Source organism: Longimicrobium sp. (assembly GCF_036399935.1).
GTDB lineage: Bacteria > Gemmatimonadota > Gemmatimonadetes > Longimicrobiales > Longimicrobiaceae > Longimicrobium.
In genome coordinates, this window is record NZ_DASWMD010000014.1 from 1 (window position 1) to 56,693 (window position 56,693).

Annotated in this window: 35 protein-coding genes; 6 read left to right on the forward strand and 29 right to left on the reverse strand. The window is 72.1% G+C overall.

Features of this window, described 5'->3' with window-relative positions; genetic code table 11:
• Window positions 1-82: 82 nt before the first annotated feature.
• Window positions 83-1,765: a ribosomal protection-like ABC-F family protein gene (gene abc-f, locus VGB24_RS04425; RefSeq protein WP_331071751.1), complete on the forward strand. Its 1,683-nt coding sequence runs from the start codon at window positions 83-85 to the stop codon at window positions 1,763-1,765.
• A 120-nt stretch (window positions 1,766-1,885) separates the two neighbouring features.
• On the opposite strand, the gene VGB24_RS04430 is transcribed toward abc-f, so the two are convergent.
• The 26 genes from VGB24_RS04430 to VGB24_RS04555 form a co-directional block, all read right to left on the reverse strand.
• On the reverse strand, window positions 1,886-4,294 hold the full coding sequence (locus tag VGB24_RS04430; RefSeq protein WP_331071752.1) for a glycosyltransferase: 2,409 nt from the start codon (window positions 4,292-4,294) through the stop codon (window positions 1,886-1,888).
• Complete coding sequence (locus VGB24_RS04435) at window positions 4,291-6,381, reverse strand: NPCBM/NEW2 domain-containing protein (protein ID WP_331071753.1); 2,091 nt, start codon at window positions 6,379-6,381, stop codon at window positions 4,291-4,293. Before VGB24_RS04435 ends, VGB24_RS04430 begins: the two co-directional genes overlap by 4 nt.
• A gap of 84 nt (window positions 6,382-6,465) precedes the next feature.
• On the reverse strand, window positions 6,466-7,470 hold the full coding sequence (locus VGB24_RS04440) for a hypothetical protein (protein WP_331071754.1): 1,005 nt from the start codon (window positions 7,468-7,470) through the stop codon (window positions 6,466-6,468).
• 21 nt (window positions 7,471-7,491) lie between these two features.
• Complete coding sequence (locus VGB24_RS04445; protein WP_331071755.1) at window positions 7,492-13,815, reverse strand: eCIS core domain-containing protein; 6,324 nt, start codon at window positions 13,813-13,815, stop codon at window positions 7,492-7,494.
• A 19-nt stretch (window positions 13,816-13,834) separates the two neighbouring features.
• On the reverse strand, window positions 13,835-14,392 hold the full coding sequence (locus tag VGB24_RS04450) for a hypothetical protein (protein WP_331071756.1): 558 nt from the start codon (window positions 14,390-14,392) through the stop codon (window positions 13,835-13,837).
• A gap of 86 nt (window positions 14,393-14,478) precedes the next feature.
• Window positions 14,479-18,453, reverse strand: coding sequence for an eCIS core domain-containing protein (locus VGB24_RS04455; protein WP_331071757.1), 3,975 nt, complete (start codon window positions 18,451-18,453; stop codon window positions 14,479-14,481).
• 219 nt (window positions 18,454-18,672) lie between these two features.
• Window positions 18,673-20,790, reverse strand: a complete 2,118-nt coding sequence (locus tag VGB24_RS04460) for an ATP-binding protein (protein ID WP_331071758.1) — start codon at window positions 20,788-20,790, stop codon at window positions 18,673-18,675.
• A gap of 2 nt (window positions 20,791-20,792) precedes the next feature.
• On the reverse strand, window positions 20,793-22,772 hold the full coding sequence (locus tag VGB24_RS04465) for a hypothetical protein (RefSeq protein ID WP_331071759.1): 1,980 nt from the start codon (window positions 22,770-22,772) through the stop codon (window positions 20,793-20,795).
• Complete coding sequence (locus tag VGB24_RS04470) at window positions 22,769-24,268, reverse strand: hypothetical protein (protein WP_331071760.1); 1,500 nt, start codon at window positions 24,266-24,268, stop codon at window positions 22,769-22,771. Before VGB24_RS04470 ends, VGB24_RS04465 begins: the two co-directional genes overlap by 4 nt.
• A 13-nt stretch (window positions 24,269-24,281) precedes the next feature.
• Complete coding sequence (locus VGB24_RS04475; RefSeq protein ID WP_331071761.1) at window positions 24,282-27,185, reverse strand: hypothetical protein; 2,904 nt, start codon at window positions 27,183-27,185, stop codon at window positions 24,282-24,284.
• Complete coding sequence (locus VGB24_RS04480) at window positions 27,182-30,202, reverse strand: phage tail protein (protein WP_331071762.1); 3,021 nt, start codon at window positions 30,200-30,202, stop codon at window positions 27,182-27,184. Before VGB24_RS04480 ends, VGB24_RS04475 begins: the two co-directional genes overlap by 4 nt.
• A 10-nt stretch (window positions 30,203-30,212) precedes the next feature.
• Window positions 30,213-32,543, reverse strand: coding sequence for a baseplate J/gp47 family protein (locus tag VGB24_RS04485; RefSeq protein ID WP_331071763.1), 2,331 nt, complete (start codon window positions 32,541-32,543; stop codon window positions 30,213-30,215).
• An 11-nt stretch (window positions 32,544-32,554) separates the two neighbouring features.
• Window positions 32,555-32,947 carry a GPW/gp25 family protein gene (locus tag VGB24_RS04490; protein ID WP_331071764.1) on the reverse strand — a complete coding sequence of 131 codons (393 nt, stop codon included), beginning with the start codon at window positions 32,945-32,947 and terminating at the stop codon, window positions 32,555-32,557.
• 3 nt (window positions 32,948-32,950) lie between these two features.
• On the reverse strand, window positions 32,951-34,693 hold the full coding sequence (locus tag VGB24_RS04495; RefSeq protein ID WP_331071765.1) for a hypothetical protein: 1,743 nt from the start codon (window positions 34,691-34,693) through the stop codon (window positions 32,951-32,953).
• Window positions 34,690-35,406: a phage baseplate assembly protein V gene (locus VGB24_RS04500; protein ID WP_331071766.1), complete on the reverse strand. Its 717-nt coding sequence runs from the start codon at window positions 35,404-35,406 to the stop codon at window positions 34,690-34,692. The genes VGB24_RS04495 and VGB24_RS04500 overlap by 4 nt, the downstream gene beginning before the upstream one ends.
• Window positions 35,403-36,491, reverse strand: a complete 1,089-nt coding sequence (locus VGB24_RS04505) for a phage late control D family protein (protein WP_331071767.1) — start codon at window positions 36,489-36,491, stop codon at window positions 35,403-35,405. Before VGB24_RS04505 ends, VGB24_RS04500 begins: the two co-directional genes overlap by 4 nt.
• A 7-nt stretch (window positions 36,492-36,498) precedes the next feature.
• Entirely contained in the window at window positions 36,499-36,657 is a 159-nt protein-coding gene (locus VGB24_RS04510; protein ID WP_331071768.1) for a hypothetical protein, read from the reverse strand.
• A gap of 7 nt (window positions 36,658-36,664) precedes the next feature.
• Window positions 36,665-37,615 (reverse strand): hypothetical protein, encoded by a 951-nt coding sequence (locus VGB24_RS04515; protein ID WP_331071769.1) that lies wholly within the window; start codon window positions 37,613-37,615, stop codon window positions 36,665-36,667.
• A 13-nt stretch (window positions 37,616-37,628) separates the two neighbouring features.
• Window positions 37,629-38,102 carry a phage tail protein gene (locus tag VGB24_RS04520; protein WP_331071770.1) on the reverse strand — a complete coding sequence of 158 codons (474 nt, stop codon included), beginning with the start codon at window positions 38,100-38,102 and terminating at the stop codon, window positions 37,629-37,631.
• 1 nt (window position 38,103) lies between these two features.
• Window positions 38,104-41,559 (reverse strand): hypothetical protein, encoded by a 3,456-nt coding sequence (locus VGB24_RS04525; protein WP_331071771.1) that lies wholly within the window; start codon window positions 41,557-41,559, stop codon window positions 38,104-38,106.
• Between the two features lie 13 nt (window positions 41,560-41,572).
• Entirely contained in the window at window positions 41,573-42,031 is a 459-nt protein-coding gene (locus VGB24_RS04530; RefSeq protein ID WP_331071772.1) for a phage tail protein, read from the reverse strand.
• Window positions 42,032-42,151: 120 nt separating this feature from the next.
• Window positions 42,152-44,092: a phage tail sheath family protein gene (locus VGB24_RS04535; RefSeq protein WP_331071773.1), complete on the reverse strand. Its 1,941-nt coding sequence runs from the start codon at window positions 44,090-44,092 to the stop codon at window positions 42,152-42,154.
• A gap of 19 nt (window positions 44,093-44,111) precedes the next feature.
• Window positions 44,112-45,035 (reverse strand): hypothetical protein, encoded by a 924-nt coding sequence (locus VGB24_RS04540; protein ID WP_331071774.1) that lies wholly within the window; start codon window positions 45,033-45,035, stop codon window positions 44,112-44,114.
• On the reverse strand, window positions 45,032-45,625 hold the full coding sequence (locus VGB24_RS04545; RefSeq protein ID WP_331071775.1) for a DUF4255 domain-containing protein: 594 nt from the start codon (window positions 45,623-45,625) through the stop codon (window positions 45,032-45,034). The genes VGB24_RS04540 and VGB24_RS04545 overlap by 4 nt, the downstream gene beginning before the upstream one ends.
• Window positions 45,622-45,942: a hypothetical protein gene (locus VGB24_RS04550; RefSeq protein WP_331071776.1), complete on the reverse strand. Its 321-nt coding sequence runs from the start codon at window positions 45,940-45,942 to the stop codon at window positions 45,622-45,624. The genes VGB24_RS04545 and VGB24_RS04550 overlap by 4 nt, the downstream gene beginning before the upstream one ends.
• A 372-nt stretch (window positions 45,943-46,314) precedes the next feature.
• Window positions 46,315-47,031: a response regulator transcription factor gene (locus VGB24_RS04555; protein ID WP_331071777.1), complete on the reverse strand. Its 717-nt coding sequence runs from the start codon at window positions 47,029-47,031 to the stop codon at window positions 46,315-46,317.
• A 408-nt stretch (window positions 47,032-47,439) separates the two neighbouring features.
• Here VGB24_RS04555 and VGB24_RS04560 point away from each other — a divergent pair, with 408 nt between their 5' ends.
• From VGB24_RS04560 to VGB24_RS04575, 4 genes are all read left to right on the forward strand, one after another.
• Window positions 47,440-48,072: a L,D-transpeptidase gene (locus VGB24_RS04560; protein WP_331071778.1), complete on the forward strand. Its 633-nt coding sequence runs from the start codon at window positions 47,440-47,442 to the stop codon at window positions 48,070-48,072.
• 163 nt (window positions 48,073-48,235) lie between these two features.
• Window positions 48,236-49,915: an acyl-CoA mutase large subunit family protein gene (locus tag VGB24_RS04565; protein ID WP_331071779.1), complete on the forward strand. Its 1,680-nt coding sequence runs from the start codon at window positions 48,236-48,238 to the stop codon at window positions 49,913-49,915.
• Between the two features lie 22 nt (window positions 49,916-49,937).
• Window positions 49,938-51,038 carry an AAA family ATPase gene (locus VGB24_RS04570; RefSeq protein ID WP_331071780.1) on the forward strand — a complete coding sequence of 367 codons (1,101 nt, stop codon included), beginning with the start codon at window positions 49,938-49,940 and terminating at the stop codon, window positions 51,036-51,038.
• Window positions 51,039-51,082: 44 nt separating this feature from the next.
• Window positions 51,083-51,700, forward strand: a complete 618-nt coding sequence (locus tag VGB24_RS04575; protein ID WP_331071781.1) for a DUF3226 domain-containing protein — start codon at window positions 51,083-51,085, stop codon at window positions 51,698-51,700.
• Window positions 51,701-51,797: 97 nt separating this feature from the next.
• Here VGB24_RS04575 and VGB24_RS04580 read toward each other — a convergent pair whose 3' ends face one another.
• From VGB24_RS04580 to VGB24_RS04590, 3 genes are all read right to left on the reverse strand, one after another.
• Window positions 51,798-53,435: a M56 family metallopeptidase gene (locus VGB24_RS04580; RefSeq protein ID WP_331071782.1), complete on the reverse strand. Its 1,638-nt coding sequence runs from the start codon at window positions 53,433-53,435 to the stop codon at window positions 51,798-51,800.
• Window positions 53,432-53,806 (reverse strand): BlaI/MecI/CopY family transcriptional regulator, encoded by a 375-nt coding sequence (locus VGB24_RS04585; RefSeq protein WP_331071783.1) that lies wholly within the window; start codon window positions 53,804-53,806, stop codon window positions 53,432-53,434. The genes VGB24_RS04580 and VGB24_RS04585 overlap by 4 nt, the downstream gene beginning before the upstream one ends.
• An 881-nt stretch (window positions 53,807-54,687) precedes the next feature.
• On the reverse strand, window positions 54,688-55,995 hold the full coding sequence (locus VGB24_RS04590) for an RNA polymerase sigma factor (protein ID WP_331071784.1): 1,308 nt from the start codon (window positions 55,993-55,995) through the stop codon (window positions 54,688-54,690).
• 154 nt (window positions 55,996-56,149) lie between these two features.
• Here VGB24_RS04590 and VGB24_RS04595 point away from each other — a divergent pair, with 154 nt between their 5' ends.
• The gene (locus tag VGB24_RS04595; protein WP_331071785.1) at window positions 56,150-56,518 is read left to right on the forward strand and encodes a phage holin family protein; all 369 of its coding nucleotides are present in this window, start codon (window positions 56,150-56,152) and stop codon (window positions 56,516-56,518) included.
• Window positions 56,519-56,693 lie beyond the last annotated feature (175 nt).

Genomic DNA, 56,693 nt, shown 5'->3' on the forward strand with positions numbered 1-56,693 from the left:
CCGCGGGCACTCGCTGCCCGCGGCGCGTCCTTTTCCTTCCGCGAAGGGTTCAGAACGGGGCCGTTCCTGGTTATATTGGGGGATGATCTCCGTATCCAATCTCGAAAAGTCCTTCGGCGACCGCGTGCTGTTCGCCGATGCAGCCTTTCAGCTGAACCCGGGCGAGCGCTACGGCATCGTGGGCGCCAACGGGTGCGGCAAGACCACGCTGCTCAACATTCTCAGCGGCGACGGCGAGCCCAGCAAGGGCACCGTCTCCATCCCCAAGCAGGCCCGGCTGGGGGTGCTTCGCCAGGACCAGTTCCTGTACGAGGACCAGGAGGTGCTGGCGGTGGCGCTGATGGGCCACCCGGAGCTGTGGGACGCCATGGTGGCCAAGGAAGCGCTGCTGGCCCAGGCGCACATCCACTTCGACGCCGACCGCTTCAGCGAGCTGGAAGAAACGGTGCAGCGGCTGGACGGCTACACCGCCGAGGCGCGCGCCGCCACCATCCTGGAGGGGCTGGGCCTGCCGGCGGAGGTGCACCGGCAGCCGCTGTCGACGCTCTCCGGCGGCTTCAAGCTGCGGGTGCTGCTGGCGCAGGTGCTGGCCGGCTCGCCCGACGTGCTGCTGCTCGACGAGCCCACCAACCACCTGGACATCCTGTCCATCCGCTGGCTGGAGAAGTTCCTCCAGGACTTCGAGGGTCCCGTAGCGGTGATCAGCCACGACCATCGCTTCCTGGACAACATCTCCACCTACATCCTGGACGTCGATTACCAGACGGTGACGATGTACCGGGGCAACTACAGCGACTTCCTGGTGCAGAAGGTGGAAGACCGCGAGCGGAAGGAAAAGGAGATCGAGGGGCGGCAGAAGGAGATCGCGCACCACCAGAAGTTCGTCGACAAGTTCAAGGCCAAGGCCAGCAAGGCCCGCCAGGCCCAGAGCAAGCTCAAGATGATCGAGCGCAAGGTCGACGAGCTCGAGGAGCTTCCCGGCAGCTCGCGGCGCTACCCCAAGTTCCGCTTCGTCCCGCGGCGCGAGAGCGGCAGGCAGGTGCTGAAGATTTCGGGGATCAAGAAGGCGTTCGGCGACAAGGAGGTGCTCCCCGGCGTGAACCTGCTGGTGAACAAGGGCGACCGCCTGGTGATCATGGGTCCCAACGGCATCGGCAAGTCGACGCTGCTCAAGATCGTGATGGGCGACCTGCCCCCCGACGAGGGCCAGGTGGAGTGGGGGTACGAGGCGCACCGCGGCTACTTTGCGCAGGACCACCACGAGCAGCTGGACGGCGACGAGCAGACGGCCGAGCAGTGGCTGTGGAACTACTGCCCCGGCAAGGACCGCGGCTTCGTGCGCGGCCACCTGGGGATGATGCTGTTCTCCGGCGACGACGGCGAGAAGCGTCTCTCCGCGCTGTCCGGCGGCGAGGCGGCGCGCCTGGTGTTCAGCCGGCTGGCGCTGGAGCAGCCCAACGTGCTGGTGCTCGACGAGCCGACGAACCACCTGGACCTGGAGTCCATCGAGGCACTGGTGGCGGCGCTGCAGGGGTACGAGGGCACGCTGATCCTGGTGTCGCACGACCGCTGGTTCGTCAGCCAGCTGGCCACGCGGGTGGTGGAGATCAGCCCCAACGGCATCCGCGACTATCTGGGCACCTACCAGGAATACGTGCACGCCTGCGGCGACGACCACCTGGACGCCGACACGGTCGTGCTCAAGGCCAAGCGCGAGGACAAGAAGGGCGGCAAGGCGGGCCGGCGCGAGCTGGTGGAGGCCTGACGCCCGTCCGCAGGACGGGTTTCGCGCCGAGGCGGGGCGGATGACGGAGAGCCGCGGAGGGGATTTCCTCCGCGGCTCTCCCGTTTCTCCGCGCGTCCGCCCGATGCCTTCTCCACGGCGTCAGGCGGGGACGAGCCGCGCGCGTTCGTTCGAGGGGGCGTAGCGCGACCAGTCGGCGCCCATCGCCGTCCTGATCACGTCCAGCGGAATGGGGTGCCAGTTGGCGCCGCGGGTCTGCTTGCGGCTGGTGTTGCCGGCGTGCACCAGCGCGGCGAAGATGGACGGGTCCGCGACGGAAGCGACCGAGGGCAGCGCCCACACCCACCGCGTGTCTTCGCCCTCGTTCACCTCGGGAAACGGGCGCCGCTCCCACGTGGCGCGGCGGTACAGGAGCGTGTTGCCGCCCACCCACCGGCGCGAGCGATCAGCCCAGCGAAACTCCCACGCACGCCCCTCCAGCGGCTCGAAGTAGCGCACCGTCGACAGCCCGCACACCTCGGCGTCCGCCTCCCGCAGCGCCGACACCTGCGCCTCGAGTCGCGTGTCGGCCATCCAGTCGTCATCGTCCCAGTGCGCAAGCAGGCTTCCGCGCGCCAGGGAGCACGCCAGGTTGCGCTTGGCCCCCAGCGTGGGCGAGCGCGCCGTGCGCAGGTAGCGGATGCGCGGGTCCGCGGGCACCAGGTCTTCCACCGGATCCGCCCCGTCGTCCACGATCACCAGCTCTCGCGCCGGCCAGGTCTGCCGCAGGAAGTGGTCTATGGCGTGCGGCACGAAGCGCCGTCGGTCCGCCGTGACCATCAGGCAGGAGACGAGTTCGCCGTCTTCCCGAACGTCGTGCTCCGGTGGATGGACGGGCGAGACGCGGACCCTCGGAGGTGGTGCGACGCTGGGCGAGCGGGCGAGGTAGAAGGCGCGCGCATCGGCCAGGTGCGGCGGCTCGCCGGTCCGGCGCCAGCCGGCGGCGTCCACGTGCTTGCCGCAGGCGAACTTCCACGCGTTGGCGCCGTGGCGCAGGTACACGAACAGCCCGGGCGTGTCGATGCGCTTCAGCCGCGCGCCGCCACGCACGGCGCGGTGAAGGAACGCCGCGTCCTCGGCCAGCGAGGCTGCGGGATAGGTAGCTTTGGTGCCCCACACACTGCGCCGATACGCCAGCGTGCCGCCGTGCACGTCGTGGACGAACAGGCGCCGGTGAAGCAGGTCGCTGCAGCTCCAGAACTCCCACCGTTCCAGGTCGAAGAACACCTCCGCCCGCAGCGCCGTCACGTCGGCATCGCCCGCCAGGATGGGCGCGGCCTGCGCGCTCAGTCGCCCGGGCGCGTACCAGTCGTCGTCGTCCCACTGGGCGACGATCTCGCCGCGGGCCATCTGCACGCCCCAGTTGCGCTTGGCCCCGATGCTGCGCCCCGCCGGCAGCGCCTCGTAGCGGATGCGGGGATCGTCCGGAATGCGCTCCTCCAGGCCGCTCCCCGCGTCGTCCAGGATGATCAGCTCGCGGTGCGGATAGTCCTGCGCCAGGAAGTAGGCGATGGCCTGCAGCGCAAACTCCGGCCTTCCCGCGGTCGGCATGATGCAGCTGACCATCGGCGCGCCCCCTTCCCCCGATGACGAAGTGGGCGGGGCAGGGGAGCGGACGATCGCCGGGGCCGGCGAGGGAGGCGGCGGGGCGAGCCGTTCATCCGCCGCCACGACGGGCACCGGAGGCGGATCGATGCGGATCTGCACGAGCGCCGCCGGGGCGAAGTGCTCGCAGGCGTCGCCGCGGCAGTGCGTCTCGTAGCGCGTGGCATCTCCCCGCAGGCGGAGTCCGCAGAGGCGGTCCTGGTAACGGCGCCGGCTGGTGTCGAACAGACGCCGGTCGTCGCGGGCGCGGCGGGCGGTGAACGGGGCGCGCCAGACGAACGCGGCGGGCACCCACACCCCGCGCCATCCGGCCCGGGCGGCGCGCGCGTTGTATTCCATCTCCCAGCACGGCCCCGCGCCGAACCCCTCGTCCGCCGCGCCGAGCGCGTTCCACACCTCGCGCCGCATGGCGTAGCAGAAGTCGGCGAGCGAGTACAGCGGCTCCAGGGTGCGCGTGTCGCCCCCGTGCCGCTGCGCCAGCCGCCGCCCCGCCGAGGCGATGGCCTGCGGAGACGGGCCGCACGCGGGCTCGGCGCCCTGCGCGTTCCACGAGCGGTTGGTGGACGGCCCCGCCAGCCCGTTGCGCGGGTCGGCGGCGAGGCCGTCCAGCAGCCGCTCCAGCCACCCGTCCGCCGGGATGCAGCCGCTTTCCAGCAGCACGCAGACGTCCGCGTCCGTGCCGCCGAGCAGGCGGTTGAAGCACGCCGCCCCGCCGGGCGATCCGGGCGCGGGAAGAACGCGCACGCCGGCTCCGCGCAGCGCCGCCTCCGTGTCGCCGTCGGGGTGGTCGGGAACGACGACGATCTCGGTGGACGCGGGAACGGTGGCGCGCACGGCCTGGAGCGTGGCGCGAAACCGCGCCGGCTCGGCATGGACGGCGATGCCGACGGCCGCGCGCACGGTCACTGCGGCGCGCCGGCGCCCGCGCGGCGCCGGTTCTCGACGATGGCGAAGCCCTGCCCGTCGTCTTCGGCGAAGCCGCACTCGGCGCCCCACAGCCGGGTGACGTTGTATCCGTCGGCCTCGATGCGCAGCAGCGCGCGACCGACCGTCGCTCCTGGCAGGAAGGCGTCGTGGAACAGGATCAGCCCGCCGGGGCAGACGAGCTGTACCGCCCGCTGGAACTCGGCATGGACGTACTCTTCCTCGTGAAGCGAATCCAGCAGCGCCGCGTCGTATCGCTCCCCCCGCTCGATGGCGGCATCCAGCACCTCCAGCGAATCTCCCGTGCGAGGCTGGATGCAGCCGCGCGCCGCGGGGGGAAGCGCGGCCCAGAGGTCGTCGCGCTGCGCGAACGCTTCCCTGTCCACCGTCACCACCGCCGCCCCGCGCCGGTGCGCCACGGCCGAGGCCAGGCACGCCGCGGAAACGCCGCGCGCGGTGCCCGTCTCCAGCACGCGGGCGCAGCCGTTGGACTTCACCAGGTAGTGGAGCAGGCCGAAGAGCGGAAAAGTTCCCGGATCGCGCACCTTGCCGTTCAATCCATCCGCGGTGCCGTAGAACGACCAGGCCAGCGCGCGCTGGCCATGGCGCCCCACCCATCCCCGCAGCGCCGCGACGAACGCCGCGTATCCATCGCCCCCGCCGGCGCCCGTCACGGGATCGCCCGCCTTGGCGAAGAGCCCGCGCCACTCGGGGCACTTGTGGCGGCCCAGCCCGTTGAAGTGAAGCACGCGCGCGCGCCGGCCCTGCCACCGGGCTGCGGCGCGGCCGTCTTCCCACGCCATCTCCACGTCCTGGTTGTTCATCTGCACGTTGTACACGGCGTCGAGCTCCACGCCGCAGCGCAGGTGGGCGATGGCCAGGTTGAAGACGGCCTGGTTGCGCCACCAGATGTCTTTTCGCTCGTCTACCCAGCGTGGCGCGCCCCGCCACTCGCGGAGCAGGGAATCCAGTGCCTGCAGCGCCCCGCGGCTGCCGGCGAAGATGCCGTCGTTCACCACCAGCCGGTCGCGCCCCTCGCCGCCGTCGCGCCCCATGATGCGCGCCAGGTCGCCGGGCCGGCCGCCGTAGACCGACATCACGGCGTGCTCGACGTCGTCGTAGTGAAAGCCGTTGGCCTCGCGGGTGGCCAGGATGGCGCCCGGCGCGCAGGCATCGATGGCCGCGAACACGGGATCGAGGTCGTCGAGCACCAGCATGTCGGCGTCCAGGCAAATGAACTGCTCGGCGTCGACCACCCGCGGGGCGGAGTACATCACGCTCTTCACGGTGGCGTTCACGTGCGCCTTGCGGGTGCACTCTACCACGTCTGCGCCGTACTTGGCGGCGATGCGGCGGCACGCGGCGTTGGGATCCACCGCGAACACCACCAGCCGCGCGTCGGGGCACCCGGCGTTGGCGACCACCGAGCCCAGCAGGTCGTCGAGCAGCGCCTCGAACCCGGGCGACACCACGGTGGCGATGCAGCGCCGGGCCACGATGGGCGCGGCGGGGGGATGGATGTGCACCCGCTGCAGGCAGTCGAGCAGGGGCACGTCCGCGGCCGGCGCGGCGCGGTCCAGCTCGGGGTTCAGCCAGACGGCGTGGGACGAGGCCCAGCGCGTGGTGGTGGCCACCAGCTCCAGCGTGCGCGCGCCGGTGATGTCGGCCTGCAGCGCCCGCGGCGGCGCCCCGGCCGACACGCGGTACTCCTCGGCCACGCGCCGGCCGTCGGCGTACACCTGGAAGTCGGCGTGCGAGCGCCCGGTGGGCACGTCGCCGTTCAGCGCCACCTGGCAGCGGAACGTCTTCCACTCGCCGTCGAGCTCCCACCGCACGCGGGCCGGGGGATGGGTGGAGAGCGCGTGCGAGTAGGGTGTGCGCTGCACCGTGACGGTCTTCCCCTCGTATCCCAGGCTTCCGCCCGTCCCCAGCTCGCCGTAGCCCACCGCGGCCGAGGCGGGGGGGAGCGTGTCCAGGTGCAGCACGGACGGAGGGGGCTCGGGCGCGGCGGGCGCCAGGAAGTCGTTGAGCGCGGAAGCGGGCGTGTCGAGCGTGGCGGTGGGTGTCATGGGTTCTCTTGCGGGTGGGTTGCGCGTAAGGGGAAGCGTCGTCTCGGCCCCCAGACATTCGGGCGCGGACGATTTGGCTGCGTGTCAGGCGGAACGAACGTCCACCGCTTGCACCGGGACACCCGTCTCGCGGCTGACGCGGTCGATCCGTTCCGGGGCGTCGCCGCACTCGCGGGCGTCGTAGACCACGAACACGGCCGCATCCCGTCCGCCGCCGGCTCGTTCGGCGCGGACGCGGCTGGCCCCGTCCATCTCGCGGAGCGTCAGTTCCCAGCACTGGTCCATCCGGCCCAGGCGCGCGCGCAGCCACTCGTCTCCACCAGCCGGCTGGAAAGGATGGAAGTAGCCCCGCAGCTCCTCTCCGTGGATCTCCACCACGTCGATTCCCGGCCACTCGGGGGCGGTCTGGCGATCGTATCGGGAGGGGCCGGGGGAGGGCTGGAAAGGGCGCTCGAAGAGGGTCGTTCCCCTTCGCTCCGGGTACGGTCCGTGGGACAGCACGCGGAGCGGCGCGCCCCCGCCCTCGCCGCCGGCCAGCCACGCCAGGGGCAGGACGAACGAGTCCAGGGTGTAAGGCCAGAGCCAATGGTCGGGGCTGAGCGCCAGGTCGAGAAGGTCCACGTGCATGCCCGTCTTCAGCAGCGCCAGCCACTCCCGTTCGGAGGGAACGTGGCCGCGCGGCGGTACCGTCCGCTTCGTTCGCGCGGGGGACGGTCGCTCCAGGAGCGCCGCCGCTAGCTGCTGGAGCGCACGTGTTACGGGAGACGCGAACGGCTTCGCATCGGCGATGGACTCCCAGACCTCCGTGCGGTCGGTGCCGCGGGCGTGCGACAGGATGGACAGTCCCAGCACTTCCGGGAGCACGTGCGGAAAGCCCAGGTGCTTCGCTGAGGCGGGGCGCCACCTGCCGAGCGCTTCGTCGACCAGCGCGTCCGCACGCCCGATCAGCGCCGGATCACCCACCATGTGTGTCCACAGGGCCGGCCTGAACCCAGCGGACCCCGACGCCGGGCGTGCGGCCCAGGCATCGAGAGTATCCGCGGCCAGCGTGGCCAGGTGATTACGGCTGACGGCAAGGTTGATCCACATGTGCGCTTGTCTCCTGGAGGCCTACGGTCGCGGGGGAAGCGGCTGCACCCGAACGTCGATTCTCGCGACCACTTTCTTGAGCTCGGCACCCGCGAGGTTGTACGGAGGCGCACCGAGGACGGAGCGGAACTCCCGCCAGACGTGCTCGCGCACCCGACGTAGCGTCCGGCCGCTGATCACGGCGTTCCCGGAGACGCTAAAGATGATGTCGACCCGGCCCGAGACCAGGGCGGCATGGAGGGCCTCGACCACGTCCGGGCCAAGCTCGGTCGCCCTGGCGCGGATCCTGTCCAGGTTGTCCCGCAGGCTGGTCGTCGTTTCCGAAAACTTGCTTTCCCGTCGCTTCTTCCGCTGCTCCGAAGGCGAGTAGTACTTGATGTACTCCTTGCCCTGGGACTGCGAATGCTTGGAATCGGAAATCTTCAGCCGCCCGCCGGTCAGCCCCGCGGCATCGAAGCCTGGGTGGGACGGGAGCTTTTCGTCTCTGACGAGCGCGATCCAGTCCGGGTGGCTCATGGCCAGGAACTCCCGGAGCCACCGCTCGGCAGCCTGGTGCTGCGCTTGGCCGAGTTCCGGGTGCCATTTACCCACGTTGATGCCACCGCCCTTCTTGGGCTTCCAGCGCCACCGCTTGCCGTCGGCGTCGGTTGCCCAGAAGTGCAGGTTAAGGCGGGCGGATTTCTCCTCCTTCTTCTGCACCGGCTCCTTGCTGCCGGGCGGATCGGGGAGCGTCGCCAGGTCCACGAACGGGGTATCGTCGACCGTGCCGTCCGTGGCTGGGTTCATCACGGCGGAGATCACGGGCACACCGCCCCGGTTCTCGAGCGCGAGCTTCTGGAACCGGAACCGCACCTTGATCAGGAACAGCGCCGCGCGGAAGAGCAGGAGCGGGGTCGACTTACCCCTGTGGCGCGCCATCAGGCGGCGTACCGCCTCCATCCCGGCCTTCCAACGGCGCTCCACCGCCGCCTTCTTACGCTTGTGGCCGTCGGCTCCCGACCGCTTCCTGCGGCCTTTGCGGCCCAGCTTCCTGCTGGCCCAATTCTTCAGCTTCCTGAACTTCTTCGAGATCTTCTTGCCCAGCTTCTTGAGCCTGGCAGCCACCTTCTTGAGCGCCTTCTTGATGCGCGCCATGATGCGCTGGGCGATGCCCTTCACCTTGCCGCCCACGGCCTTGGCGGGTTTCATCAGCTTGCGGAGCAGCCACTGCGCCACGAACTCGATGACGGCGATGGCGGCAGCCGCCAGCGCGGTGGCGAACTGCGGTCCCGCGTTGCCTCCCTTGACCGCCTTGAGGAACGCGATGAAGGCGCCGATGGCGGCCAGAATGCGCTGCACCGCGCCCCACGCGGCCTGAAGCCCCTCGATGATGGCCATCACCGCACCAGCCGCGGGAACGATCATGGCCACGAGCTTTTCGATCAGCAGCTCCACCAGCATCATGGGGATGGCGGCCTTGAGGGCCTCGAAGGCCATCTTGCCCACCTCGGCCATGCTGATGCCGCCCTTCTTGAGCACGTCCCAGATGGCGGTGCCGATCCCCAGGAGCGACTCGAGCTTGGAGTTGAACCACTCCTTGATGGCGGACTTGAACGCCTTCCACAGGTGGTTCCGGATGCCGTCGACCACCGCCGCGCCCAGGTTGCTGAGCCACTGTCCGGGTCCGGCGGCGATGTCCTTGATGAGCGCGGCGAAGGCGGCGAACGCGGCCACGGCGTTCTTGGCGAAGTCGATGGCCGAGGCCACCACCTTGCCCACCGCGTCGATGGCGGCCAGCAGCCCCTTCTCCAGCAGCCCCAGCGCCTTGTCGAGGGCGGCGCCCAGCGCGTCGAGCGCGGCGGTGACGCCCTTCTTGAGCCCCTCGGCCAGTTCGTTGACCTTGGCTTCGGCGGCGGCCACGCGGTCCTTGATGGCCTTGCGGAAGCGGTCGCGCAGCGCGGGGAAGCCCGCCAGCAGCCGGTCGCCGATGGCGATCAGCACGTCGCCCACCTTGCGGATGGCCGCGACGATGGCCTGGCGCGCCTTCTCGATGGCGGCCACGGCCAGCTGCTTGGCCTTTTCGATGGCCGCCTTCACCAGCGCGCGCGCTTTTTCGAACGCGGCCTGCACGGCCTTCTTGATGCCGTCGAAGAAGGCCTTGGCGCGGTCCTTCAGCCAGCCGAACACGCCGCCGGAGTCGGCCTCCTGCTCGCCCTTGCCGCGTTCGGCGGCGGCCTGGCGCTCGCCGTCGCGCCGGGCGGTGGCGGCTTCGGTGGCGCCCGCCTGTACGTGCGTGCGCGCCTCGGCGTCGGCGGCGTCGCGCTGGGTGGTCACCTCGCCCTGGGCCGCGGCGGTCGCGGTGTCGGCCTCGGTGCGCGCGCCGTCGGATAGCTGCTGCTGCTCGGTGCTCCACTTCTCGCGCTCGGCGCTCACCGCGGTGCGGGCCTGCTCGCGCTCGGCGCTCTGCTGCCCCGCGTTCTCGGCCTCTAGCTTCGCCACCTCCTTGTCGGTGGCGGCGCGCTCTTCCGTGGCCTTGGTGGCGTGCTCCTGCCGCCGGGTGGCCATTTCGCCCTGCGCGGCCGCGGCGGCTGCCTGAATTTCGCCACCCTTCTTTTCCTGGGCGATGATGGACACGGCCGCGTCGTCGTCGCCGCCCCCCCCACCGACGCCCGCGGCGCCGGCCGGCCCGCCCGCGCCTCCACCCGCCGCGCCGCCGGTGCCCCCGGCCGCGGGGATGGTGGCGCGCAGGGTTTCAGCGGGGACAACGGGGTAGATCTCGTCTTCGCCCATGGGCTGGGCCAGGTCCTGCCTGCCCTGCGCCTCGGCCCTGGCCACGCCGGCCTGCAGCTCGCCCTTCTGCTCGGCCACGCGGGCCGGGTCGGCGTTGCCCACCAGCTGCACGGTGGGCGGCGGCCCCGGATCGGCGTCCAGCCCGGCGTCGGTGGTGGGCAGGCGGCTGAGGCCGGCGCGGATGTCGGCGGGCTCTTCCGGCGCGCGGACGGCCTGCGTGGGCGGCGGGGGCGGCGCGGGAAGCGGCGCCGGGGCCGGGGTGGGCACGGCGGCGCCCTCGGGCGCCTTTTCCACCTTCTTCGGCGCCTCGGCCGTGGCCGGGGCGGCGGACGGCCCGGCGGTGGCCTTGGTCTGCGGCGCACCCGTGGGACGGGGCAGTTCGGGCGGGGCGGCGGCCAAGTCCTGCCGCTGCTTGCCCACGTTGGCCGCCGCGGACGACGACACCTGGGTCAGCGCGGCCGCCAGCTTGGTGGGCGGCAGCGCCGACACCGCGGCCATGGCAGCTTCGGGGTTGTCGGCCGGGATGGCGGGCGTGGGCGGCTCCGGCGCATCGGGCACCGCTCCGCCGCCGCCTCCGCCGCCACCACCCGGCTCGCCCCCGCCGCCTCCCTCGCCCAAGGACGAGAGCCCGGCGTCGCGCTCGGCGGGCGAAAGCTCCGCCGTCATGGAATCCGCGGCGGGGGACGGCTCGGCGCCGCCCGCGTCGGCTTCTCCCCCGGCGTCGGCTTCCGCACCGCCAGCGGCGTCGCCGGCCGGCTCGGCGACTGGCGCCGGTGCCGCGGCTTCGGGCGCGGCTGTGGCTGCGCCCGCCCCGTCGACAGACGCGGGTTCGGCCTCGCCTGCGTCGGCGGGCTCTTCGGCCGGGGCCTCTGCTTCTTCGGCTTCCTCTACGGCCGCTCCGCCTCCCCCGCCGCCTCCGACCGCGGCCGCTTCGGCGCTGCCCATAGACGGTTCGGCGACGCCGGCCTGCTCGCCCTCTTCTTCGGCGGCGGCCTCGGCCTGGCGGTCGGCCTCGGGCTGGGCGGCAGCCATCTTGGCGTCGGTCTCGGCGGCCGCGGCCGCTTCGTCCTTGCCGCCCTGCGCGTCGCCCCCCGCTTCGGCGGACGGGGCCGCGCCGCCCCCGCCGCCGCCCGCGTCGGGCGCGGCGCCGGCCATGGGCGCGGCGGCCGACCCGCCCGCGTCACCGCCCGCGAGCGCCGCAAGGCCACCCGCGCCGCCCGCTGCGTCGGCCCCCGGGCCAGCGGCCCCCGTCGCGCCGGGGATGCCGGCCGTGGCTCCTTCAGCCGCGGGCGCGGCGCCGCCCGGCTGGCCCGGAGCGGCGCCGGCCTGCGACGCGGCGCCTTCGGGGGGCGCGGGGGCCTGCACGCCGGCGGGCGGTGCTCCCGCGGGCGCGGCACCGGGCGTGGCGGCCGCTGCGCCCGGGGCCGCCGGGGCTGCTCCTGGAATCGCGGGAGCTGCTCCGGCAGCAGCGGGGCCTGCAGCGGCGGTCACTCCGGCGGCTGTGCCTCCGGCCACACCCGGGGCTCCCGGGGCCGCGGGGGTGGTGCCAGGGGCAGCGGATGATTGCGGGACGGATGCCTGTGCGGTCTGGCCCGGTGCGGCCGGGCCGCCGGGAGCCGGGGCCGCGGGGCGTGCGCCGCCCAGGACGAACGGCACGCGCAGCGTGCGGGCGCGTTCGGCGGCCGACGCGGGGGCGCCCGGCTGCGGGACGCCCGCGGGTTCCGGCGCGCCGGCAGAGGCGGGTGCGGCAGCGGGGGCAGGCGTCGCGGCGGGCGCGGGCACCGGGGGCGCTCCGGTCAGACGATCGGCGGGGGTGCGCGCCTCGGCGGCGCCCGGGAAGCGGCGCGCGGGGGGCAGCACGGGACGGGTACCACGCCCACGCGGCCCGCGCTTCTCGCCCGCGGCTTCCTCCTCGCGCTCCTCCGGACCGGCCGTGGGTGTACCCGGGGCAGCGGGCGCGGGCGTCGCTGTGCCCGTGGCCGTCGTTCCCGGTGCGCAAGGCGCTGCAGGTGTTGGCGCCACAGCCGGTGGGGCGGATACCGCGGATTCGGGCCGGGCTCCGGGTTCGCCGTCGGCCGGACGCGCCGCATCCGGCGCTGCGGGGGAGGGAGGCGTCGCCAGACCGGGCGCCGACGCGGCGGCTCCGGCGGCGGCCCCAGTGCCGGCGCTTTGGGCGCGGGCTTCGCGGCCGCGGGCGGTCTGCTCATCACGCTCGCGCTCGCGGCGGCGGCGTTCTTCTTCCGCGGCCTCCTGCGCGGCGACTTCGGCGGCGGGCGCGGCGGGGGCGCGGCGCACCACGCCGTCCTGCTGCACCACGTGGGTGGCCTCGTGCGCCATCAGCCGCGTGTCGGACGGGCTTTCGCCGCGCCCCAGCCAGATGTCCTTGCCGTGGGTGAACGCCCGTGCGCGGAGCTGCTGCGTGGCCTGCTCGGCCGCGGGGCCGGTGTGCACGCGCACGTCGCTCAGATCTACACCGATCCCGGATTCCAGGGTACCGCGCGTCTGCGGCGGCAGCGGCGAGCCCGGGCCCCGCGTGGCGATGGCGGAGCCGGCCGCGTCGCGCATGGCGGGAGATCCCCCCGCGACGCCGCCGGGCGCTCCCTTGGCCTGCACGGGAGAGGGCTCGTCCTCACGTTTCTTTTCATCATCCGCCCGCTGCACGACGGCCTCATCGACGGGCTTGGTCTGGACGGGCGCGGGTTCGTCTTCCGCCTTCTTCTCATCCTCGGGAGCGCGCTGAACGACACCCTCCGCCGGCTTGGTTTGGACGGGAACTGACTCATCGTCGCGCTTCTCGTCGTCGAGAGCGCGCTGAACGACGCCATCGGTGGGCTTCGTCTGTACCGGAGCAGGGTCGTCGTCCCGCTTCTCGTCGTCGGGGGCGCGCTGGACGACGCCGTCCGCCCGCTTGGTTTGGACTGGAGCGGGCGCATCGTCCGGCTTCTCTTCATCCTCCTTGCCCTGGACGACGCCGTCCGCCGGCTTGGTTTGCACGGGAGTCGGCTCATCGTCGCGCTTCTCGTCATCAGAAGCACGCTGAACGATCCCGTCGGCCGGCTTTGTCTGGACCGGGGCCGGTTCGTCGTCCCGCTTCTCGTCTGCGGCACGCTGGACGACCCCGTCGATCGGCTTCGTCTGCACGGGGGCGGGCGCATCGTCGCGCTTTTCGTCGTCCCCGGGCTCCGCCTGGCGTTGGACGATGCCGGGGCCGCCGCCGTCCGGGCGCTTTTCGTCGTCGTGGTCGGTGCGGTCGCCGGGTGACTTGCGCTGCACCGGCGGGGCGAGCGCGGCGGCGGTGACGCGCGAGATGTTGAGCGGCGCAGCGACGGTGCTGCGGGCGGCCACGCGGTCGGCCACGGCGTCGGCCTCGCGCTCGTACGCATCGTCCGCACGGCCGATGACGGGCTTGCGCTGCACGGGGAGGCCCAGCGCGAAGGGCGCGGCCACGCTGGCCGCGGCCCACGCGGGCGCGGCCGGCTCGGCCGCCACCGCCACGGGGGCGGAAGGGGCGTGCGGGGCGTGGGACGCGCCCTCGGGCTTGTCGCCCGGGCGGCGGGCCTTCGCCGTTTCGCTCACCGGAACAGCGCTCCGTTCGTCATCCGTGCATCACGTCTCCCGTGCCCACCCGCACCCGCGGCCGCACGGCCGGAGCCAGCAGTCCCGCCAATTCACCCGCCTTCACGTCCGTGCCCCGCTGCCCCAGGTCCCGGCGCATGGCCTGGATGAGGTCCACCATCGCGTCCTCCCCGGCGTCGGCCCCGGTCGCTTCCGGTGCTCCGCGGAGGCGCAGGTAGGCGCGCAGCACCGCGGGTGAGGCGTGCAGGAGCATCAGCTGCTCCGCCCCTTGCTCGTCGTGCGTGAGAAGGGCTGGACCGCCGCGCGGGCCACGGAGCCGGAGCACCTGCTCGTAAACCGCGGCGCGGGCCTCGCGCTGCTGCCGCACCTCGTCCCGCCGGGCCACGGCGTGCAGCCCATTTGCGATCATCGCCGCGCAGACGAAGAGCGTGACCGCGGCGGCCGCGCCTATCTGGAACGGGGTGTCGGTCTCGTCCCAGAAGCCTAGGCCCCAGCGGGCCAGGTACCAGAGCGTGTATCCGATTGCCGCCAGCAGCGCGACTCCGAACAAAGTCGAAAGAGTGGAGTTGAGCCGCATCGTGACCTCAGGATTGCAGGTAGTTGTGTCTGCCGGCGTGCTCGGGCACCGTGAACGCCCGATGGCTCCAAGTCGTCAATCGTGGCTCATGGCTTGGCCGCGAGCTTTTGCTTGTTCGGGCCGGGTGGCCAACCGCCCGTGGGCGGGTTGCCGGTGAGCGTCCAGTCCTGCGCCAGCTTGTCCATGTCCGATTTTGTGGTGGCGATACTGGTGGAGATATACGGTGTCTCCCAGCCGAGGATCGCGTCGCTTTTGTTGGTGATCCCCGTGAGTATTGCGCGGATCGGGCCCATGTACGGTCCACCCCACCGCCCTCCTGAACTGCAGAGCGTGCAGGGGCTTCGGCTTACTCGGACTTCGATTCGCGAGATTCTCGCGACCCACGCGGGGTCCTGTTGCGTGAGGAACTTCATGAACGCTGCCTCGGCATGGGAGCCCGGATCGGTCGTGTACCCCTTTTTGGTTCCACCGCTGAACGTGCGGAGGACTACTTCTCCTGCTCCTGGCTGCGGCTCTGCCACGAGCACGTGGTGTTCGCCCCGGTGGAGATTTCGCGGGGTGATCCGCGCAACCCTGCCAACCGTCTGGCCACCGGCGTCTCGCACATCGTGGAATGCCTTGACCGCGACTCCTTGCAACGGATCTGCGACCGTTATGCGTGCGGTAAGATTCGTGACGTGCACGTTGGCTTTTAGCCCAGGAGCCGCGAGGTCGAGTACTTTTTCTTCAGGGCTGGCAGCCGCATGCAGCGCGTACTCGTCGTCTGGACCGGGGCGGAGTTCCAGGGACCTGAGTCCCATGGGCCCGAACTGCTCGCGCACCCGGGCAACGATCGGCCGGAGCTCTTCGACCGTCTTGCCGTCCCCGATCTCCCGCTGCACCGCCCGTCCGGCCTGCCGCTTCACGTCGGCAGCGGCCGCATCGCTTGCCCGCGCCCCGCCCAACCCCAGCGACCGCAGCAGCGACTGAACCCCCGCCACCGCCCGGTCGATCAGCCAGTTCAGCGCGCCATCCACCATCTCGCGCAGGCCGCCGACGATCTCCTGGATCTTCTCGCCGATGTTCGACAGCCCGAACTGGTTGGCCAGGAAGCCGATCGCCACCGGGATGGCATTGGCCAGCCCGCGCTCGATCTTCTGCGCGCCCGGCGCGATCTCGCCGCGAGCCACGGCCGCCAGCGTCATCACGTAGTCGTTGACGATGGCCAGGATGTCGCGCAGGTAGTCGATGGCCGACTGCACCGCCCGGAAGAACGCGGCGAAGCTGTTGATCACCGGCATGATCCCCGTGATGTCCAGCAGGCTCATCAGCCACTGGATGGCGCGGTTGACGATCCGCTCCATGATCCAGTCCTTGGCCTTTTGCAGCACCATGTCCCACAAGCCGGTGATCCGCGTCTGGATGTACTCCCAGATCGCAGCCACGCCGCGCTGCTGCACGTCGCGCACGAAGGTCCAGATGCCCGTCAGGCGGTCGATGGCGCCGCGCACGCGGGCCACCCGCTCCGCACCCAGCCGCTCGCCCAGCTTCTGCCAGATGCGCTCGACGCTGATGCCCAGCACCTCCATCACGAATCCCAGCACCGACCGCAGCGAGAAGTCGCGGGGTGGCTGGATGCCCGCCTGGCGCAGCCCCCGGAACAGCCAGTCGGCCAGCCCCCTCGTCAGGTGCGTGACGATGTGCTCGAAGAAGCTGCTGAACCCGCGCTTCACCGCCGCCAGCATGTTCAGCAGGAAGCCCACGGGATCGCGCTTGATGTCCTCGATGGCGGCCATCGCGTTGCGGACGATGCTGCCGATCAGGTCGCTGGGGAAGTTCATGATCTCCAGGACGACGGAGATGATTTCCCTCAGCACCACGCCCACGAAGCGGAACAGCCGCGACACCGGTTCGGCGAACCGGTCGACGATGCCGGTGAAGGTGGCCACCGGCTCCGCCAGCGCGCCGATGCCCAGCGTGTCCCAGATCCCCCGGAAGATGCCGGTGATGAACTGCCACGTGATCCCCAGCGCCTCGACCGCGCCCTCGATGCGCCCCGCCGCCCGGGCGATGGTGCCCGTCTCCTGCAGCCGCGCGTAGATGGCGGCGCCGCCGGGAAGCAGGGTGATGAAGCCGCGGATGAGGTTCACCGCCGTGCGGGGCACCGCCTCGCCCGTGAACGGGTTGCGCCCCAGGATCACCGTCAGCAGGTGGAAGCCGGGGACGTCGTTGGCGAAGCTGGCCAGCCATCCCAGCAGCGCCTGCTTGATGAACTCCAGCACCCGCGCCGCCACGGTGGACGCGAAGTCCCACACGCGCTGAAGGAACCCGCCCGCGTCGGCCGCAAGCGCGCGCACGTTGTCCATCAGGTTGTGCAGGTTGGACGGCTGGATGGCGTCCCACGCGCGGGTGATCAGGCTGCGCAGCTCGCCCAGCAGCCCCATGAAGGTGGCGATCTGCGTGGCGATCCAGTTCGCGGCCTCTTCTACCTTGCCACGCTCCCGCATCTGCCGGAGGTGCTGCTCCTGCCCGATCAGCAGGAGGAAATCTTCCAGGATCTCCACGTTGGTGGCCTGCACCGCCACGTCGCGCAGCGGGTCGCGGCCCAGGATCTTCTTGATCAGCAACCAGGCGCGGTTTTCTCCCAGCAGCCGCTCGGCCACGCCGACCACCGCGTCCTTGATCAGCTGAAGGACGTGGTCCACCAGCGAGCCCGCGAAGCTCACCACGTCGTCGTACAGCGCGCCGAAGTGGCGGCGCAGCACCGCCATGTTCTCGCTGAAGCTCGACGTGAGGATGTGGGCTTCGGCCCAGGCCGCCTCGATGGTTCGCTCGAGGCGGCCCAGCGACAGGTCCAGCCGGCCCAGCTCGCCGCGCACCCAGTTGAACGCGTCGTCGACGACGCCGTGCTCGTTGAGCTTGTTGAAGATGGCGGTGCCGAAGGGCACCAGCCCCATGATGCCGCCGAGCAGGTTGGTGGCCGTGCGGTCCACGTTCCGGCGGGTCAGGGGGTTGTGCCCGATGATCACCGTGAACAGCGTCCACCCGGGAATGTGGCCCGCGTAGTCGTTCAGGCGCTCCAGGATGGAATCGGGAATGAACCGCTGCACGCGCGCTTCGGCCGGGGCCGGGGCCTGCGCCGCGGCCGCGCCCTGCTGCACCACGTGGGCGGCCTCGTGGGCCACCAGCCGCGTGTCGGCCGCGCTCTCGCCGCGGCCCAGCCAGATGTCGCCCCGGTGCGTGAAGGCACGCGCGCCCAGCGCCGCCGTGGCACGCTCGGCGCAGGTGCCGGTGTGCACGCGCACGTGACCCAAGTCCACGCCCATCCGTGACTCCAGCAGTTCGCGGACGCCGGGCATCAGCGGCGCACCGGGGCCGCGGGACGTGATGGCGTGCGCCGCGGCGTCGCGCATGTCCTCGTCGCCATCGCGCCGCCCGCGGCCGCTGTCGCGCGTCGCCCGCTGCACCGAGCACGACGCGCAGCTGCCGCAGCCGCACCCGCGTTCCTCGTCGTCCGCCTTGCGCTGTACCGTGGGCGCGCGATCCGCGTCGTCGTGCTCGGTGCGGTCCCCCGCCGTCGCCCGCTGGATGAGAGCGGACGCGCCGGGTTTCGCCAGCCGCTGCACGGAGCACGAGGCGCAGGTGCCGCATCCGCATCCCCGCTCGCTGGCGATCGGCTTCTCGGCGGCGACGGACGCGTGGTCCGGGTCGTCGTGGGCGGTGCGGTCGCCCGCGGTCGCGCGCTGGACGACGGTTTCGTCCTTGCGCCGATCGTCCGTACCCGACTGGTGCACCCGCGCGGCGGGGGTGGACGACCGGGAACGCTCCTCGGCGCCACGCTCGCTGCGATCGCCTGCGGTGGCGCGCTGCACGGCCCCGGCAAGGGCGGACCGGCGGCGCTCGCGGCCGGTGTCGCGCTGCGCCGCGGGGCGAAGCGCGAACGGAGTGACGGGGGTGATGCGCGGCGGGGCGGACGCGGGACCGGACACCACGTGGTCCGCCACGCGGTCGGCTTCGCGCTCGTAGGGGTCGTCCGCCGCGCCGATGACGGGCTTCAGCTGGATCCCGGCAGGCCGCGCCATTCCGAACGGCGGCGCGGGCGATGAGGCCCACGCCGGGGCCGCCGCACCGTCTTCCCCGAACGGCAGGGTCGACGACGCCCACGGAGAAGTCCCCTCGGCATCCACCCCGGCCGGAACCGCCGAACGCCGCGACGCCCGCGGCGAGCCCGGGGTCGGCTTCGCGACGGGCGCGTGGGTAACGGTCCGGGGTGCGCGGGGGGCGCTCATGCCGGCCGCGGCTCAGCGGATGGCGCCGAGAAACGCCGCCATCGCCCCGCCGCGGTCGGCCGGCTCACCGCGCAGGCGGGGAAACGACGCGCCCGCCTTGCGGTACTCGGCCTCGATGGCGGCGCGCAGGTCTGCCTCGCGCAGCCGGCCGTCCGGGCGGCCCAGGGCCAGCAGCCCCGCGTGGACGGCGGCGTTGCGGATCTGGCCGCCCGCCAGCTCGTAGCGCGCGGCGGCGTCCTCCACCGCCTCGAACGGCACCAGGTGGTCCGGCGGCAGGTGAAGGTGCCACAGGTGCACCCGCTCCTCCACGTCGGGAACGTGAAAGCTGACCACCGCGTCCATCCGCCGCTGAAAGGCGCTGTCGATGGACCCCGGCGCGTTGGTGGTGACGATCAGGATGCCGCTGTACGTGTCCAGCCGCTGGAGCAGGTAGTTGGTTTCCAGGTTGGCCCAGCGGTCGTTGGCCGACTTCACCTCCGTGCGCTTGCCCATCAGCGAGTCGCCCTCGTCCAGCAGCAGCACCACGTCCAGGTCCTCGGCCCGGCCCAGCACGCGGCTGAGGTTCTTTTCCGTTTCGCCGATGTACTTGTTGACGATGCTGGCCAGGTCCACCCGGTACACGTCAAGCCCCAGCGCCGACGCCAGCACCCGCGCCGCCAGCGTCTTTCCCGTGCCGCTGGGGCCCTGGAAGAGCGCCCGCACGCCACGGTTCAGCCCGCCGGGAAACCCGTCCGACAGCGCCTCCAGCAGCCGCTCGCGGTGGCGGCAGCGGCGCTCCAGGTGGCCCAGCTCGTCCAGGGTGGATGCGTGGAGGACCAGCCGGTCCCACCCGCCGCCGTCGCCCAGGCGCTGGGCCAGGGTGTCCAGCTGCTGGCGGTTGATGGCCCGCGCCGCCGCCCGCACGTCGTCGGGGGTCACGGCGGGGCGCCGGTCCAGCGCCGCGTAGCCGCGGGCCAGCTCGGCGGTGCGGCGGATGTACCGCCCGCCCAGGGTCAGCGAGCGGGCCAGGTGCTCGCGCTGCGCGCCGCCGGCCAGTGGAAGGGCGCGCTCCCAGTGCAGCAGCCGCAGCGCGGGCGGGTCGGGCGGCAGGTTCAGGGTCAGCGCGTTTTCCGCGGCCGTGCCGCCCACGCCGCCGTCGTGCCCCGCGACCACGCCCAGCGGGCCGGAGTAGCCGCGCCAGTCGGGGGTGTCGAAGGTTTCGCCCGGCCCCAGGTCCGGCGCAAAGACGGGCACGGCGTGGGTCAGCGTGGCCAGCGGCCCCAGCACGCGGCTGACGTCCGTCCCCGCGCCGGCGTCGGGGCGCGCCTCCAGGATGCCGCGGCCCAGCGCGCCGGCCACGGCGCCCAGCACCTCCAGCCGCTCGCTCCCCGGCAGCCCGCGCACCACGACGACGCGCGCCTCGCCCGCAGCCAGCAGGACCGTCAATTCCACCAGCCGGGCGCGCACCTCGCCGTCGAGCACCATGCCGGAGAGCGGCATGAACGAGCCGGCCGGATAGTGGCGCACGCCGGGAAGGGGCTCGGACGGCGTTTCGCCGCGCAGCGCCGTCCACAGCGCGGCCGGCACCCTCATCTGCCACGCGGCGCGCGGGGCGTCGGGGTTGGCGATCTCCACCAGCCCCGCTTCCAGCAGCGGCCGGCAGAGCGTCCATCCATCCCCCGACAGCCCGGGCCGGGTGATCCGTACCACCTCGTGCACCAGCGCCACCGCGGGGCGGCGGCCGCCTCCGGGTGCCTGCGCGGCCTCGAACACGTCGCCGAAGCGGGCGTCCTCCTCGATCAGCCCCGCCATCACCAGCGCCAGCACGTGCTCGTCGCCGATGCCGCGCGCGGCGTCGCGCAGGGCCAGCAGCGGAAGCCAGGCACCCTCCGCGGCGGCCTCCCAGGCGGCGCGCAGGGCGCCCACGCCGGCGACCGCCTGGTCCCACGGCGCGTCCGGGTCCAAATGCGGCGCCAGCTCGGCCAGGTATCCCTCCAAAAAGGGATGCTCGGCCAGCGGCGCGGCGGGGTCCTGGCCCGAGGCGGCGGCGCGGGCGGAGGCGTACGCCACCACGCCCAGCACGGCCTCGTAGAACACGAGCCCCAGGTGGCCGCGGGCGTCGTGCGGAACGGAGGCGAAGGGCTCGCTCACGGTCAGGCGAAGTAGAAGGTGACCACGCGCGCCAGCTCCGGCACCCAGCCGGGGTTGGCGTCCAGCCCGGCAAGGCGAACGGGGAGCGTCACCTGGTCCACGGCCATGTGCACGTCCACGTGCGTGCGGGTGGCGTCGACGGTGCCCTCGCGGCGGAAGAGCGCCGTCTCCAGCCCCTCGTCCGGGTCCGCCCCGACCGCCCGCAGCGCCGCGCCGATTCGCGCGCGGACGACGGGGATGATGACGTCCAGGAACCGGCGCAGCTCCACCGGTCCTTCCATCCCCAGCAGGGGCGAGGGCTCCGGCGAGGGTGGCGCTCCGCCGAACAGCTCGATCCACGCGTCGGGAAGCCGGTCGATGGACACCGGCGGAAAGCCGGCGCCGGGAAGCTCCTCCGGGTCGCGCCCGTCCACTTCGGCCAGCAGCCGCCAGAGCGGGTCGTCCGCCAGCCCCGCCGCGTCCGGCCCCAGCAGCGCGCGGGCGGCCAGCTCCACCCATCCCCATCCGCCCACCACCGGCGCCACGCCGAAGTGCTCGTCCAGCAGGCGAAAGAAGTCCATCGACCGCAGCACGTTCACCAGGAAGAACACGCCGCACGCCCCGCTCGCCACGCGCGCCTCCTCCACCGGTGGCGAAAAGATGCGGACCTCCCACGGTTCCGCGTCTTGGGCCGCGAGTGGCGTCTCGTCCGTCCCACGGGGCGGCGTGGAATTGACCACTTTGACCACTATGTGCGCCGGCGGCCGGTCCGTCGTGTCCGCCGCCTCATCCGCTTCATCCAACGACGCGGACGGTCTCGGGTGATGGTGAGCGGCGGGTTCGGGGATCGCCCTCCCCCCCTCGCGCTCCTGCTGGGCGGCGGCGGTGGATGGAGGAGGGTCGATGGCGAGCGGATCGGCTCCGTGCGTTCGATCGTCCCTATCCGCCGCACGCCGCGCGGCCTCCGTCCCGGATGCGGACTCCGGCTCCGCCAACGACGTCCACGGGGGGATCGGTGCACGCGGGACCGAGAGGTCCACGCCGGTTCCGGTGGATGGGTCGGAGTCCGATCGGCGATCGGCGGGCGAGGGCCGGCCGGCCGCATCCGCGCGCCAGCGGACGAAGCGGGCGACGAAGGGCGTTCCGCGGGCGACGAGCGGCGCCCGGTGCAGCACCAGGCCGAGGCCGACGAGGGCCTCCTGCTCCGGCGCCAATCCGCGCGGCACGGCGTCGGCCGGCAGGAGCCCCGCCCACGCCGCGGGGGTGGATGAATGGACCCCCCGTGGACGCTCCAGCGGCGTGGCGGCGCGGGCGGGCAGCCCGTCGGCGCGACCGGGGAGCCCGTCGACGCGAGGAGGGGCAGGTGTGGGGACGGACGGCGCGCCGTGATCGTCGCCGGACGCGCGGAACGACGGATGGGCGGCGCCGGGGAGCGGCGCCGGCGGGGGCGCGGCGAGGAGGGCCGGCGCCTCGAACGCCAGGGCGACGGCGGCCAGGATGCGCGCCGCCTGCGCGGGGGGGAGCGCGGCCGCGACGCGGTCGGCGTCACCGGTGCCGGCCAGGTGCTCCAGCGCCGCGGGAACGTGACGGGCCTCGCGCGTCCAGAGCGCGGTGAGCGCCGCGACGGGCGCGCCGGGCAGCTCCTTCATCAGCGCCTTCCACCACCATTGGCCCACGTCGCCCGCGCAGGCGTCGCGGGCGAAGGCGGCGATCATTTCCGCCGTGTCGGCAAAGAGAACGGCGTTCGCGCCGGCGGGCACGGGGCCGCGGCCGGGACGGGCGGCGCCCCGCCAGCGGTCGGCCAGGGCCGCGCGGACGGCGCCCTCCCACTCGGCGGGGGCGCGCACGTCGTCCGGCCGCGGCGCGAGGCGGCCCGGAAGGGGATCGGCCAGGGAGCGCACCACGAGCACCGCGGCGGGCGGCAGGCCGGCCGGCTCCAGCGTGGCGGCCCGCAGCAGCCGCTGCACGCGAAGGCGCATCCCCGCCGGCGCCGCGGTGCTCACGTGATCGGTGCGAACTGCGAGGCCTGCTCGCGGTACGTGCGGAACATCAGGTACGGGGTTTCCTGCCCCTGCTCCCCGAAGTAGTAGAAGCGAAGCTCCGGCGCGTCGGTAAGCAGCGAGGGCACGTCCTGCAGCGCCTCGCCCACGAGCGGCGTCACCCACTCCGCGGGCGCCGTGGGGCCCCAGGGATAATCCGAAATCCCCTCGAAAAAGGTGAACGGCTCGAACCCCGTGCTCCCGCTGGCAGCCGCGGCGCCGGCTCCCATGCCGCCCGGCAGGACCGGCGGTCCCGTGCCGGTTCCCTTGATCATCCCCTGCTCCGTGGGAACGATCATCGTCTGGGTGGACTCCACGGCCATGATCCGCTCCTGCTGGCCGCCCGCCTGCACGGGGAGGATGCCCACTGGCGGCAGGTACACGAACCACTCGCGGGCGACCACCGTGTCCGGCTCCGCGACGGGGTTCTTGCCGAAGAACGTGGAGGCATGGTCGCGGAACTGGAGGAACATGGCGGCAGACTCGGAGCGGGGCAGGGCGCCGGTGGCGATGCCGAACACCGTCTGCCCGCCCTGTGCGCTGGGCATGCGGCGCACGGACCACATGTCCACGAACTCCAGCTGCCTGCGGCTGACGAACAGCACCGCCAGCGGCACGTCGCACGCCGACAGCTGGCCGGCCTGGCGCAGCGCGTCGATGGGCGTCAGCGGGCCCGGGCTGGCGCCGCCGACGGCCAGCGCGGCCACGCGCACGTCGTGGCGCCCCCATCCCATGCACCAGTAGGCCATGGCGCTGCGCAGCTTGCTGAGCCCCTTGGTCAGCCGCGGGGTGAGGCCGGGGTCGGTGGTGTCGTTGCGCCGCGCCTTTTCGACGTCGTTGTTCACCGCCGTCAGCAGGGTGGAAAGCGTGCCCGACAGCGGCACCTGGGGGGTGGGCGAGGGCAGGGGAATGGGCACCAGCGAGAACGAGGCGCCCTCCTGGGTGAAGCGGCTGCCGCACGCGGCGCCGGTGCCGTCGGAGGCGTAGTCCACCGCGGCAGCACGCTCGCGGCTGAACGCCGTGGCCGGCCGGGCGGAAAGGAGGTAGAACCCGGCGTTGGTCAGCGAGATCTCCGCGCTCGCCGGGGTGCACGCGGCGAACAGGCCGGCGGCCGCGTCTTCCGCGGCGGTGCCGGGGGTCAGCCGCAGCTCCACGGGCTGCGGGAGCGCCACCGGGTCGCCGTCCAGGTTGAAGGCCAGCCCCGGCGTGATCGACACGGTGGGTCCCGACACCACCAGCGTGTCCGCGCCGGAGGGGGGCGAGGAGAGCGTGGGGGTGCCCACCGTCACCTCCATTCCGCGCACCACGCCTTCGCCCAGGGCGCCGGCCAGGCCGCGGTGCCGGCCGCGGAGCGCGTCCTGTTCGCGCTTCAGGTCTTCGGCCGTCAGCACGCGGCCGTTGAAGAAGTGGGTGAGCCGCACCCCATCATCCACCACCGGCTCGAGCAGGTCCGTCGTCATCGCTCAGCTCCGGTTACTTGATGGGAAGGCTGATCTCGCCGCGCGGGTAGCGGCTGACTTCCACGTGAAGGTCGCTCCGGTCGTTCTTGGAGCCGAGCTGGATCCACTCCAGCTGAAAGCGGCCCGGCTCCGGGATGACCAGCGCGGCGACGCCCCCGGCCACCGTCGCCTTGACGATGTACTCCCACTCGGTGGTCTCATCCACCCGCTCGCGCATGGCTGGGATGCCCAGCTCGAACAGGCGGTTGTCGCCGAGGGAGCCGGCGTCGAACACGGCCAGCCCCCGGTAGCTGTGTTCCGCGTGCACCAGGCCCGACTCGTCGATGATCTTGTCCAGGATGAAGTGCCCGGCCCCGACCACCTGGTACGAGCCCCCCGTCCCGAAGCGGGTGTCCGGGTCCACGGCGTCCCACGACTTGCCGTTGAACACCAGCACCTGGCCCGCCTCGGTTCCCGGGGCCACGAGCTGGTTGTTGATGCCGGCCACCGTGGGGCTGGGGTACAGCCCCGTCAGGTCGCCCCCGGCGGAACCCGTGGGACTGCCCCCGCCGCCCGCCGCGGGCGCCTGGCTGATCCACGCCGCGCCGTTCCAGGTAAGGACGTGGCCCTTGTCGATCGTGGGCCGGGGCGCGGCCAGGTACGGCTGCCCCTTCAGGCTCTTGATCCGGGTGGCCGGATAGGTGTTGTCCAGGTCGCTTTCGGGCACGTACTCCACGGTGCCGGCCACCCACTGGCCCGCCGGTGCCGCCGCGGACGGGGCCTGGAACTTCAGGAACTGCCCGTTGGCCGCGGTGGCCGGCACGGGCTTTCCCTGCATGCGCTCCACCTTCAGGGCGCCGTACGGCCCGGTGACGTCGCCCGCCGCGGATCCCAGCACGGCCTGCGGGGTGTTGGGCGCCCACTCGGCGCCGTTGTACGCCAGCACCTGGTTGGTGACGGTGGGCTGGGTGGCCGAGACCGCCTTTCCCTGCAGCGCGCGGACGGTGAGTGCAGGGTAGGTCCCCGCGACGTCACCGGATGCAGCCGGCAGGGGGTCGGGCTTCCACTCCCGGCCCGTCCAGTGCAGGTACACGTCTCCGGCCGGGGCGACGGGGGAGATGGCGTGGCCACGCAGCGCGGTCACCCGGACGTCGTCGTACCGCCCCTCGAGGTCCGCGGGACGGGAAAACCGCAGCTCCGTGGGCGTCCACTCCGGCGACGCGGGCGGCGACCCCGTCCGGCGCCACTGCAGGAACTCCAGCTCCACCGGGTCGGTGGTCGACACCCGCTTTCCCTGCAGCCCCCGGACGAGGTTGTGCGGGTAGACGCCGGACAGGTCCTTGGTTCCCGCCGGCAGCGCGCGCGGCATCCAGGTGGTGCCGTTGGAGTACAGGTACTGGTCGTTCTGCGGCGTGGTGGGCGCCACGGGGAACTTCTGGATCTTGGCGACGATGGGGAGCAGGTACTCGCCGGCCAGGTCGCCCCCCTCGAGCTTGTTGTAGACGGTGTACGCCGGCAGCGTCCACACGTCGCGGTCCAGGTACTCGCCGCTTCCCTCGCGCAGGTCGTCGGCAAGGGAGCGCGGGGGCGAGCCGGCGACCATCACCTCCCTGGCGTCGAACCTCACCTCCACCACGTCGCCGTCGTTCATGTCGTGGGGATCGCTGGCCAGGTTCGGCAGGGCGACGCGCGACGCGGCCTTGCTGGCCACCGGCTCGGGAAAGACGATGTCCCACACGTTGCGGATGCCCGCGTCGATCACGCTGATCACCTCGCGCGGCACCTCGTTCACCCGCACCTCCACCGCGTTGGGCGAAAGCGCCAGCTGCCGTTCGTGGTGCACCCACGCGCGGATGCGGTGCGGCCCCAGCACCTGCAGCGTGGCGAACGAGTCCACGTCGGGCCGCCGCTCCACGCTGTTGGCCAGCAGCCACTCCTGCAGCAGCCGGGTGTGGAGCAGGTAGGGACGCGTGTCCTGGCGGACGACGATGGAGGGCAGCTCCTCGGAGGCGTGGGCCAGCCTCCCCCCCCCGGCGACGCGAAGGTCCACCTCGGCCAGCAGCACGCAGCATTCGCCGCAGGCGTTGGGGGTCTCTTCGCCCCGGATCACCGGGCGCACCTCGGTCACCCACACGCGAAAGGCCTCGCGCAGGATCTCGCGCGCCCTGCCCACGGGGAGCAGGATGGGGCTGTTGTCCGCCGCGGGGGGGCTGGCGATCACGTCCTCGCGGATGGCGCGGGGCAGGTCGCGCACCGCCGCCAGCAGCTCGGCCTCGCCGCCCACGGCCACCAGGGTGTCGGTGGTCTCCACCCGGCCGAGCAGCTGCCCGAAGGCCTGGACCCCCCGCTCCTCCGCCTGCGAGGTGCGGTACACCGTCAGCCCGGTGGACTCCGGCCCGGGAGGCGAGCCCACCGGAGGTACGCCCCAGGGCGCGTCGTCGCGCACGGCCAGCTTCAGCTCGAAGCCGTCGCGGATGCGCGAGGGCTGCATGGCGTCGTCCTGGCTGCGGCAGGGCTCGCCGGGAACGGGAACGGTGTCGGTGGGGCACTCGCGGTGGCACAGGATCACCGCCAGCGGAAGCGTCGTGCCCTCGCTTCCGAACAGGTGCTCCAGCGACTTCTGGTGCACGCGCAGCCAGCGCTCGAGCTTCACGCACATCAGGTCGGCGACGCAGATCTCGCGGCCGCAGGGGTCCACGGCCATCCCCGGCTCCACCTGGATCTCGGGCTCGGCGCCGCCCGGAACGGGGTTCACCCGCAGCCCCCACACGGTGCCGTAGCCGTGGAGCAGCCGGTTGTGCCCGCGCCGGCCCGCGGCGTGATACAGCTGGTCCTGCTGAAACTCGTCGACGCCCAGGACCAGGCCCAGCGTGTAGTTCACGCGCTTGGAGGCGTCGGTGCGAAGGGGCCCGGCGGCGGGCGATGCCTGTGAGATCATGTCCACCTCTGAAAGTTTTCTCGCGAGTGCGGGGAGGCGCCCGCCGGGTCCCGCCCGACGACCCGCCGCCCGCGAACGTTCCATGGCTCCGTCCACCCCAGGTGCGACCCGGCCAGCTCGCCGGAGGCCAGCACCAGCGAGGTGAACCGGCTTCCCTGGCCCAGCAGCGTGTCGGTGCCCAGCCGGGCCTCGCCCACGCGAAAGGCCGCCCAGTACAGGCGCGTGCTCACGATGGTGTGAGCGGGCTTTTCCAGCAGGGCAATGCGGTGCGCCAGCTCCAGCCGGCCGCGCTGCGCCTCCTGCCCGTCGCCCGGCGCCACGGGCACCAGCACCGAAAAGCGGTGCGCCCCCCGGCGCATGGGCACGACCACCGACACGAAGGTGGTCCAGTCCGCCAGCGCCGCCGTGTTGTCCGGCAGCTCCGCCGGGTACCCCACCTCGTCCCACGACGTGTATCCCTGCCCAGCCCCGCGCCCCCACGCGCGGGCCAGGTCGCCCGGCTGGCGGTGGCGGCGCGCCAGGAAGTCGCGCCACAGCGCCAGGTCGGCCGCGGCGTCGGGGACGGCCCAGGTGAAGCCCAGCCCCTCGCGCAGGAAGCGCGTCCAGTCGGCGGCCTTGCCCGCGCTGCCCGGCGTGGTGGGCGGAAGCTTCAGCCGCGTGTCGTCCAGCGACTCGTAGTCGGGGTCTTCCGGCGCCGCGGCGGCGAGCGTGACCTGGAAGGTGGCGCCCAGCACCGCCCTCACCCTGGCCGTCTTGGCCGCCAGCGCGGAATCGTTGGGGTTCACGGTCTCCAGCCCCCACGCCTTCTTCAGCGAGCTCACGTCGGCGTAGCGGCCGGCCAGCCACTCGCGCCAGCGGGCGTGAAGCGGCTCCGGCCCCTGCGCCGGGGTCCACTGCAGCGCCGTGGTGGTCGTCCCCGGGCCCGACAGGCCGCCCATGTCGCCGTAGGCCACGCCGGGGGCGTCGCGGGTAAGGAACTGCTCCACCACCCGCACGGTGAACCGCCGTCCCGGCCCGCCGTCGTTCGCCAGATCCCCGCCGCCGGCGCAGCCGCAGCCGCATCCCCCCGCGGAGGGGGTGGACGGAGCGGCGGCGGGCGCGCCAGCACCGTCGTCGAACAGGTGCGGGTCCAGGCACTCGTCCAGCGCCAGCCGCAGGGCGCGGATCATCCCCTCGCGGGTGCCCCGGCCGGCGAACATCTCCATGGCGTGGGCCAGGAAGAAGCGCTTCTTCTCCTCGCTCCACGCGGCGTCGACGGCGGCGCCCATCCATCCCGCCAGCCACTCCAGGAACTCCGGCGGCACGGTGCGCGTGTCGAACAGCACCTGCGCGGCGGCGATCCGCTCTTCCACGGCGGTGAAGGTGCCTTCGACGTTGGCCAGGTAGCGGTCCAGGAACCACGCGGAACCCGCGTCCTCGCGGTACACGGCGGGCAGGTACTCGCGCAGGTAGGAGAAGCGCGGATAGTAGGCGCGAAGGCCCCGCAGCCGGGGGGTGATGCGCCCGTTCCCCGTCAGCGTCACCCGCAGCTGCAGGTAGCGCCCGACCGCGTTCTGAAAGAGCAGCTCCCAGGTGCCCGCCTGTCCCTGCGGACCCGGGGGATAGGTGGAGCGGTAGGGAAGCTCGGGCCCGGCCGCGCGCAGGTAGGGGGCGGGCTCGCGGCTCCACTCCATGGACGCCAGCTCCCCCCGCGTTTCGGCCGCGCGGCTTTCCACCGTCACCGACGCCTCCGGCGGAATGCAGCCGTCCAGGAACAGCCGGTGCCACACGCACCCCGGCTCGCGCCCGTCGAAGGCGGCGGCCCCGCCGTCGTCCGCGCCCAGGGCGGGGAAGACCAGCTTCGCCTCGCGGCCGAAGGTGGGGCGCGGGTACTCCAGCAGCGACACCCAGCGCGTTCCGCTGTCGTAGTGGGCCTCGCCCCCGGCCACCACCAGCGCGCGGCCGCCGTGGCGGCGCATGGGAAAGAAGCGCGGGTCGAACTCCAGCCACGGCTCGTCGGCCGGGCCGGCGATGGTGAAGGCGAAGGCCTGGTTGCCGTCGGGTGAGGTGAGCAGCACCCGGCCCGACACCGCCTCGCGCGAGCACCCCGCCGCGGGGACGAAGGCGAACTCGTGCGCGTACGGCATCTCGTGGATCACCTCGGGGTGCGCGTACAGCAGCGGGGCCAGGGGATGCACCGACGTTTCGCCGCGCTGCAGGGTGAAGCGGTGGATCACCGGCCCCGTGCCGTCGCGCCCCAGGACCAGCGCGCTGCCGTCGCACAGCACCTCGACGGCGATGGGGTCCTGCACCGAGGCGATGGAAAGCGACGCCTGCAGGCGCACCGGGCCCTCGCGCGGCTCCCGCCGGGGCCGCTCCCCGCCGTCTTCCGGGGGGAGCGCCGGGGCGAAGTCCGGCTCGTCCGCCACGCGCGAGGGGTGCACCTGGCGGACGCGGAACAGCCGGTCCAGCGACCAGAGGCGGGCGTTGTCGCGGTCCAGCACCCACACGCCCCCGTCCGGCGCCGCGGCGATGTCCCAGGGCGCGAAGGGCACCCCGGCGGGCCAGCGCACCGCCAGCGGCTCGCCCCCCGCGGCCAGGTCGAACACCAGCAGCCCGTTCTCCTCCGGGGTGCCCGCCACCAGGTAGTGCTCGCCCGTCACCGCCAGCCCGTGGATCCGCGCGGGGGGCCGGGGCGGCGGGGGCGCGGCGGGGGCGAAGTCGCTCCCCGGCGCCGGCGCGCACGAAATCTCCCGGTGCGGCCAGAACACGGTGGGCTCGGTGTCGTGGCGGCCGCGGCTGGCGATGCCGCGCCCGTCGTCCGACACCCAGTACCAGTTGCCGTGGCGGTCGCGCCCGGCGCCGCGGCGGTCCTCCGTGCGGGGCGGGCTCTCGGCCCTGCGCGGGGGGAAGACGAAGGGGAGCCGCTCCAGCCCCACGCTGGCGGTGGCGTCGTCCCACTCCGCGCCGGCCACCGGCCGGGGAAGCCAGTCGCCGCGCCCCAGGAGCAGGTGAAAGCGGGTGCCGTTGACGTCCACGCGGGCCTCCTCAGCAGCTCCGCGGAATCACCGGCACCGGGCGCCGCTTGCGCGCGGCCCCGCCCGCACCGGTCCCCGTGCCCCCCGCTCCCGTTCCACCCGCGCCCGTTCCTCCCGCGCCCGTCCCGGCGCCGCCGGTGATGGCGTCCTTCAGGTCTTCCGGGTCTCCCGTGCGCACCGACAGGTGGTCCAGCCGGGGAAGCTGAAGGCCCGAGATGCCCAGCGTGCGGATTTCCGCCCCCGCCGCGTTCCACATCCGCACCCCGCGCACCCCGCGCACGCCGGACACGCCGGGCACCCGCGCCACCTGCGCCCACAGCTCGCGGTCTTCCACGGCGGTGTCCAGCAGCCACCCACGGGCGGCGGGCTCGTCGAACGCCGTCGCGCGGACGGGATGGCCCCCCTGCAGGGGAGACAGGAAGCGCCGCAGCGCCGCCTTCACCTCTTCGCGCACGGCCGCGATGTCGCTTCCCGCGATGGCGTCGAAGCCCACCGCCAGCGACACCGGCACGTACTCCGGCCCGCGCAGGTGCACCTCGGTGGTCACCAGGCGGCGCGGCTCCAGGTACCGGCAGACGGCCTGCAGGAAGAGGCGGTCGGGGACCGGCCCCTCGGGGCGCAGGGGATCGTTGGGGATCAGCAGCAGGGTGACCACCCCCGGCGCCGGCGAGCCGATGGAGGGGTGATAGCTGGGCAGCACCTCCATCCGGCCCAGGGAGATGCCGGGCGTCTGCGGGACGATCTCGCGGAAGTCCTCGGCCGAGACGGCGCGGTCCTGGTGCTTCAGGTGAAGGGGAATGCGGCGCTCGGCCTCGGCGACGCTCTCGCCGTCGTCGCCCCCCCAGGTGGGCACGGGGTTGGATGGACGGAACCCCGCGGGAAGCCGCGGCGCCGTCCGGATGCCGCCCACGCCCACGTTTCCCGCGCGGCCGCCGCCGTGCGCGTACGCCGCGACGATGGCCGCCCCCGGGGGCGGGCGCATTCCCGCGTAGCCGCTGCCGAACGTCACCTGCCCGCTTTCACGGTCGACGGCGAAGACGCGCGGGTCGCCCGCCGCGGGCGCGGGAGCGCCGGGGGGAAGCGAGGGGTCGCGCACCGGCACCTCGGGCGGGGCGGAAAGCAGGTCGTCCACCCGCGTCCACGCTTCGCCGCCCACCGCCAGCTGCACCGAGCCGGGGATCACGGGGGTGTTGGGAAGCACCAGCGACTGGTGCGGCTCGCCCGTTCCCGTGCCTACCCGCAGGGGGGCCACCGGCACGCGCTGCGAAACGCGGGCGGCGTTGGCGCCCACCCAGCTGAAGCGTGCCTCCCACCCCTTGGAGGCCGTTCCCCCGGCGTCGGAGGCGTCCAGGCGAATGCGGATCCAGCAGAGCACCCGGTTGGCCACCTTTTCGTCGTCCAGGGCGGGGGGAAGCTCGCCCACGCCCTCTTCCATGGGGTCCAGGTCGTTCCAGGCGCCGAAGCCGCCCGCCTCGGGAAGCGTCAGCTGCACCAGGGTAAGGTTCTCCAGCGCGTCGTCGTCCGCGGCGGCGTCCAGGCGGGCGTAGCGCGGGGTGTCGCCGCTGAACTCGCCGGTGGAAATGTCGAACGCCAGGGTGGGAAGCCGGCGCGGCGGCGCGCCGCCGGGGCGCATCACCCGCTGGCTCCCGTCCCACGCCGGGACGAAGCCCAGGGTGAGCGTCTTCCCCGCGATGGCCTTGCGCACCTTGTCGCGCGCGTTCTCCAGCTTCGCGTCGGCCGGGCGCACCAGCAGCGCCATCCACAGCGTGTTGTCGACCGCATCCTGGGTAAGGCTCACCGCGCCGATCCGCGCGCCGTTCAGCGGGGCCTCGAAGGGGGTCGTGCGGTAGAAGTCCAGCGTGGACGCGTCCTCTTCCGTGTCGCCGTACAATTGCTCGTACATCCGCTGCGCCGTGTCTTCGCTGGACCCGGCGGGAAGCGGCGCGCGGTAGAACACGCGCCCCTCCACCGGCAGCACGTCGAGCGCGTTGCCGGTGACGAAGCCCACCGGGCCGGCGAACAGCTGCAGCTCCGCGGGAAGGGTGACGGTTTCCAGCGGGCCGCGCTCGTTGTCGATGGACACCACCCCCACGGCGGCGGCCGCGGGGCGCAGCGGGATCCCCAGCAGGTCCAGGAACTTCAGCCGGTTGCGCTCGGGGATCAGGTTGGCGCGGTACAGCAGGCTGTCCGTCATGAAGGCGAACAGCTGGAGCAGGGTGACGCCCGGGTCGGCGTCGTTGAAGTTGGTCCACTCCGGGGTGTGCACCGGAATGCGGGCCAGCGCCTCGGCCAGGATCCGCGAGTAGTCGCGGTCGTCGATCTTGGGAACGATGAGCGGCATGGGATGGGCCTTCAGCTTGCGAGCTGCACGCGTACCGACACCTGTTCGGCGGCGCGGTTGGCGACCAGCTGGTAGCGAACGGTGGCAAGGGCGGCCTGCGGGTCGTCGGGGTCTTCCTCCACGCTCACGTCCTGCAGGGCGATGCGCGGCTCCCAGCGGCCCAGCGCCTCCTCGATGCGCTCCTGCACCCGCCTGCGCGTGCCCACCGTGTTGGGCTCGAAGAGGAACCGGCCCGCGCCCCCGCCGAACTCCGGGAGCTGAAGGCGCTCGCCGGCCTCGGTAAGGAGGATCACGCGGACGGCCTCGCGGATGTTCTCGGGCCCCTCCGAAACGGCCACCCGGCCGTCGGGCCCCAGGCGCATGGGGAACGAGATCCCCGATCCGAACACGGTGTCGCGCGGCATGGCTCAGCCCTTGGACTTCAGCGAGGGGACGGGGAAGCAGATCTTGAACAGCGGCAGCCACCAGAAGATGATGTTCAGCAGGCTGACGATGATCATCAGCAGGATCATCGCGCAGATGGTGATGATGGGAATGCTGAACGAGCAGATCACCGAAAAGTCCAGCCCGCTCTCGCCGGGGCCCGCCTTGCCGTCCATCAGGTCCTTCAGGTTGGCGGCGCGGCTCATCTGCTTGCGAAGCTGGTCGCTGAGCATGAAGGCCACGTTGCGGTCGTACTTGCGCAGGGTGGCGGGGCTGGTGTCTACCGGCAGGGCCACCCGCAGCTGCCGGGCGGGGGCGTCGGGCTCGAAGAACGACGCCAGCCGGAACCGTTCCGAGCGGTCGCTGACCAGCGGGGGCGACTTCTTTCCGCAATGGGGGCGCAGGTACACGCAGCGGATGGTGAACCAGTCGCTTCCCTGGGCGTTGGCGGGCGCCAGGGCGGGGAGCTGCGGCATGGCCCCCTGCGCCGGCACCTCGGCCAGGGCGTCGCGCACCAGGCGGGCGACGGGCCGGTCCAGCACGGTGCCGGTGGACTGGTCCCGCGTCAGCAGGGCCAGCAGCGACGCGAAGTCGGCGTTGGGCGTGTAGGCGTTTCCCGACGGGTCTTTCTCGGCGGGGCTGGGCTGGGCCGTGCCGGGGTCCGTCCACAGCACCGGCCGAAAGCCGGAGGGCACGGTCGGCGGGGTGCCGGTCGAGGGCAGGGTCAGCGCGTCGAAGTCGGCGCGGCGCTGCCAGGCCTGGCGCAGCGCCTCGGCCAGGGTCCACGAGCCCGCGGCCAGCTTGCTCCGGCTCCACATCCGCCGGTTGCGCAGGGTGTCGAACAGCGCCAGCCGCCCGCCGGCCAGCCCGGTTCCGCTCCCGCTCAGCACCGCCGCCCACACCGCGGGAAGCCAGCGCTCCAGGAACTCGGCGAAATCCACCAGCATCAACGCCGACGAGGCCTCGTTGGCCGCGATCTCGGCCTGCAGCTCCGGCCTGGGCGTCCGGGCGTTCAACTCCGTCCAGCGCTCCTGCATGCTCACCCAGGGATCGATCACGGCGCGCTGAAAGTCCACCAGCCGCGCCTCGTCCTCGGGCTTCGCCGGCTGCCCGGCGTCGCGCTCGCGCCCGCTGACGAACGCCTCGCGCCGCGACACGGGCACCAGCCCCGCGAACAGGCGGCGCTTGAGCACGCCCCCGTCGGAGAAGGTGGTGCCGAACATCGGCAGCTGTTCCTCGTGCGCAGCCAGCGCCGCGCCCGTGGCCTTCACCCACCCGGTGCTCCCGTCCGGCCGCGCCACCCAGGCCCACTCGCCCGTTTCCGTCTCCGCCTTCGTCGCGGGGTCCACGCTCACGGTGAGGCGGCGGACCACGAAGGCCACCACCTCGCCCTTCGCCACGTCCACCGTGTGCTCCGGGAGGCCGGGAACGCGGCAGGCCAGCGAGGCGGCCACCAGGTAGAAGCGGCCGTGCACGGGCTGGTACAGCCGCAGCGGCCCCTGTGAGGGCTTGGGCGCGGCGTCCATTCCCGCGGCGGGCTCGCGCCAGGTTTCCGGCCGGGCCACGAACCCGCGGAGCTGGCGGGGCTTTTCGGCCAGCGCCGCCTGGTACTGCGGGATGAAGTCGTCGCCCGCGAAGCGCAGCAGGGCGGGCGCGCGAAAGCCGGCGGGCTTGCCCACCAGGTCGTCCCACAGGGGAGAAGGCACCAGCCAGCGTACGTGGCTCACCAGATGTTCCCCGCGCCGGGAGTGTAGCTGGCGCTGACCACCGAGTTGGTGATCAGCGTGTCGCACTGCACCACGCCGCTGAACTGCGACATCCCCGCGCTCACCTTGACCATGGCGGCGCTCACCTCGACGTTGGCCCCCGCGGTGATGGACACCTTGGCGGCGGCGGTGATGGTGATGCCCGACGCCTCGAGCTTCACGGAGTTGCCGTTGCTGTCCATGATCTCCACCACGCCCGGCCCGTCCTTGAGCGTCACCTTCTGCCCGCCGGGGGTTTCCAGCACCATCTTCTCCTGCCCGTCGGTATCGTCCATCGTTACCTGCACCCCGGTGCGGCTGCGCAGCTTCTTCACGTGGTTCTGGCCGCCCCCGTCCATGGTCTCCGGCGGGGCGTCCTGCCCGTTCCACAGCGCGCCGACGACGCAGGGAAAGCGCGGGTCGCCACCGGCGAACACCACCAGCACCTCGTCGTTCACGTCGGGGATGAACCAGCTTCCGCGGTTGTTGCCCGCCATCAGGGTGGCCAGCCGCGCCCACGCCTCGTATTTGGCGCCCGCGTCCGGCGACCAGGGGAGCGACACCTTCACGCGGCCCTGGCCGTCCGGGTCCCTGATGTCGGTGACCAGGGCGGGGTAGGCGCCGTAGAACAGCCCGCCCCAGCCGCTCGGCGCGCGCGCGCCGGGAATCTCCAGCAGGGCGCCGCCGGCCGTCACGCCGCCCTCCCCAGCCCGGGGCGCTCCACCGAGAACGCGCTGCGGAAGCCGCTGGCGGCGTCGAAGGTGTGGCGCACGCGGGTGACGAAGTACTTGCCCTCGAAGAGCGGGCCCAGCTTCTTCAGCTCCACCTCCGCCCCGGCGCGCAGGCGGGCGTCGCCCTCGGCCACGCCGGTGCCGGCCACGAACTGCCGGGCGGCGCGGGCGTAGTGCGCCTCGGCCAGGGCGCGCGCCTCGTTCTCGTTCACCGGAAGCTCGTGCACCACCTGCTGCGGGCGCCGGCCCAGCGCGCTGGCCAGGATGTCGCTTCCCGCGTCGCCGCCGTTCAGCTCGGACTGCACCACGGACTTTCCGGCCTCGTGCTTCACCGCCTGCTTCCCCGAGACGTCCCACCCCGCCACGGTGAAGGCGGTGGCCTGGTGCGCCAGGTCGGCGGTCACGGCGAACTCGATCAGCGCCTCGCCGTAGGTGAGCGTCAGCGAGCCGGCTTCACGGCGGGTGCGGGGGCGGGCCCTCAGCTTGTCGCCCTCCATCCACAGCTCGGCCCCGGCGGCGCGGGCGCGGTCGCGCGCCAGCGCCAGGTCGCTCTGGTTCACCTGCGCCACCACGCGGTGCGTGGGGCCGGCGACGTCCACGTCGGCCGACAGCCCGTGCGACTGCGCCACCTGGCGGATCACGTCGGCGTCGCTGACGTCCTCGAAGGTCCGCGTGCGCCGCGTCATGCGCAGGTCCTGCAGCCGGTCTTCGGCCATCACCAGCAGCTCCGGGGGGCGGCTGCCGGCAAAGCGCCCCTCCATGGCGGTGATGCGCCCCTCGAACACGGTTCCCGCCCCGTCGCCCGCGCCCATCTCCACCTTCAGCTTCTTGCCGAAGTCCAGCTTGGCGCGGTCGAAGTACAGGAAGCCGATGGCCCCGTCCTTGGGCCCCCAGTTGGAAAAGGTGAGCTCGGCCCGGTACAGCCCGGCCGTCGTTTCCTCGACGAACAGGGCCAGCAGCTGCGTGGCGAGCGCGGGCTCTTCGTGCCCCTCCACGCTGATGCGGGGGCGCGAGGGATACAGGGCGGGTGCGGATCCGGCGTCGGGCATCGGTCTTTCAGTGGGCGAACAGGCGAAGCTCCTGGCGGGCGCGCCGCTCCAGCAGCTCGGCGATCTCGCGCGGTCCCAGCGCCGGGGGTCCGGCCGGGGCGGGCTGCTGCGAGCTTCCCTGGGGCTCGGAAACCACGACTTCCAGCTCGTTGATGACGACGGTCATTCCACGGTCAGCGCTTGGGCCCGGAGGGGCCGGTGAAGCGAAGCGAGGCCGCGGCGGAGAGCCCCGACGATCCCGACCCCGACCCCGCGACGGTGATGGAGCCGGACGACTGCGCGGAGGCGGAGACGCCGGCGGAGGCGGAGGCGCCCAGGGACGTCGCGCCGGTCAGCCCCAGCTTCTCGGCGCCGGAGCCCGACACCGATCCCGACACGTTCAGCAGGGCGCCGGGCGAAACCATGCGCGGGTTCTCGATGCCGTTGGCCACGGCCATCGCCTTCCAGTCGCCCACCCCCAGCCGCGCCGAGGCGCCCTGGATGGTGTCGCCCGCCTTCGCCATGGCCAGCGGCTGCGTTCCCGCCGCGGGGCCCGCGCCCGGCACGCCGCCTCCCCCCGGGCCTCCTCCTCCGCCGGGCGACGTTGTCCCCGGCGTTCCCGGCTTGCCGAACTCGAACGACATGTTCTGCTTGCTGAGCGACAGCTGCATCCCGGCCCGCAGCGGCTTTCCGGTCTCGGAAAACAGCTCCAGCGTCTCGTCCATCGAGTCGATGGTGCCCTTGAACAGGAAGCTCCCCCAGTGGAACTCCACCGCCGGGGGCAGCAGCCCCGTCTGCCCCTTCTGCGTGACCTTTTGCGGGGTCATGAAGTAGGCGATTTCCTTGGTCAGGTTGCGGACGTCGCCCTTGGGGTCTGCCTGGCCCTCGGCGATGGGAAGGGTGACGTCGAACCACAGCTCCAGTGAAAGCTTGGTGGTGCTCTGACCGACGAACTGCACCGCCCCGGCCGGCTGGCTTCCCCCCGCGTTCTGGTTGCTGAAGGTGAGCTTCAGCGACTGCGGGTTGAACTGCACGGTGACCTTCTTGGCCGTGCCGCCCGTGGCGTTCACCGCCTTCAGCTCGTTGTCGCTTCCCGGCCACATCTCGGTGAGGGTGGCCTTTTCCAGCTTTCCCGGTTGGGGCATGCGCGCGTCTCCGTTAGACCAGGACCAGCGATTCGTAGGCGACCTGCATCTCTTCGATGGCGATCTGCCCGTCCTTGGCGTTCAGCGCCGAGGCCTTGAGCTTGGTCGGCAGGCATCCGCCCAGGCGAAAGTGAAGCTGCTGCCTGCGGTCGGCCCCCAGCATCAGCACGTCCACCGTGCCGCGCGCGCCGGCGTTGTCGGCGGCGCTCACCCGCTCGAACCAGCGCCACAGGTCCATGTTGGCCGTCATCCCGCGCTTCAGGGTGAGCTGGCCGTAGCTGACGGGCCCCGCCATGTGCACCGGGCCCGAGTTGCGGCCGCCCTCGCGGATGGTCTTGGGCTCCATGCTCATCTCCAGCCCGTCGCACTCGCTGAATGCCGCATTGGCCAGCTTGCCCGACATCCCGGGCACCTGGATCTCCACCGCGAAGTTGAAGGCGGTGAACGGGTGCGCGGCGGGATCGGAAGGATCGAAGGCTCCGGGCACGTCAGCCCTCCTGCACGGTGAGGCCAGCGCCGGTCTGCACCAGGCGCACGGTCAGGAATGCCAGCGGGCGCGAGGGGGCCACGCGCAGCTCGATCACCAGCCGTCCCAGGTCCACGTTCTCGGGCGGGTTCACGGTGTCGTCCGTCACCACCCGGTATCCCTCCTGGTGCGTGGCGCCGGCAAAGGCGCCGCGGACGTACAGGTTGCCCAGGATGGCGTCGAACTGGCGCTGCACCATGCGGCGGAAGGAGGGGTCGTTTGGCTCGAAGACGTAGGTGTCGCCCTCGCGCAGGGCCAGGCGGCGCAGCAGGATCATCAGCCGCCGCACGCCCACGCCGCGCAGCTCGGCGTCGTCGGAAAGGGTCTCCTCGCTCCAGCTCATGAAGCCGCGGGGAAACGGCGCCACCGCGTTCACCCGCTTGCCCAGGAAGGCGGCGCGCACGTTCTCGGGGAGCCTGGGGTCCAGCAGCGCCACCCCGTCCAGCGGCTTGTTCGCCGGCGCGGCCCACGCCCCGTCCAGGTTGGCGCGCGAGGCCATCACCCCGCAGGTGGCGCCGTCCGGGGGAATGGCGCGCATGGGCGCGGCGGCCACGGGGGTCCTCACCACGGTCCACGGGTGGTACAGCGCCCCGAAGCTCAGGCTTCGCGTGGCCGTGTCGGCCGCTCCGCCGGTCAGCGCCGTGGTCAGGGCACCGACGTGGGCCAGCGCCTGCGCCTCGCGGAAGTGGCGGGGAAGGGCCAGCACCGAAAAGCAGTCCGACCGGGCGGCGCAAAAGCGCAGCATGGCCTGGTGGATGGCCAGCGCGGCTCCCTCGTGCGGCGGGCTGGCGTCTTCCGTGTGGGTGATGGTTTCCCAGCGCTTGCCCACGGGCGCCTCGTACTTTCGCACGGGCGACCAGGGGCTTTCTTCCCCGATGCAGGGGGGCGGATCGTGCGGACCCGCCTTCTCCCGCAGCCACGAGGCGGCGCGGAAGTACAGGGTGCCGGAAAGCGGCTTCCACATCTCCGCCTTCGTGCCGCTGCCCTCGTACACCTTCTGGGGGAGGGCGAACGCGGGATCGGGGGACGATTCCACCCGGAACACGCGGTCGAAGCGCTGGCGGGCCAGGCCGACGTCCGGAGCTTCGGGAGCCGCCCGCCAGGTGATGGACAGGCGCCCATCCGCGGCGGGGCCGGAGGTCGTCGGCTCGTCCAGCAGCGGCGCATCCAGCGCGACGGCCCCGCAGGGGTCGAACTCGCCTTCGGGCCGGTCCAGCCGCGCCGTGGCGGACCAGCCGCTCCGGCCGGCCCTGGTGCGGGCGCGCACGCGGAAGTACAGGCGGTCGGGGCAGGGGCGCGGGCGGACGATGATGGCCCTGGTTCCCACCCGGCCCGGCTGCGGCGTTTCCGTCGCGTGCACGCCGGAGCGAAAGCGCGGGTCCGGCGAGTCTTCCAGCGTGTATCCCAGCGCGCCGGGCACCGGGGTCCACTCGGCGTGGATGTGCCCTTCGGCGTCGGGCTGGGCGACGGCGATGATCGTGGGCGCCTCAGGGGCCGCGGGGGGCGCCTCTTCGTCGTTCAGCCGCCAGCCGGTGTGCACCGCGTCGGGAACGGCGAGCAGCGACACCTCTTCCACGGGCAGCAGCGCGTGCATCCGCACGGGTGGCCGCGGCGGCTGGGCGACGTAGGCGTTGTGGAACGCCTCGTCCAGCAGGCGCTCGGCCGGCAGCGCCGACAGCAGGGGATCCAGGAACAGGTCCGGCGAGAACGTCCCCACGCCGTCGCGCTCCAGCGGCGCCCTGCCCGAGGTGTAGGCGGCCTGGTAGAAGTCTTCGCGCGGGATGGAGGGCACGCCCAGCGGCAGGTACGCCTGGAACCCGCCGCCGCTGTCGTCGTCGTCTTCGCCGCCGGTCCCATGATCGTCGTTGCCGCCCTTCCTGCCTTTTTTCGGCGCGTTGGCGGCGTCGCGGGCCAGCAGCTGCATGGCCCCGTGCTCGGACGCGGCGAAGGTGCCGGAATCGACCGCGGCCAGCTGCATGCGGCGTACGGACAGGTCCGAGCCGGCCAGGTCGGTGGTGGACTCGGTGAGCTGCTGCGTGGGGGCGAACAGCACCTGGTCCGGCGGAAAGGCGCCCAGGAAGCGCGGATGGCCGGGCACCAGCCCCACGTCGGGAAGGCGCACCACGGTGCCGTCCGCGCGGCGCGACCACAGCTCGATCATCAGCAGCGCCGCGTCGTCGAAGCCCTCGCCGCCGATTTCCTTCCACGCCCTGGCATGGTGCAGCGTGCGCCACGCCTGGCGGACGACGACAATGGTTTCGTCCGCCTCGCGGATCACGTTGTCGACCAGGAGGAACGCGGTCGTCTCCTTGGGACCGCCGCCGTTGTTGCCGTCGTTCCCGCCGCCGTTGTTGCCGCCGCCCTGATTGCCGCCGCCCTGGTTGCCGCCGCCCTGGTTGCCGCCACCCTGATTCCCACCGCCCTGGTTGCCACCGCCCTGATTCCCACCGCCCTGATTGCCACCGCCCTGGTTGCCACCACCCTGGTTGCCACCGCCCTGGTTGCCACCGCCCTGGTTGCCACCGCCCGGTTTGGGCGAAGGCGCCATGTGGGCGATCACACCGCCGGGGGCGGGGGAGCCGAAGCCGTCCAGCCGCGCGCGGATCCAGCACCCGGGCTGAATGCCGCGCGCGGCCAGGGGATGCAGGCGGATCTGCAGGGAGCGCTCGGCGTCCGTAACGACCACCTTCCACTGGAGCGCGTCCAGCGGCACCTGGCGCGAGCCGGCGAGAAAGACGGCGTCGCCCGCGGAATCCAGCTCGTCCCAGGGAACCGGGCGGAACCAGTACGCGTGGGAGAAGTGGCGTGCCTTGGCGGCGGTGCGCTCCGCGGCGGGAATGTCGCGCGCGTCGGCGCCGGGGTGGGGAAGAAAGAAGGCGACGGTGCCGTCGTTCCACGCAAGCCGAAGCAGCGACGTGCTTTCCGGCGACAGGACCATCCCGTTCCTGTCGACCGTGACGGCCGACGGCGCGACGTGGGTGGCCACCAGCGCGGCGTTCAGCGAAATGCCGTCGGCCCAGCTGCCGGGGGACGAGGCGAGAAGGTACGCCGCGTCGATGGCGCGCCCGCGGCCGTGGAGCAGCCCGGGGATGCGGAAGACGGACGCTTCCAGCGTGGACTCGTCGGCCACGCGGACGATCCAGCAGCGGCGGCCCCCGTTGCGAAAGAACTCGCGGACGGCGGGGGCCAGGTGGGCGTAAGTCATCTCCCCGCGCGCCACGTCCCAGGCCAGCGGCAGGTCCGGGCCGAACAGCTCGCGAAAGCGCACCTCGTCGTCCACGGCCACCGGCACCCCCACCGGCCCCGCGCTGGCGAAGCCGACGAAAGCGGCGACGTCCATGCGGGGCAGGTCGGGGGGCGACGGCGGCCGCGCGGTTTCGAACCGCAGGCCGGGAAGGCGCGGGGCGGAGGTGGCCACGGGAGGTGGACGGCTACTCGAGGTCGATGCGCTCGCTGGCCAGCACCAGCTCCTCGATGGCCACGTCGGTGCCCTTGCCCGAAAGCGAGGGGCCCGTGTACTTGGTGGGCCGCGCGTTGGTGAGCTTCCACGACTGCACGGTGGAGGCGTGGTCCTCGCTCTGCAGCTCGATGGTCACCGTCCGCAGCGCCGTCTGGCTGCCGCCGCGCACCTGGTTGATCCACTCGTACAGCGTGGTCAGGTCACCGATCACGCCGCGCTTCAGGGTGATGTCGGGCACCTTGTAGGTGCCGGTCACCTTCATGGGCGCGTTGTCCTTGAAGTTGCCGGCCCGGTACTCGGAAACGGTGATCTCCATGCCCAGCCCCGACACCTCCTGGAACGCGGCCTTGGTGCTGGCGGCGTCGGGGCCGTTCTCGATCACCACCCGAAAGTTGAACTGGCCGTACGGCCGCTCGCGCTCGACAGCCATGTGATGCCTCCTAACGAGGGGAAAAGAAGTGCGTTAGTGCGTTAGTGCGTTAGTGCGTCAGTGCGTGAGTATCGCGACGGGGCCGGGTTCTTCCGCACTCACGCACTCACGCACTGCGGTTCACTGCTTCGCGTCGCTCGTCCACTGGCCGATGCGGAAGATCACGAACTCCGCGGGGCGCAGCGGGGCCACGCCCACCAGGCAGATCAGCCGTCCGTTGTCCAGGTCGTTCTGCGTCATGGTGGTGCGGTCGCACTTGACGAAGTACGCCGACTCCGGCTTTTCGCCCAGCAGGTGGCCCTGCTTCCACTCGTTGAAGAGAAAGTCCTCGACGGTGCGGCGAACGTTGGCCCACAGCGAGTCGCCGTTGTTCTCGAACACCACCCACTGGGTGCCGCGTTCGATGGAGCGCTCCAGGTAGGCGAAGTAGCGGCGCAGGTTCACGTACTTCCACTCGGGGTCGCTGCTGGCCGTGCGCGCCCCCCACAGCCGGTTGCCCCGCCCCTCGAAGAAGCGGAAGCAGTTGACGCCCTCGGGGTTCAGAACGTCCTGCTGCGCCTTGTTCAGGGTGACCTCGAAGCCCAGCGCCCCGCGCACCACCTCGTTGGCCGGCGCCTTGTGAACGCCGCGCTCCACGTCGTTGCGGGCGTAGATGCCAGAGACGAAGCCGCTGGGCGGAAGCACGATCTCCTGGTTGGTCACCGGGTCCATCACCCGCACCCACGGGTAGTACAGCGCCGCCCAGGCCGAATCCAGCTGCGCCCGCTGCGCGCGCACGTCGCCGATGCTGAAGTCCTGCCCCGCGTCGAGCACGGCGATGCGGTAGCGCATGCGCTCGGCGTGCGAGACCAGCGCGTTGGAGACGGCCTGCGCGACCTCCTCGTTCCCCGCCGCCGAGTAGCCGGGCGCGGCCACGATGGAGATGTCGGGGATGTCTTCCAGCGCCACCAGCCCCGTCTTCAGCAGGCCGTCGTTCAGCACGCGGCCTTCGTAGTCGTCGGCGGTGGGGCGATTGCCGTCGCTGCCGTCCTCCAGCGACACCTCGAAGCCGCGGCCGCGCAGGGCGAAGACGTTGCCCGGCTCGGGGGCCGCGCCCTGCTCGCCCAGCCGCGTCTCCAGCTCGGTGATCAGCGCGCCGGCGATGTTGGTGCCGTCGGTCAGGCTGCCGAACTCCATCAGGATGGGGGTGCGCAGCTCGGTGGTGCGGCTGGCGAGGGCGGGAGCGAACACGGTGCCCAGCGACTGCCGCGCATCCGGCGTAAAGCCCAGGTTCTCGAAGGTGTCGCGGCGCAGCACGTTGCCCAGCCGGTCCACGAACGTCACCTCCACCGCCATCGACAGCGGGTACACGCGGTCCACGCCCACCGTGGTGTTCTCCATGTCCAGCTGGCCGCCGCCCTGCAGGTTCAGCCGCCAGCTGTTGCGGCCCAGGGTGGGGTTGAACAGGCGCTCGGCCCGGGCCAGCGTTCCCGCCCGCGGGTCGGCGTCGATGGGGCTGCTGGCGTCGGCCACCCACACGACGTCGTCGGGGTTCACCCCGCGGAGCACGTTGTAGACGGCCACCTGGTCGTCGCTCACCCGCTCGCGCTGCTCGGCCAGCACGTTGCCGCCCACGCGCAGGGTGAACGACACCCGCGCCTGGCCGGCCCGCCCCGGAAAACGCGCGCGGACGGTGACCCCGCCGAAGGAAGGGGCGCTGGCGCGCCCGCCCGACTCCAGCAACGCCAGCTCGTCGGTGTCCTCGGTGTCAGCCTCGGGAAGGCCGTACACCCGCGACACGTACAGGCGCTTGCCGCCGTTGTCGAAGAAGTTGCGGACGCCGTGGGCCAGGTAGTTGTGCTCGCGCTCGCCCTCGGGGTCGTCGGCGAAGTCCAGGCGGTCCAGCCCGCCGAAGATGCGCTCGAACTCGGCGAAGCTGGTCACCAGCTCCGGCAGGCCGCCCACCGGTCCGTACCGCGCGGCACCCACGAATCCCGCGGTGCTGGTGCTTACGCCCTCGATGCTCTTTGCGCGAAAGCTCGTTTCCTCGACGTATACGCCGGGGGCCAGGTATTCGGGCATCTTCCAGTCTCCTTGGGGTTTACGGGGGTGACGCGCCGGCCGAGATCCAGACGGTGGAGGCGCGCTCCCCGCCGGCCAGGGTGGTGCGGAGCACGAGCTCTCGCCCGTGCACCAGGGTATCCGTCCACTCCGCCACCGGCTCCTGGTCCTCGTCGGTCCAGGTGTCCGCGGCGCCTTGCTCGTCCAGGATGCTCTTCAGGCTGGGGCGGGCCACCCACGCCGGGTTCAGCCCGTCGCGCTCGGCGAACAGGTAGCGCAGGGCACCCGGCTGCCAGCGTACGGAAAACTCCACCGGCCAGGTGGCCGCGCGCGTGTCCACCGGGGGCGAGCCCTGCCGCAGCCGCTCGGGGGTGGGAAAGGGCACCAGCAGCAGCGCCCGCCCGTCCTGGCCGGCGATGGCGGTCCTCGTTTCGCCGGCCACCGTGGCCGTCAGCACCGCCCAGGCGGCGGGCTCGCCGGTGGCCGCGTCGGCGAAGTCGGCGCGGATCGCTGCCAGCCCGGGGGGAACGGCGCGCCCGGCGGCGGGAAAGAGGTACGCCCTGCCCGCGGCCCGCGGGGGGCTCGCCTGCGGCGGGCTGGCGACGCCTCCGGACAGGAACTCGCCGCGGTAGCCCAGCGGCAGCGTCACCCCGAAGGCCACGGGCAGGTAGCGTCCCGACGGATCGTCCACCGCCACCGCGTACTCCCTCGGCACGCCGACGGACTCGGGGTGCTCCTCGTCCGCCGCCGGACGCTCGGCCGCGGCCTGCCCGGGAAGGCCGTGAAAGGCGTACACGCCGCCCGTCGACCGCACGGCCCTCACCGGCGGGTGGGCGGTGCCCCGCAGCCAGGCGTGCACCGAAAGCGGCTCGGCCACGGGCTGGTCCAGCGCGGCGTCCCAGAAGCGGATGCCCAGCGGCGTAAAGGTGCGGTCGCGCTCCAGCACGCGGATGGTGGCGCTCATGCCACCACCAGCTGCCCGGGCCCGAACACGCGCTCCTGCACGGGGACGAACGGCCCCTCGGTGCGCGACGACTCGATCTCCAGCGTGCGGGCCACGTAGGGCACCGAAAGCTGGTACGCGTGGCCGACGACGGTTTCCCAGATCCGGAAGGTGTCCTCGACGCTCAGGTCGGTATGCGAAAGGGTCACCGTCTCGCCCGGCTGAAAGACGCCGGGCCGCGGCGCGTTCAGCAGGTCGCCGGAAAGCACGGCGGCGTCTTCCAGCACCCTCATCATCCAGCCGGCGATTTCGTGCTGAAGCGACGCCTTGCGCGCCCAGGCGGTGGCCATGAAGTGAAGGTCCAGCGGCAGCTTGGTGCGCTGCCTGCGCCCGTCCGGCAGCAGCCGTCCCTGCGGCGCCCGCGACGAGGCGCTGGGATAGATGCGGTACAGGAACAGCGAAACGCCCTGTTCCATGGGGTGCGTGAAGTCGTCGGACACGTAGACCTGAAAGTCCAGCACGGCCCCGTTGAAGTCTGCCGGGTCGTACGCGGCGCGGAGCACGCGGACGATGGCCTCGAGCGTGCTGGCGATGGCGGCCGGAGCGCTCACGGCGCCTCGGCGGGTGCGCCGCGCAGCGCCGCCAGCAGCGACGCCCGCGAAAGCTCGCCCAGCGGGGTGCGGTGCGGGCGCAGCTCGTACAGCACCGCCCGGCGCGCGTCGGCGGCCAGGGCTAGGATGCGGGAGCGGGGAGCGCGCTGGAGCATGGACAGGGGCACCGCGTCGTTCTCGGGGTCGGTTTGGGAAAGCACCACCACGTCCGCCGGCTCGGGGCCGTCGACCACCCGCACTTCGGGGTCGCTTGCCAGCAGCGAGTGGATCAGGCCGTGAAGCACGGGAGGCTGCACCAGCAGGGCGACCCTGATCAAGCAGGCTGTCCGCGAAAGGGTGGCAGGGGGCCCGGCGGCGACCGGCTTTCATGATGAGCGTCGTGCCGCGCCGGGCCTATGGGGCTTTGGGTCCTCTCCGCGGTCCCCCCGCGGCCCGGATCGCCACGCCCCTTGACCCGGCTTCGTGCCCCGTCGCGCCGCGCGAGGACTCCAGCGGTTCCGCGCCTGTCCAACCTTCGCGGAGTGGATCGAAGGATTCAGCTCGCGATGAACCTCCCGGATCGTGCCCCCCTGGTTCCTGCCTTCCTCCAACTCCGCCTCGGGTCACGCGGACGGGGCTGCATCGATCGAACGAAAAAGCCCGCACCGGAGCGGTGCGGGCTTCTGGGTGGAGAGACGAAGAGCGGAGTGCTACACGCCGGCGTGCGTGCCGCGAAGGAGCGCGCCGGCTTCGCCCCGGCTGCGCACCTCCAGCTTTTCCAGGATGCTGTGCACGTGGTTCTTTACGGTGGCCAGCTGCAGCCCCAGCACCCGGGCGATGTGCTTGTTGGAGCAGCCGCGCGCCAGCAGCTCGCCCACCTCGGCCTCGCGCGGCGTGAGCTGCCCGGCGTGCCCCGGGGGCGCCGCCACCCGCCCCTGCCGCGCCAGCAGGGCCAGCCGCGCGGAAAGCAGTGCCGCCGTGCGCGCGGAGCACAGCAGCTCGCCGCGGGCCGCGCGCAGCACCGCCTGCACCACGTCGTCGGCCGATGCGTCGCGCCCCACCCATCCCACCACCCCCGCCTCGGCCCAGGCCAGCAGCTGGTCGTCGTGCGCGTCGTCCACCGCGAACGCCACCACGCGCGTGCCGGGCGCTGCCCGGGGCATCTGCTGCACCAGCCCCAGCGCACCATCCATCGAAACGTCCAGCAGCAGCAGGTCGGGCTCCAGCCGCGCGATCTCGCGCAGGGTCGCGCAGCCATCCGCGGTCACCGCCACCACCTCCGTGGCCGTCCCCAGCGTGTGGGCAAGGCCGTCGCGGACCAGCCGCACCGACGCGGCCACCATGACCCGCACGGGTGACGGCGCCTCAGGAGCGGTCTCGGGTGCCGCCCCGTGACCGGAGGGCAGGCCTGCGACGGGGTGGATCATGGAGCGGTTCTGGAGTGTGGCGGATGTGGAATGCGCGATCGTGGCGGGTGCCCGCGCCTCACGGACGGCGCCCGGCCGGGTGATACGCGGGTTGCTGGCTGCCGGCCATGGTTCCTGCCGACCCTGGTTCGTGGGTGCACGAAAGGCGCCAAATGGGAGGAATTGGCCATGGCCGACGTTCAAGTCGAGCAGACGCAATCACTTCTGCCCAACTGCCACACGATGGATGCCGCCCGGCGGTGGGTACACCCGCGCCCCGTGTGGGGCGCGCGCTCCCCAGCATGGGGGTGCCGACCGCATTCCGATGTGACGCAGCCCGCCGCTCGGTCGTCCCTGGCATGATCCTGGCGCGGAGTGCGTACCTGAATGGGTGATCCTAATCCCTTGCCAGCGAACGGAATCGGGCGGATGAAGACAAACAAGTGGTTGGTCGCGCTGGCGCTGTTGGCGCCGGCGCTGGCCCCGGAGAGCGGGAGGGCGCAGATGGCCCTGTCGCGCGACAGCGGGCTGATCGTATCGTCCGTCGAGGCGGCCATCGCGCGGCCGGCGCGCCGGATGGAGAACTTCTCGGTGGTGGTGGACGTGTCCGACCGCGTGCTGTACGTGATGAGCGGCCAGCGCGTGGTCCGCAGCTACCCGGTGTCCGTCGGCGAGGCGGGGTACGACACGCCCACCGGGCAGTTCACCATCCGCCGGATGATCTGGAACCCCGACTGGCGCCCGCCCGCCTCGGCGTGGGCGCGCGACAAGAAGTACGAGGCGCCCGGATCTCCGGGGAACCCCATGGGGCGCGTGAAGATGTTCTTCCGCGAGCCCGACTTCTACATCCACGGGACGGGCCTCACGAGCTCGCTGGGCAACGCGCGGTCGCACGGGTGCATCCGCATGCGCAACATCGACGCGGTGGAGCTCGCGCGGCTGGTGATGGTGAACGGCGGCGATCCCAAGAACGACGCCTGGTTCCAGGAAACCGTCGCCAAGACGGACAACATGCGGCCGGTGACGCTCCCGACGCCCGTGGCCTTCCGCGTCCGCGAGTAACCGCACGGTTTCAGGTTCGACCGAGAGCCGGGGAGTGGCATGGGTGCCGCTCCCCGGATTCTTTTGTGCATCCCGACCCCGTCGTGCCTTGGAGCGCGAAGGGCATTATGTTGTGCGCCGTCACTCACGCACTCACGCACTAACGCACTCACGCACTGCCGTCATGAGCGATACCCCGGCCCCTCCCAATATCGGCGAAGACTCCGGCGACGTCGGCGGCAAGGCGGCGTGGACGGAGCGCGCCGTCACCCCGGCGCTGGGCAGGCATCCGGAGCGGCGCGAGCAGTTCCAGACCACCAGCGGGGTGGAGGTGGACCGCCTCTACACGCCCGACGACGTGGCGGGGCTGGACCACGACTGCGACCTGGGGTACCCGGGCGAGTTTCCGTTCACCCGCGGCATTCAGCCCACCATGTACCGGGGCCGCTTCTGGACCATGCGCCAGTACGCGGGCTTCGGCACGGCGGAAGAGACGAACACGCGCTTCAAGCTGCTGCTGGAGGCGGGGCAGACGGGGCTCTCCACCGCCTTCGACCTGCCCACGCAGATGGGGTACGACAGCGACCACGGCATGTCCGCGGGCGAGGTGGGGCGCGTGGGCGTGGCCATCGACACGGTCGACGACATGCGCACCCTGCTGGACGGCATTCCGCTGGACCGCGTGTCGACGTCCATGACCATCAACGCCACCGCGTCCATCCTGCTGGCGTTCTACGTGGCCGTGGCCGACGAGCGCGGCATCGACCGGTCCACGCTGTCGGGCACCATCCAGAACGACATCCTCAAGGAGTACATCGCCCGGGGAACGTACATCTTTCCCGTGGAGCCCTCGCTGCGGCTGATCACCGACATCTTCGGGTTCTGCAACGCCCAGGTGCCGCGCTGGAACACCATCTCCATCAGCGGCTACCACATCCGCGAGGCGGGCGCCACGGCGGCGCAGGAGGTGGCGTTCACCTTCGCCAACGCCATGGAGTACGTGAAGCGCGCGCTGGCCGCGGGGCTGCCCATCGAGCGGTTCGCGCCGCGGCTGTCGTTCTTCTTCGCCTCGCACAACGACCTGTTCGAGGAAGTGGCCAAGTTCCGCGCCGCCCGCCGATTGTACGCCCGGCTGATGCGCGAGCGCTGGGGCGCCAACGACGAAGGCGCCAAGCTGCGCTTCCACACGCAGACCGGCGGGGTGACGCTGCAGGCGCAGCAGCCGCTGAACAACGTCGTCCGCGTGACGGTGCAGGCCCTGGCCGCGGCGCTGGGGGGCACGCAGTCGCTGCACACCAACGGCTACGACGAGGCGCTGTCGCTTCCCACGGCACAGGCGGCCACGCTGGCGCTGCGCACGCAGCAGGTGCTGGCGTACGAGTCGGGCATCGCCGACACGGTGGATCCACTGGCCGGCTCGTACTTCGTGGAGTCGCTGACCGACGCGCTGGAAGCCAAGGCGCGCGAGTACCTGGACCGCATCGAGGAGATCGGCGGCGCGTCCGAGGCCATCGCGTACATGCAGGAGGAGATTCACCGTGCGGCGTACGAGTTCCAGATCGCGGTGGAGCGGGGCGACAAGACCATCGTGGGCGTCAACAAGTTCAAGGGGCAGGACGAGCCGTTCGACCTGGGCCAGCCCGACTTCTCCGCGCTGGAAAAGGGGCAGCGCGCCCGCTTGGCCGACATCCGCGCCCGCCGCGACGACGCCGAGGTGCGCGCCCGGCTGGAGGCCATCCGCGGCGCGGCCCGCGGCACCGACAACCTGATGCCGCTCATCATCGACGCCGTGAAGGCCATGGTGACCCTCGGCGAAATCAGCGACGCCCTCCGCGCCGAGTGGGGCGTGTACCGACCGGCCTGAACGCGACCGACCAGGACTCCGTATGAGCGACGAGCTTCCGCTGCAGAGCTTCGAGGTCCACGGCTACCGGGGCATTCGACATCTGACGCTCCCCAGGTTGGGGCACGTCAACCTTTTCGTGGGCCTGAACAACGCGGGAAAGACATCGCTCCTGGAAGCCGTCCACCTGTACACCAGCAAGACGCCGCGGGTGGTGCTCGCCAGCATCCTGCGGGAACGGTCGGGATTCCGGCCGCGTTTCTCCAGCGATCTTGAGGTCACGGCCGAACAGGTAACCGCGGCACTGGATTCGGCGCGATCACTGTTCTACGGCAGCTTTGCGGGAAGTGCCGCCGATCCCATCAGGATCGGGCCGGCTGGTGCCGATGGAAACGCGCTGACGATCTGGCTGCCGTGGGTGAGGACGAACAGCGCGGGCGAAACGGGGGATGCGCTAGATCTGGAGCTTTTCATCGAGCCCGACTCGCCCTTGATCCAGATGAGCCGTGGTGAGAACACGGCTTCGTTTTCGGTGGATTGGTTTCTACGCCGTTTCGGCGTGATGATCACGGGAGTCAAGCAGCGCACCTCGCACATTCCGGCGCATGGGCTCGACGCAGCGCGCCTGAGCGAGATGTGGGACCAGGCTGTAGAGGCCGGGTACGCGCCGGAGGTAGAACAGGCCATCCGATCCGTCGTTCCCGAGCTGGAGCGGATCTATCTGGTCGGTGAAGCCGCGGCGGGCGGGCGATCCCTGTACCTGCAACTCCAGGGCACGCCACGCCCGATGCCGCTGACGAGCATGGGCGATGGGACGACGCGCGTCTTTGGCATCGCGCTCTCCTGCGTTCGCGCGCGGGGCGGGGCGCTGCTCGTGGATGAGGTGGAGAACGGCCTCCATCACAGCATCCAGCCCGATGTCTGGGAATCCGTCATCGGCCTGGCCGAAAGGCTATCGGTACAGGTGTTCGCGACGACGCACAGTTGGGACGCCGTCGTGGGGTTTCAGCATGCCGCGACGAACAGTCCCTCGCAGGGCATGCTGTACCGCTTGGAGCGCGAGCCGGATGGGCGCATCTATGCCGAGCAGTACACGGAGAAGGACGTGGCCGTGGCGGCCAGGGCGCAGGTCGAGGTGCGCTGATGGGTGCGCGATCTCGGCCGCCGCGCCGTTCACGCCTGATCTGGGTGGAAGGAAAGGACGACAGCGCCGTAGTCCAGAGCCTTTGCGAGAAGCACTATGTGCCTGAAGCCTTCAAGGTGCTGAGCAAGGATGGTGTCGATGAACTGCTCGGAACGTTCTACACGGAGTTGAGGGCCTCCGGCGTAGACCGGTTTGGCGTCGTTGTCGACGCAAATGGAAACGCGCAGGCACGCTGGGATTCGATTCGGCACACGCTGGAGGCAGAAGGATACCGGGAGGTCCCACATCGACCGGCGCCGGACGGCATCATCCTTCCCGCGAGCGAGCACCGTCCGGTCTTCGGCGCGTGGATCATGCCCGACAACGGCTCGCCCGGGGCGCTGGAAGATTTCGCCGCCGCGCTCGTTCCCGCGGATGACTGGTTGTGGAGGAGGGCGCGGGAGGTAGTAGACGGGATTCCAGCCGAGTACCGGCGTTTTCCCGAGGTGCGCAGGTCCAAGGCTCACATCCACACGTGGCTGGCCTGGCAGGAGTACCCGGGCTCGCCCATGGGCCAGGCGATCGGCAAGGGCGACCTGGATGCGCACGCACCCGCTGCGGGCCGGTTCGTCGCCTGGCTCCGGCGGCTGATGCTGGACGATCCGGATGCTGGACCGGAATAGGCCCTGCCCAGGATACTGAGCGCCCGGTGCGCCCAGTACGCACACGGCCCCGGCGCGAGACATCGCGCCGGGGCCGTGTCGTTGATGCGGGCTACGGTTACTGCGTCCTGGCGGCGCGCTTCGTGGTCACGCGGATCACGCCGTGCGCCGCGCGGGGATCGCTGTACGCGCGGACCGCGGCGTCGCCCTTCAGCACGTCGATGCTCTCGATGGTGTGCGGATCCAGGGTGTTCATGGCGCTCGCGGGTGTTTCCACCCCATCGACCAGGAGCAGCCCCTCGAACGAGCCCGTTCCCCGCACCGTGACCTGCTGCGTCACCCCGCTGGTCGCACGGGTGGTTTCGAGGGTGGTGTTCTGGCCGCGAATGCGAACCCTCGTGCCCTCGGGAGCCGCGGTGCCGTCGGCCGCCGGCGTGCCGGTGGAAACCCGGGTGCCCGTGGTGGTGGTGACGACGCTCGGCACAAGGTCGTTGACGAGAATCCGTGTGGGCCCGCCGGCTTCCGCCGTGGTCTGGTACCGCGTACGCCGGCCGGACGAGTCGGCGGGGGTGACGACGGTGAAGATCTCGATCTTTCGCGACGGGGTCGACGTGCCCGAGGCCGCCATCGCGGCGCGGGTCACCTCGATCCGCTCGATCCGATCGCCGCCCAGCGCACGGGCCTCCTCGGCCGTCACCTGCTTGCCGTCGACGACGTAGGTGGTGCTTCCACCACTCGCGAGCGCCAGCTCGCCAGCGCGCGCCTCCACGTCGGCGACGTCCATCGTTTCGATCTCGGCACTGGTGGGCAGCGGCGTTTCGCACGCGCTGGCCAGGGCTGCGGTGGCGAGCACGCCGAACAGGCTGGCGCGCAGGCGGGCGTGGCGGGGAAGTCTCATGGTCATGGCGCGAAGTCTCCGTTCCAGGATGGAGGGCGATCCGGCGAGCGCCGGCGCACCCATGGACAGCCCGGGCCCCCGCCCGGCGATGTCGATCAGCACCGCTCCGTATTCCTGCGGTCGCACCCCGTGCCGCAGCACGCGGGCGTCGCAGTCCAGCTCCACGGCGGCGCGAAGCCTCCGCAGCATCCACCACGCGGCGGGGTTCCAGGCCATAACCGCCGCGGCCACGCATCCCACCAGCAGCACCAGCGGGTCGCGGGCGCGCACGTGCTCGCGCTCGTGGATGACCACCAGCCGCTGTTCCTGGGGCGAGGCCCCCAGTAGCCATGCGGGCACCACCACCTCGGGCCTGCGGATGCCGAGCACCGCCGGCCCCACGCCGGGCGCCACCCTCACCCGCTCGCCCGAAAGCTCCGCGACGGGCCACCCGCGCCGCGCCCGGCGCGCCCGGAGCAGCGTCGCCCCGGTGATCGCCAGCATCAGCGACGACAGGGCGATCCACCCAAGCGCCAGGCCGGCACCTGCCTGCCCGCCGAGCGCCGCCGCCGCATCCAGCCCGCGGTCCAGCTCTACCCGCAGCGTTCGCAGCGATTCGGACACTCGCGCCGCCAGCCCCTCGGCGGCCGGGATCTCCCGTGCGGCGGCGACGCTGGGCGATTCCGTGGCGTGAAGGACAACGGGCGGGCGGCTGCGCAGGGGCGCGGCGGCCGTGATCGCCACGGTGCCCAGCAGGGCACCCAGCCACAGGAAGCGCACGGCCAGCCCGCGCAGCCGGAACACCTCTTCCAGCGTCCAGGCGGCGGCCGCGAGCAGCAGGCTCACCAGCAGCGCGTACAGCATCCACGAGGCGATCATGATTCGTCCTCCAGCCGCTGGGCCAGCAGGCGGCGCATGCGTTCCAGCTCTTCGCGCCCGAGCTTTCCGTCGGATACGAACTGGGCGAACATCCGCTCCGCCGAGCCCTGGAACACGGCGTCGCGGATGCGGGCCATCGCGCTGCGGCCGGCCGTCTCGGGCTCGACGGTGGGGAAGTAGCGGTAGGCGCGCCCCTCGGCCTCGTGGCGCACGAACCCCTTCTCCTCCAGCGTCTGCAGCGCCGAAAGCACCGACGTGTAGGCCAGCTCTTCGCCCAGTCCCTCACGCACCTCGCTCACCGTCCCCGAGCCGCTGCGCCAGAGGATGCTCATCACATCCAGCTCGCGCGGGGTAAAGCTGATTTCGTCCATGGTCGTCTGTTGTTACGGGTTCTTCCGTAGATTAATCGTGCCGCTCGCGTTTGTCAACTGCTTTTTCCGTAGATGGCCTGTCGAGCGGTTGCGCAGATGAGTGGACGCACGGGTTGGCAGGTGAGCGGAGGAGCAGGCAGGCGCCCTCCAAGAGCGGGCAAACCCGCCGCTTGGACAGCGGAAGGCCCCGCCTCGGGCCGCTGCCCGCGTCCCGCTCGCGGCTTCACCTGCATCCCTCGCCGCGCCTGCCAAAGAGCACCTGTCATCCCGAAGGAGCGGCCCCGGCGAACTTGCCCGAACACCACGGATCGCAGCGACTGAGGGATCCGCCACACAGCGTGCCGCAGTCTCTTGAGCGTCGGAGGCAGCGAGACGGTTCCTCCATTCTGCTCCGCGAATGGCAACGCATGACGGAGCGTCTGCCCAGGGCAGGTGCGCAGACCAGATGGATTCGGCGCAAACCATGGAGTGGTGCGTCGCGCGGGGTGTGTGGCGGATCCCCCAGTCGCTGCGGACTACAGTTCAGGGGCAGGTTCGGCGTGGGCGCTCCATCGGGATGACATCCAGGCGTGCCGCGGCCGTTCGGCGGCGGATGGGGCGGGGGAATCCACGCGGCTGCTGCCGAAGTCCAATCGAATTCTCCCCCTCCCCTGCACAGCGGGGGATGGGGGCCGGGGGGAGGGGGCTCCCAAGGCATGCGAGGCGGCCAGTCGAACCGCGAGCCCTTACTCCTCTCTCCCGCGCTGTTGTGGGGGAGAGGTCGGGAGCGGGGGCTGCCGCGGAAGCGCCGAGCCCGATCGAACCCGACCAAAGTCCCCCCTCTCCGCACGCAGTTTGTGCGGGGAGGGGCCGGGGGAGGGGCATCCCTGGGGAGCGCCAATTCAGCCCGTTTCGCGCGCCGCAGCCGCCTTGTCCGGGGCGTCCGCCGCCGCCGCGGACTGGCGGGCGCGGTCCTGCAGCAGCCGGCGCTCGCGCGCGTTCTGCGTGAGCGACGCCGCGCGCTCGAACTCCGCCCGGGCCTCGTCGTGCCGCCCCAGCTTGGCCAGGAGGTCGCCGCGGACGCTGGGCAGCAGGTGGTAGGCCTTCAGCGACGGCTCGGCGACGAGCTGGTCGGCGATCTGCAGCCCCGCCGCGGGGCCGAACGCCATCCCCACCGCCACCGCGCGGTTCAGCTCCACCACGGGCGAGGGCTGCTGCTGGGCGAGCGCGGCATAGAGCGCGGCGATCCGCGGCCAGTTCGTTTCGTCCGCGGTGCGGGCGCGCGCGTGGCAGGCGGCGATGGCGGCCTGCAGCGCATACGGCCCCAGCGCGCCGCCCAGCTCCTCGGCGCGTCGCAGCGCCTGGAGCCCGCGGCCGATCAGCAGGCGGTCCCACCGGGCGCGGTCCTGGTCCATCAGCAAAACCGGCTCGCCGGTGGGGCCGGTGCGCGCCCGCAGCCGCGAGGCCTGGATCTCCATCAGCGCCACTAGCCCGTGCACCTCCGGCTCGTTGGGAACCAGCCCGGCCAGGATGCGGCCCAGGCGCAGGGCGTCTTCGCACAGGGCCGGACGCATCCAGTCGTCGCCGGCGGTGGCGGAGTATCCCTCGTTGAAGACCAGGTACACCACCCCCAGCACCGACGACAGGCGCCCGGCGAGCTCGTCCCCTCGGGGCACCTCGAAGGGCACGCGCGCCTCGGCCAGCGTCTTCTTCGCGCGGACGATGCGCTGCGCCACGGTCGGGACGGGCACCAGGAAGGCGCGCGCGATCTCTTCGGTGCTCAACCCGCCCAGCATGCGCAGGGTGAGCGCGACGCGCGCCTCGGTCGCGAGAACGGGGTGGCAGCAGGTGAAGATCAGGCGCAGCAGGTCGTCGCCGACGGGATCGTCGAGGGCGGCGTCCAGGCTGGCCACCACGTCGTCCGCCCGCGAATCGTGCTCGTAGCCCAGCTCCTGGTGCTTGCGCTCCAGGAGCTTGTCGCGGCGAAAGTGGTCGATGGCGCGGCGCTTGGCGGCCGCCATCAGCCAGGCACCGGGTTTGTCGGGGACGCCGGTCTCCGGCCACTTCTCCAGGGCGGCGACGAGCGCGTCCTGCGCCAGGTCTTCGGCCAGGCCCACGTCGCGCACCATGCGCGCGAGCCCCGCGATGAGCTTGGCCGATTCGATTCTCCAGACCGCCTCGACCGCGCGGTGTGCGTTGGATGCCGTCATGGCCCCGATTAGACCGGATTCGCCGTTTGCGCGCAAGCCCGGAACGTGGCGGGCCTTTCCCTTGGGCCGGCGCCGCTGACACATTATCCCTCCGCGGCGCGTAGTCCGCCCAGCATCCACGCACTCGCATCTCTCCCGCACCTCACGGACACCCATGAAGCTCATCCTGCGCTGGCTCGCGTCCGCCGCCGCGGTCGGCCTGGCGGTTTACCTGCTTCCCGGCCTGGACTACGACGGCCGCATCGAAACGCTGTTCGTCGTTGCGCTTCTGCTGGGACTGGTGAACGCCATCGTGCGGCCGATCGTCAAGATGCTGGCGTGCGGCATCATCGTGCTGACGCTGGGGCTGGCGCTGCTGGTGATCAACGCGGTGATGCTGTACCTGACGACCTTCATCGCGGGGCACCTGGGATACGGCTTCCACATCGACAGCTTCCTGGACGCCATCATCGGCTCGGTAGTCATCAGCCTCGCGACCTGGCTGCTGTCGATGTTCATCAACGACGACGACAAGCGCCGCTGACTGATCAGTGCGTTAGTGCGTGAGTGCGTGAGTGCGTTAGGGAAGCTCTGCACAGGTGGCTGAGCCCCCCTTTTCGAGCTTTGTGGAAAAGTTTTTGAACTCACGAGGCCAAAAGCGGCCTCTACAAGCTCTTTTTGCCGTGTTCAGGCGCCGTTTTGCGGCTCCTGGACACACT

Bases quoted from the DNA above. Each gene is read 5' to 3' on its own strand.
- abc-f (WP_331071751.1), top strand. From the start codon at position 83: ATGATCTCCGTATCCAATCTCGAAAAGTCCTTCGGCGACCGCGTGCTG.
- VGB24_RS04435 (WP_331071753.1), bottom strand. From the start codon at position 6,381: ATGACACCCACCGCCACGCTCGACACGCCCGCTTCCGCGCTCAACGAC.
- VGB24_RS04440 (WP_331071754.1), bottom strand. From the start codon at position 7,470: ATGTGGATCAACCTTGCCGTCAGCCGTAATCACCTGGCCACGCTGGCC.
- VGB24_RS04450 (WP_331071756.1), bottom strand. From the start codon at position 14,392: ATGCGGCTCAACTCCACTCTTTCGACTTTGTTCGGAGTCGCGCTGCTG.
- VGB24_RS04455 (WP_331071757.1), bottom strand. From the start codon at position 18,453: ATGGCGCGGCCTGCCGGGATCCAGCTGAAGCCCGTCATCGGCGCGGCG.
- VGB24_RS04470 (WP_331071760.1), bottom strand. From the start codon at position 24,268: ATGACGACGGACCTGCTCGAGCCGGTGGTGGATGATGGGGTGCGGCTC.
- VGB24_RS04475 (WP_331071761.1), bottom strand. From the start codon at position 27,185: ATGATCTCACAGGCATCGCCCGCCGCCGGGCCCCTTCGCACCGACGCC.
- VGB24_RS04485 (WP_331071763.1), bottom strand. From the start codon at position 32,543: ATGCCGCTCATCGTTCCCAAGATCGACGACCGCGACTACTCGCGGATC.
- VGB24_RS04490 (WP_331071764.1), bottom strand. From the start codon at position 32,947: ATGCCGCGCGACACCGTGTTCGGATCGGGGATCTCGTTCCCCATGCGC.
- VGB24_RS04505 (WP_331071767.1), bottom strand. From the start codon at position 36,491: ATGCCCGACGCCGGATCCGCACCCGCCCTGTATCCCTCGCGCCCCCGC.
- VGB24_RS04510 (WP_331071768.1), bottom strand. From the start codon at position 36,657: ATGACCGTCGTCATCAACGAGCTGGAAGTCGTGGTTTCCGAGCCCCAG.
- VGB24_RS04515 (WP_331071769.1), bottom strand. From the start codon at position 37,615: ATGCCCCAACCGGGAAAGCTGGAAAAGGCCACCCTCACCGAGATGTGG.
- VGB24_RS04530 (WP_331071772.1), bottom strand. From the start codon at position 42,031: ATGGCTGTCGAGCGCGAGCGGCCGTACGGCCAGTTCAACTTTCGGGTG.
- VGB24_RS04535 (WP_331071773.1), bottom strand. From the start codon at position 44,092: ATGCCCGAATACCTGGCCCCCGGCGTATACGTCGAGGAAACGAGCTTT.
- VGB24_RS04540 (WP_331071774.1), bottom strand. From the start codon at position 45,035: ATGAGCGCCACCATCCGCGTGCTGGAGCGCGACCGCACCTTTACGCCG.
- VGB24_RS04555 (WP_331071777.1), bottom strand. From the start codon at position 47,031: ATGATCCACCCCGTCGCAGGCCTGCCCTCCGGTCACGGGGCGGCACCC.
- VGB24_RS04560 (WP_331071778.1), top strand. From the start codon at position 47,440: ATGAAGACAAACAAGTGGTTGGTCGCGCTGGCGCTGTTGGCGCCGGCG.
- VGB24_RS04565 (WP_331071779.1), top strand. From the start codon at position 48,236: ATGAGCGATACCCCGGCCCCTCCCAATATCGGCGAAGACTCCGGCGAC.
- VGB24_RS04570 (WP_331071780.1), top strand. From the start codon at position 49,938: ATGAGCGACGAGCTTCCGCTGCAGAGCTTCGAGGTCCACGGCTACCGG.
- VGB24_RS04580 (WP_331071782.1), bottom strand. From the start codon at position 53,435: ATGATCGCCTCGTGGATGCTGTACGCGCTGCTGGTGAGCCTGCTGCTC.
- VGB24_RS04585 (WP_331071783.1), bottom strand. From the start codon at position 53,806: ATGGACGAAATCAGCTTTACCCCGCGCGAGCTGGATGTGATGAGCATC.
- VGB24_RS04590 (WP_331071784.1), bottom strand. From the start codon at position 55,995: ATGACGGCATCCAACGCACACCGCGCGGTCGAGGCGGTCTGGAGAATC.
- VGB24_RS04595 (WP_331071785.1), top strand. From the start codon at position 56,150: ATGAAGCTCATCCTGCGCTGGCTCGCGTCCGCCGCCGCGGTCGGCCTG.